Below are 56,507 nucleotides of genomic sequence, written 5' to 3'. Positions count from 1 at the left end.
ATGATCGTTCCCCGGTAGGTCCACGGCCCCGTCGGCCCGGTCGCGGTGGAGTAGGCGATGAACTCCGAGCAGCATTCCGCCGCGAACACGTTGTAGTACAACCCGTTGCGCTTGAACACCCACGGGCCCTCCTCGTACAGGGTCGGCCGACTCGCATTACCGTTACGAGTACCGAACCCCGCCGTCGTCAGTGGGATGCGTGTCGCGCTGCCGGAGAACGAAATCATGTCCGGGTTCAATTTCACGTACCACAGACCCGGGTTACCCCAGTACAGATACGCCTGCCCGTCATCATCGATGAACGCGTGCGGGTCGATTTCGTTGTTGCCGACCAGGGGTCGACCGAGTGCGTCGCGAAACGGCCCGGTCGGGCTGTCGGCCACCCCGACGCCGATGACCATCTGCCCGTTGGAGCGCTGGCGCACCGGCACGTACCAGTAGAACTTTCCGTTACGCGCAACGACCTGCCCGGCCCACGCGTTGGCGTCCGCCCACGCGAACGTCGCCAGATTCATCGGCGATCCGTGATCGGTCCAGTTCACCATGTCGGCGGACGAGTAGACCCGCCACTCACGCATTGTGAAATTGGTGGACCCGTCCTCGTCATGTCCGGTGTAGACGTAGACCCGGCCGTTGTGCACCATCGGCGCCGGGTCGGCGGTGTAGATGTTCTGGACGATGGGGTTGTCGGCCTTGGCCGTGCCCGGGATCAGTGCGAGGACGCAAGCCATGCTCGCCAGCCAGGCGATGGCGCGCCTGGCCCGGTGGGTGGCCCGGGTTGTGGTTCGATCTTTCACCTTCACGATTACTCCCACAGAGAGTGCGCCGTGCGCGATGTCTGACTCGGCGAGCCACCGCTGTCCTGGCTGCCGCTCGAACGTGCCGTGCCGTCCACACGCCGAGCAGTACGACCGGCAGCAGTGTTAGCGCTAACAGCGTTTCCCGGGCGCCTCCTCCCCCATCTGACCTGGATTTTTGTGCGGCGCGGGATGTCCGTCGTAACCACATCGCAGCATTCATGTATCGACGTTGACATCCAAGATTTACGATGCACCGTACTGAGCGACCGGGCGGGCGTCAACGGGAGGGCGCTCGCTCCGCACCCACCGCCATCCGTCACACACAGTCACATTTTGGTGGTCGCGAGCCGGGCAGGTGTCCGTTTCGGACCATAGCTGCCACCGGTGGCCCCGCGCCCCGGGTCAGCTTGTCGCGGGATGAGTCAACGAGGCGCCCCGGGGGTTGCGGGTGTGTTAACGACGAACTATGTTAGCGATCACATCGATGTGCCGCGATAAGCGCTTGGGTGGGCACCCAGCGTCCACGGCGACCGCGTTCCCCACCACACCGCATCCGTTGTCGGCCCCGTTGCGGCCGACCGCCCCCGCCGCCATCGATGGCGGCCCCGACGTACCCGGCCACCTGGAGGTTCCCCATGCCACCCCCGCCCCTCAGCCGCCGCAACCTGCTTCAGGCCACCGGCGCCACAGTGGTGCTCTCCGCGACCGGCGCCGCCGTCACCCCCGGAAGCGCCTCCGCCGCCATCGTGCCCCCGGCCCGGGCCGACATCGGCGTCTCGGCGTACGCGTTCGACCTCGGTCAGGTGCGGCTGACCTCCGGCCGCTGGATGGACAACCAGTCGCGGACGCTCAACTACCTGCGGTTCGTCGACGTCGACCGGATGCTCTACAACTTCCGCGCCAACCACCGGCTGTCCACGAACGGCGCCGCCACCAACGGGGGCTGGGACGCGCCGAACTTCCCGTTCCGGACCCACATGCAGGGCCACTTCCTGAGCGCGTGGGCGTACGCGTACGCGGTGCTCGGCGACACCACCTGCCGGGACAAGGCCAACTACATGGTGGCCGAGCTGGCCAAGTGCCAGGCGAACAACGGGGCCGCCGGGTTCGGCGCGGGTTACCTCTCCGGCTTCCCGGAGTCCGACTTCACCGCCCTCGAGGCACGGACGCTGTCCAACGGCAACGTGCCCTACTACTGCATCCACAAGACCCTCGCCGGTCTGCTCGACGTCTGGCGCTACATCGGCAACACCCAGGCCCGTACGGTGCTGCTGTCCCTCGCCGGCTGGGTCGACACCCGGACGAGCCGACTGAGCTCCAGTCAGATGCAGTCGATGCTGGGCACCGAGTTCGGGGGCATGAACGACGTGCTCGCCGACATCTACCAGCAGACCGGCGACAGCCGGTGGCTCGCCACCGCGCAGCGGTTCGACCACGCCGGCGTGTTCGACCCGCTGGCCAACAACCAGGACCAGCTCAACGGCAAGCACGCCAACACGCAGGTGCCCAAGTGGATCGGCGCGGCCCGGGAGTTCAAGGCCACCGGGACCACCCGTTACCGGAACATCGCCAGCAACGCGTGGAACATCACCGTCGGCGCGCACACCTACGCCATCGGCGGCAACAGCCAGGCGGAGCACTTCCGGCCGCCCAACGCGATCGCCGGCTACCTCACCAACGACACCTGTGAGCAGTGCAACACGTACAACATGCTCAAACTGACCCGGGAGCTGTGGCTGCTCGACCCGAACCGGGCCGACTACTTCGACTACTACGAGCGCGCGCTGATGAACCACCTGATCGGCGGGCAGAACTCGGCCGACAGCCGCGGCCACATCACCTACTTCACCCCGCTGCGGCCGGGTGGCCGTCGGGGTGTGGGCCCGGCCTGGGGTGGCGGCACGTGGAGCACCGACTACAACTCGTTCTGGTGCTGCCAGGGCACCGGCCTGGAGATCAACACGAGGTTGATGGACTCCATCTACTTCTACAACGGCACCACGCTGAGCGTGAACCTGTTCACGCCGTCGGTGCTGAACTGGACGCAGCGCGGCATCACCGTCACCCAGACCACCAGCTTCCCGGTCAGTGACACCACCACGCTGACCCTGAGCGGCTCGATGAGCGGCTCCTGGAGCATCCGGGTGCGGATCCCGTCCTGGACCAGCGGTGCGACGATCGCCGTCAACGGCACCGTGGAGAACGTCACCACCACCCCGGGCAGCTACGCCACTGTCACGCGCACCTGGGCCGCGGGCGACACCATCACCGTGCGGCTGCCGATGCAGATCGCCGTCAAGGCCGCCAACGACAACGCCAACGTCGGCGCGGTCACCTACGGCCCCACGGTGCTGGCCGGCAACTACGGCAACACGGCCCTGAGCACCCTGCCCACCCTCACCGTCTCCTCGATCACCCGGACCAGCACCAGCTCGCTCGCGTTCACCGCCAGCGCCAACGGGTCCACCGTGAACCTCGCCCCCTTCTACGACGCCCACGGCTACAACTACACGGTCTACTGGAACACCACGGGTAGCGGTAGCGGCGGCGGCGGCAGCTACCGCCTGCAGAACGTCGGCACGGGCCTGGTTCTCGGTGTCCAGAACATGTCCACCGCCGACGGTGGTCTGGCCGTGCAGTGGAGCGACAGCGGCACCGCCGACCACAACTGGGTGGTCGTGACCGACGGCAACGCGGTCCGGTTCCGCAACGTCCACAGCGGCAAGGTGCTGGGTGTGGAGAACATGTCCACCGCCGACAACGCTCGCGTCCTGCAATGGGCGGACAACGGCACCGCGGACCACCGGTGGATCCTCGTGGACAACGGCGACGGGACCTACAAGATCCGCAACGTCAACAGCAACAAGCTGCTCGGCATCCTGAACGCGTCGACCGCCTGGGGCGCACAGGCCGTGCAGGATTCGGACAACGGCAGCGCGGACAACCGGTGGAGGCTGGTCCGCAACGCCTGACCTCCGTCCCGCCAAACGGGCTCACCGGCGCGGTCACCCGAAGGCCGCGCCGGTGACGCCGGGCGGGCGCCCGCCAGCGGTCGTACAGTGGGGAGGGTCCTGGCCCCAGTGAACGTGGCGGACGTGTCGGCTCGTGCCGCTTCCGCCCGGAAGGAGCACAGTGAACCGTCCCCTCCGCACCACGCTCGGCGGCGCGTTGACCGCCGTCATGCTGGCCACCGTCGCCGTCGCGCCGGCGCAGGCGCACCCCGTAGACCGGCCGCCAACCGTCCTCGCCCTCCCCGACGGGTTCCAGCCCGAGGGCATCGCCACCGCGGGCCGGTACGCCTACTTCGGCTCCCGCGCCACCGGTGCCATCCAGCGCGTCGACCTGGTCACCGGCCGGGGCACGACGATCGGCGCGGCCACCGGCACGCCGTCGCTCGGCCTCAAGGTCGACCCACGTGGCCGGCTCTTCGTCTCCGGTGGCACGGCTGGCGACGCTCGCGTGCTCGACACCCGCACCGGCGAGGTGCTGGCCCGCTACCAGTTCGCCACCGCCCCGACGTTCGTCAACGACGTCGTGCTGACCCGCGACGCGGCATACTTCACCGACTCGAACCGGCCGGTGCTCTACCGGCTGCCGCTCGGTCGCCGTGGGGCGCTGCCGCCCGCCGACGCCTTCAGCACGATCACACTGACCGGCGCGTACGAGCAGGTCGGCACGGGGGTGAACCTCAACGGCATTACCACCACACCGGACGGCCGGGCGCTGATCGTCGTCCAGTCCAGCACCGGCACGCTGTACCGGGTCGACCCGGCGACCGGCGCGAGCACAGTCGTGGACGTGCCGGGCCACACCTTCACCAACGGCGACGGACTTCTCCTGCTCGGCCGCACCCTCTACGTCGTGCAGAACCGCCTCAACCAGATCGCGGTGGTCCGGCTGAACCACGCCGGCACCGCCGGAGCGCTCACCAGCACCATCACCGATCCGAACTTCGACGTACCCACCACTGTGGCCAAGGCGCTCGGCCGGCTCTACCTGCCCAACGCCCGGTTCACCACACCGCCGACCCCCACCACGCCGTACACGGCCGTCGCGGTCCGCGCCCACTGAGCGAACCGAGGGGGTACGCGCCCGGCGCGTACCCCCTCGACCCACCGCTCTGATCTGAATCGCCGATTCGGCCGCCAGTAGGATCACTGGCGCCCCGGCGATGACTGTCACCTCATGCACCCCGGAGTTCGTGTGGCCGCCCGTCCGTACCGGTTCCTGCGCCGAGCCCTGGCTGTGGTCTGTCTACTCGCCGCCGCCGCGCTCCCGGCCAACCGGCCGACCGCCTCCCCGGCCGCGCCCACCGACGCCGCGCAGCCCACGGTCCTACGGATGCTCCAGCTGAACCTCTGCAACAGTGGCCGCGCCGGCTGCTACAGCGGTCGAGCGATGGCCAGGGCCGCCGAGGTGATCAGCATCGAGGCGCCCGACCTGGTCACCCTCAACGAAATCTGCGCCGGCGACGTGTCCGACCTGCAGAGCGTGTTCCAAACCGTTCACCCAGGGCGGACCGTCGTGGCCGCGTTCCAGGCCGCCGGTGACCGCCCGAGCGGCGACGACACCCGCTGCCGTAACGGCCAACGGTTCGGCATCGGGCTGCTGACCCACGTGCGGACGCCAACCACCCCGCGCACCGTGTACGCCGGAACCCACCCGACGCAGGACCTCGGGGACCCCGAGGAACGAGCCTGGCTCTGCGTCGACGTCGACAGAGTCCTGCTCGCCTGCACCACGCACCTGTCGGCCACCGGCTACCGCGTCGCGCTCACCCAGTGCGAGCACCTGCTCGACACCATCCTGCCGACGATCGGCCGCGACGACGGGTACGAGCCCACCGTGCTGGGTGGCGACCTCAACCTGCGCGCCGGCCAGGACCCCGACGTGCGGTCCTGCACCCCGCCGGGCCACCAGCGGGTCGACGACGGCCGACTGCAACACGTCACGGCGACCACCGACATCACGCTCTGCTGCCGCAGTCTGGTGCCCATGCACGGGACGACCGACCACCCCGGACTGCTGGTCACCCTCACGATCGACGGCAGCCGATCCGGCCGGCCGCCGGCCTGATCCGCCTCCTGAGCGGGCGCGGAGGCGGCCGGATCTATAAGGCCGTCAGCAACACGGCGCGGGCCGGCCGCACGACGTCAGCGCGGCGGTGTGTCCCGGCGGGACGGGAACGGAGTACCGGGCTGGCCGAGGGTGGAGCGGGCGCGCAACCCGACCGGGTCGGGAGCAGCGGCGGGCGCCGGGGCCGCCGGCTCCGAGAGCCGCCGCCCGTCCAGGTACGCGGTGGCAGCCCGGTCGTCGTCGGTCGGGGCGGCGAGCAGCGCGTAGAGCAGACCGACGACCCCGAAGATCACCGCCAGCACGATCGGCACCAGCAGGGTGCTCACCCCGGCGCCGGTCACCTCGCCCGTCCGTTCGTGGCGGTGCACCGACAGGGCGCTCATGCCGGTGAAGTGCATCCCGTTGACGGCGATTCCCATGACCAGCGCGGAGGCGAAGATCGCCAACCCCCGCCGGACGGTCATGGCGAGCCACAGCGCGACGGTGGACGCCACCACGGCGATGACCACCGAGAGCACGACCCGGACCGTGTCGTAGCCGAGGCTGCCGTTGAGGCGCATGGCGGCCATGCCGGTGTAGTGCATGGAGGCCACGCCGGCGCCGGTGAAGATGCCGCCGGCGATCAGGCGTACCGGATTCAGCCGGCCGGTGCCCACGATGGCCAGGCCGATGCCGACCGCCACCACGGCGATGGCCGTGCTGGCCGCGGTCAGCGGCACGTCGTAGCGGATCCGGGTGTTCTCGACGGCGAAGCCGAGCATGGCCATGAAGTGCATCGCCCAGATGGCGGTGCCGCCCAGCGCCCAGGCGGACAGCAGACCCCACCACGCCCGCTGACCGTTCGTGCGGGCCGTGCGGATGCGCCCGGCGCACACCAGACCGAGGATCGAACCGAGCACGGACAGCGCGTAGCTCAGCGCGGGCGTGATCCACCCGTACTCAAAGTGATTGATCTCCGCCACGGCGGCTTTCTCCCCATTCGTTACCCACGCGTCAACAAGACGCTTCGGCAATGATCAGGGGTGCCGTGATCAGGCGCAACAGTGCCCCCCGGGCCATCCGAGGCGTGCGGTTGCGGTAACCGTCCGCTGCGTCGATTCGACAGCCGAAAATGACTGAGCGTGACTGTCACGCTGACGTGTGGTACGCGAGGACACCTCGATTGACGGCCGCTATAGCCTGTCGAGCCGTCGACCGCAGCTCCGTTGTGGCACCGCCAGAGTCGGCAATCTGACCGAGCAGGTCGACGACCTGTCGGGCCCACCGGACGAAGTCACCGGCGGGCATCTCACCATCGATCTCGTGACCGCTGCCGAGCACCTTCGCCAGCGCCTCACCCCGAGCCCACCGGTAGACGGGCCAGGCGAAACCGAGATCTGGCTCCCGGGTCGCCGTCAGCCCCCGCGCCGCCTCGTCGGCCTCGATCTCCCCCCACAGCTTCAGCGTCTCGTCCACCGCGTCGGCCACCGGTCCGCGCGGCAGCGACGCCCGTTCGTCGACATCGCGGCGCGCCTCGAACACCACCACTGACACCGCGGCGGCCAGCTCGGCCGGGGACAATCCGTTCCAGACCCCACGGCGCAGGCACTCGGCGACCAGCAGATCCGCCTCGGTCCAGATCCGGCCCAGCATCCGACCGGCGTCGGTGACCGCCCCGTCGCGGGCGAGGTAGCCACGCTCGGTCAGCAGCGCCACGATCCGGTCGAACGTTCGCGCGAGGGACCCCGTACGACCACTGACGCGCTCGCGCAGCTCCTCGGTGTCGCGCTCCAGCCGCCGACGCCGCTCCGCCCAGCGGGCGTGCTCCTCCCGCTCCGGGCAGGCGTGGCAGGGGTGGTGACGCAACTCGGTGCGGAGCTGGGTGATCTGGTGGTCCTCGCCGGCCACCTGCCGGGAACGGCCCCCGCGTCGACCACCGTGCCGATCCAAACCGGTGCCGCTGACCTCGGCGGCAAGATCCCGCCGGGCGCCCGGGGACCGGTGGTTGAAGTGCTTGGGCACCCGGATCCGGGCCAACACCTCGGCCGGAGTGGTGAAGTCGCCGGGGCTGACCCGCCCGGCCCAACGATCCTGGGTGAGCACCAGCGGCCGGGGCTCACCGAACCCACCGGTCGCCGGGTCCAGCACCACGGCCAGCCCGGCCCGCCGGCCCGACGGCACCCGGATCACGTCGCCGACCCGCAGCCGCTCCAACGAGGCCACCGCGGCGGCCTTGCGCTGGGTCTGCCCCTGCCGGGCGATCGCCTTCTCCCGGTCGGCGATCGCCACCCGCAGCGCGAAGTACTCGTCGAAGTCGCCGTGATGGCAGGCGGCCTCCGCGCCGTACGCCTCGATGGTCTCGGTGTTGCGCTGCACCTGCCGGGCCAGGCCGACCACCGACCGGTCCGCCTGAAACTGGGCGAACGAGGACTCCAGCAGGGCCCGAGCCGGCTCCGCGCCGACGGTGCCGACCAGGTTCACCGCCATGTTGTACGACGGCCGGAAGCTGGAGCGCAGCGGATAGGTGCGGGTGGACGCGAGCCCGGCCACCTGCCGTGGGTCGGTCTCCGGGGACCACACCACGACGGCGTGCCCCTCCACGTCGATGCCCCGGCGGCCGGCGCGCCCGGTGAGCTGGGTGTACTCCCCCGGGGTCAGGTCGACGTGAGCCTCGCCGTTGTACTTGACCAGCCGTTCCAGCACCACGCAGCGGGCCGGCATGTTGATGCCCAACGCCAGCGTCTCGGTGGCGAAGACCGCCTTGACCAGGCCGCGGACGAACAGCTCCTCGACGATCTCCTTGAACACCGGCAGCATGCCGGCGTGGTGGGCGGCCAGGCCGCGTTCCAGGCCGTCCAGCCACTCCCAGTAGCCCAGGACCGACAGGTCCTCGCCGGGAATGGCGGCGACCCGCGACTCGACGACCCGGCGGATTTCGGCCCGCTCCTCCGCCGAGGTGAGCCGCAGTCCGGCCGCGAGACACTGCTGCACCGCGGCGGCGCAACCGGCCCGGCTGAAGATGAACAGGATCGCCGGTAGCAGACCCTCGCGGTCCAGTCGGTCGACGATGTCCGGGCGCAACGGGCCACGCCAGCGCGGGCCGCGCCGGCCGGCACCGGGCCCGGCGCTGCGCCCCTCACCCAACTCCAGCCGCCGCGCGGTCTCCCGGGTGTAGCGGAGCAACTCAGGGTGCACGTCGTGCTTGCGGGCGGCGTCGGCGTCGTGGAACAGGTCGAACATCCGCTTGCCGACCAGCATGTGCTGCCACAACGGCACCGGCCGGTGCTCGCTGACCACCACCGCGGTCTCGCCGCGCACGGTGACCAGCCAGTCGGCGAACTCCTCGGCGTTCGAGACGGTCGCCGACAACGAGACCAGGGTGACCGAGGCGGGCAGGTGGATGATCACCTCTTCCCAGACCCCACCGCGGAACCGGTCGGCCAGGTAGTGCACCTCGTCCATCACCACGTACGCGAGGCCCTGGAGGGTGCTGGAGCCCGCGTAGAGCATGTTGCGCAGCACCTCGGTGGTCATCACCACCACCGGCGCGTCGCCGTTGATCGCGTTGTCACCGGTCAGCAGGCCGACCTGCTCGACGCCGTACCGGGCGACCAGGTCGTGGTACTTCTGGTTGGACAACGCCTTGATCGGCGTGGTGTAGAAGCACTTGCGCCGCGCCGGTGGGGTCGTCGCGTCGGCAGCGGGCACCGGGTCGTCGGGCCGCCCCCGCAACGCCAGGTGGACGGCGAACTCCCCCACCACCGTCTTACCGGCGCCGGTGGGAGCGCAGACCAGCACACCGCTGCCCCGCTCCAGCGACTGACACGCCTCCCGCTGGAAGTCGTCGAGGTCGAACCCCAACTCGAGGGCGAACTCGTCCAGCGCCGGAAACTGTGCGGCTTGTGCGGCCTTGCGGCGCGCCGCTGCGTACCGCTCGGCGGGGCTCGACATGGCACCAAGATTAGTGCGTGCCGCGTCATGTCACCCCACAAGGCCGTCCGGAGGCGCGGTCGGGGGCGGTCGGTAGGGTGCACGGCGTGCCGGACCATGCCGAACCGCCCCAGACCAGTCCGCCGGGCACCGCTGAGGCGCCCGCCGCCCGCCGGGCGTCCCGACGCCCCGTCAAGGCGGTGCTCTTCGACTTCCACGGCACCCTGGCCCAGGTGGAGGACCCCCAGCGGTGGGTGCTGGAGGCCGCGGCGGCGTGCGGTGTGACCCTGGACCGGGTGCGCGCCACCTCGCTGGCCGACCGGCTGCTGACCGCCGGGCGCGCCGGCGGGCCACTGCCGGCACGGGTGCCGCCCCGACTCGCCGAACTGTGGGCCGACCGGGACCTCTACCAACACGCTCACCGGGGCGCGTACACCGGATTGGCCGAGACCGTCGACGCCGGCATCGACGGCTTTGCCGACGCGCTCTACGAGCGGTTGCTGACCACCGAGGGCTGGCTGCCGTACGCCGACACCACCCCCACGCTGACCGCGCTGCGCGACGCCGGTGTGCCGGTGGCGGTGGTCAGCAACATCGGCTTCGACCTGCGGCCACACTTCGACGCCTGGGGGCTGACCGACCTGGTTGGCGCGTTCGTGCTCTCGTACGAGGTAGGGCGCTGCAAACCCGACCCGGCGATCTTCTGGCGGGCCTGCGGCATGCTGGGCGTCGACCCGGAGCAGACCCTGATGGTCGGTGACACCCCGGCGGACGCGGGCGCGGTGGCCGCCGGCTGCTCGGTGCTGGTGCTCCCGGCAGCCGAGCCGGGCCGGGAGAACGGGCTGGGCGCGGTGCTCGACCTCGCCCTGCCAGCCTGAACGACACCGCCCGGTCCGTGCTGTGCCCACCGTTGGTCACAGCGGTGGGCACCGCCGCCAGGTAGCCGGAGCTGAGCGCCTACCGTCGTGCCCGTGACCGAGATCCTGCTGCCCACGCCCCGGTCGGGCGAGACACGACCGGCCCGGCGCGGTGGCGTCGCCGCCGTGGGGCTGGTGCTCGGCGGTGCCCTGTCGGTGCAGTTCGGCTCCGCAGTGGCCGCGCTGCTCTTCCCGCGTACCGGGGTGGCCGGCGCGGTGACCCTGCGGCTGACCATCTCGGCGGTGCTGCTGCTCGTGGTGTGCCGGCCCCGACTGCGCGGACACGACCGGTCGGCCTGGCTCGCGGCCGGCGCGTTCGGGCTGGCGTTGGCCGGCATGAACTCGCTGTTCTACCAGGCCATCGAACGCATCCCGCTGGGCCCGGCGGTGACCCTGGAGGTGCTCGGCCCCCTCGCCCTGTCGGTATTCTCCGCCCGCCGACTGGCCAGCTGGGGCTGGGCGGGTCTCGCCCTGGCCGGGGTGGCGCTGCTCGGCCAGGGCGGCTTCGACCGGCTGGACCCGGTCGGGGTGGCCTTCGCGTTCGGCGCGGGCGCCATGTGGGCCGCGTACATCGTGCTGAGCGCCCGGGTCGGCGGCCGCTTTCCCGGCGCGGACGGGCTGGCCCTGGCACTGGCCGTCGCCGCGCTGGTCACCCTGCCGCTGGGCATCGTCGACGGCGGCGCGGTGCTGCTCGACCCGCCGGTGCTGGCGCTCGGCGCCGCCCTCGCGGTGCTCGCCTCCGGGCTGCCCTACACCCTGGAGCTGCTGGCGCTACGGCGGATGCCCACCGCCACCTTCGCGGTGCTGATGAGCCTCGGCCCGGCCGTCGCCACGCTCGCCGGGTGGCTGGTGCTGCGGCAGGCGCTGACAGTGCTGGAATGCGCCGCCATCGTGCTGGTCATCGCCGCCAGCATCGGCGCGGTACGGGTCAACGCAGCAGCCGCAGGGCGCCCGGAACGGCACTGATCGTCACCGGCAGCCGCAGGGAGCGTTCCCCGTCGGCGTACGAGGTGATGCCCTCGGCGGCCAACTCCACAGTGCGGGCCCGGAAACTGCGCACCAGCGGGTGGCTGACGTGGGTGCCCTGGTAGATGCGCGGCTTCACCCGGACCAGGGTCCGCCGGTTGACCCGACCCGCCACCACCACGTCGAGCAGTCCGTCGGTCGGGTCAGCGTCCGGGCAGATCCGCATCCCACCGCCGTACGTGGGGCAGTTGCCCACCGCCACCAGCACCGCGTCCAGGTCGTGTGGCACCCCGTCCAGGCGCAGCGTGTAGCGGCGTGGGCGCAGCCGGGCCAGCTCGACCAGGATCGCCAGGTCGTACCGGCGCGGGCCGCGCGGCCAGCGCATCCGGTTGGCCCGCTCGTTGACGATCGCGTCGAACCCGGCCGCGAGGACCGCTCCGTACCAGCGCTCGACGCCGTCGACCCCGACCATCCGGGCCAGGTCGACCGGTTGACTGCGGCCGTCGCGCACCGCCTCGGCGATCACCGTCGCCGCGGCGAGGGGGTCGGCCGGGAAGCCGGTGTCCAGGGCGAAGTCGTTGCCGGTGCCGGCCGGGATCGGGCCGAACGGCACGGCGGTGCCGGCGACAGCCTGCAACGCCCGGTGCACTGTGCCGTCCCCGCCGACCGCCACCAGCGCGCCAGCGCCCTCGGCGACGGCGGCCCGGCACGCCGCCTCCGCCTCGGCGGGGCTGGACGCCGGCAGCAACCGGATCGGCCGTCCGGCGGCGGACAAGCCGTCCAGCAACCGGGGCAGCAACGCGCGGTGCCGTCCACGACCGGCGGTCGGGTTGGCGAGCACGGCGACCGGGCCGGGCAGGTGATCGTCTGCGGTCACGGGCAGCACCGTACCGGTCGGACACCCGCCGTTCACCAGGGGCAGGCGCCGTCACCATCAGTTCCGCCGCCAACGCGCGAGGTGACGCGACGACGCCGCCCCCGGCAAACGGGGACGGCGTCGGTGGAACCGGGCGGCGCGGGGCCGTCAGGTCATGTCGTCGTAGCGGCGTTCGATCGGCGCCGGTGGCGCGACCGGTTCGGGTACGCCGATTGGCGCCGTCGAGTCGACCCGCTGCCCGGCCACGACCGGGTCCGCGTCGAACTCCAGTGGCGACACCTCGTCGTCGTCGATACCGGCGTAGACCTCCTTGCCCCGCCCACGTCGCCGATCGTTGAGGAACGCGACGCCGACCGCGGCGAAGTAGAGCGCGGAGAGACAGAGCGCCAACGCGGTCATCCCGAACGGGTCCGGTGTCGGGGTGACCACGGCGGAGAAGGCGAAGAACACGAAGATCGCCACCCGCCACCAACTGAGCAACCGTTTCGCGCTGGCGATGCCCACGAAGTTGAGCATCAGCACGACGAGCGGGAACTCGAAGGCCACACCGAACAACAGGATCAGGTTGGTGACGAACGAGATGTACCGGGTGACTTCCAGGGTGGTCGCGATGTCATCGCCGGACACGTTCATCAGGAACTCGAGGCCCTTGGCGGTGACGAAGAACGCCAGCACCGCGCCGGCCGCGAAGAGCGGCGCCGCCAAGGCCGTGAAGGCGTAGGCGTAACGCCGCTCGTGCCGATGCAGACCAGGCGCGATGAAAGCCCAGAGTTGGTAGAGCCAGATCGGCGCCGCGATGATCAGGCCCACCCACAAGCCGATCTTCAGGTTCAGCAGGAAGAGGTCGGCCGGCCCGAGCTGAACGAAGAGGCACTTGTTGGTCTCCGGGTCGATCGACCCCGGCAGGTCGCAGTACGGCTTCGATAGCAAGATCCGGACCGGCTCGGCCAGCCAGATACCGAAGCCGAAGCCGATCATGATCGCCAGCGACGCGCGGAACAGCCGGTTGCGCAGTTCCCGAACGTGCTCGATGAGCGTCATCGAGCCGTCGGCGGCCCGCTCGAACGCCTTTGGGCCACGTTTACGCAGTGCGAAGGCCACGGTGGTGGGGCCCTTCGGTCAGTTGTCGCGGACGCGGTGCACCGGGTCGACGACCGGCTGCTGCGGCGGCGTCTGCTGGTACGGGGCCTGCTGCGGCTGGCCAGCGTACGGCGCCTGCTGCCCGGCGTGCGGCGGCAACGGCTGGTAGCCGGCCTGCGCGTCGGCCTTCTCGGCGAGGTCGCGGTCGTCGTCCTGCAGGCTCTTGGTCTCGGCCTTGATGATCCGCAGCGACCGACCCAGCGAACGGGCCGCGTCGGGGAGCCGCTTCGCACCGAAGAGCAGGATCAGCACAACCACGAGAACAGCGATGTGCCACGGCTTGAGGGCACCCATGAGAAGCTCCAGTCGCTCTGTGTCCGGGGGGTGGTACGCAGCCCATCGTACGTGCGGATCGGCTGCCCGCCACCCACTGGGTGGTGGTGGTCTGGGCGGGAGGGTGAAGTCTTGACCAACCCGCGATGATCCGTCAACCACCGCCGGGCGCGTACCCGATCAGCCGCGCTTGGCCCTGATCACCGCGAGTCGCTGGGAGGTGGTGTCGAGCCGACGTTGGACGTCCTCGGCGCGCTGTTGCAGCGCCTCGGCGGTCTCCCGCAGCGCCTCAGCCTCGGCGGCCCGCCGCTGCAACGCCACGGCGGCGCGGCGCAGTCGGGGCAGCCGGGCCAACACCGGGCGCACAGCCAACGCGAGCGCCACGAGGGGTAGCAGCACCACCGCGAGCACGATCCAGATCAGCACGGCGGTCAGCCTACTGGGTGCGGCCGGCCACCGCCGGGTCACCCGACGGCGCACGCGCCGGGACGCTCTCGGGCGGCCGGGGCACTGCCGTGGGCGCGGGCACGGCGTACGCGTCCAGCGCGGCGGCCGCCGTCGCCCGCACCTGCTCGGCCAACTCGACCGGGGCGACCACCGCCACCTCCGGGCCGAGGCCCAGCACGAACCGACGGGCCCACCCCAGGTCGGTGACCCGCAGGGAGACGAGCCACTGGTCGCCGTCGCCGGCCTCCACCCGCTCGCACGGGTAGTACTCGGTGATCCACCGCTCGCCCCGACCGATGCGCAGGGTGATCAACGGAAGGTCGGCCGAGGGGCGGAACACTCCCTCGGTGAGGTCGTGCGGGACGGCCTGCGGCGGCACCATGGCCGGCTCGTCCAGCTCGGTGATCGCGTCGATCCGGTCGGCGCGGAACAGCCGGACGGCCTCCGCGCGCCGACACCACGCCTCCACGTACGCCCGGCCGCCGACCATCAGCATCCGCAGCGGGTCGATGACGCGCTCGGTGGTCTCGTCCCGGGCTGCCGTGTAGTAGGTGATCCGCAGGGCCTTGCCGCCCTCCACGGCGGCGCGCAGCGCCTCGACCCGCGGGGTGTCCCCGGGCAACCGCACCGCCACCGGCGCGCCCACCAGGTCGCCGGCGGCCTCGATCTTGGCGAGGGCCCGTTCGACTGCCTCCCGGTTGGCCACCCCGGGCGTCTCGGCCAGCATCCGCAGCGCCACCACGAGGGCCAGTGCCTCGTCGGGGGTCAGCCGCAACGGCCGGTCGATGCCCGCGTCGTAGGTGATGGTCACCCGGTCGCCGTCGAACGCCATGTCGATCAGGTCACCGGGGCCGTACCCGGGCAGCCCGCACACCCAGAGCAGCTCCAGGTCCTCCCGGAGCTGGCGCTCGGTGACGCCCAGGTCACCGGCCGCCTCGGCGATCTCGATGCCGGGCCGGGCCAGCAGGTAGGGCACCAGGTTGAGCAGTCGGGCCAGCCGGTCGGCGGAGGCGCGGGAGCCGTTACGGGCGGCCGGGCGGGTCACCCGGCACCCCCGCTGACGGCCAACTCGTCGTGGCGCACGGCGATCTCCTTGAGTCGTTGGATGACCGCCTCGCGGACCTCCGGTGGGTCGAGGACCCGCACGTCCGGGCCGTAGCCGACGAGATGACCGGCCAGCCCGTCCGGGTCGGCGTACGGCAGGACCAGCAGGTCGCCGTCCGGCCCGGCGGTCACCTCCACCGCCCACCGGCGCAGCCCGGCGGCCCGCCCGGACGCCACCAGCACGGTGGCCCGACCGGTGCGCTCCACCGGACCCGACCAGCGGGCCACGTGGCTGATCAGGTCGACGTTGGCCGGCGGCTCGTACGCGCCGGGGGCGCCGGTCACCCGGACCGCGCCGACGACACGGGACAGCCGGAAGCAGCGGGTCGCCTCCCGGTCCTGGTCGTGGCCGACCACGTACCACCGGCCGCGCCAGCAGACCACGCCCCACGGTTGCAGCCGTCGCCGGCTGGGCGCGTCGCGGTCGGGCACCCGGTAGTCGAACCCCACCTCGCGGCGGTCCCGGGCGGCGGCGGTCAGCGGCGCGAACGCCGGGTCGACAGTGACCATCGGCTCCAGGCCGAGGGTCGCCTGCGGGTCCACGTCCACCCCGGCGGCACGCAGCTTGGCCAGCCCCGACGACGCGGCGGCGGCCAGCCCGGCGTGCTGCCACAGCCGGGCGGCGATGCCGACCGCTGCTGCCTCGTCCGGTTCGAGGAGGATGTCGGGCAGCGCGTATTCGCGGTGGGCGATCCGGTAGCCGGGCTCGGCGTCGAAGGCGCTCGCCGTGCCGGTCTCCAGTGGCACGCCCAGCTCCCGCAGCTCGGCCTTGTCCCGCTCGAACTTGCGCTGGAACGCCTCGTGGTCGCGCGCGTCGTCCGGATCGTGCTCGTAACCGGGCACGGTCGCGGCGATCTGCGCGGCGGTCAGGAACCGTCGCGTGGACAGGAGGCAGATCACCAGGTTGACCAGGCGTTCGGTGCGGGTCCGCGACACGCGGTAGACGCTAGCAGCCGACCCGCCCACACCGTGCACCCACGCGGGCGTGCCGCACACTTGTTCGGATCGGGCCTCCCCCGGCGCGCCGCCGTCCGCGGTCATAGGGTGATTCTCATGTCGCAAGCGGAGGCCAGGCCCGAGAGCGAAAGCGTCGGCACCGTCGTCGTCGCCGGCGTCGCCAACCTCGCCATCGCGGTGGCCAAGCTGATCGCCGGGCTGATCTCCGGATCAGCCGCGATGCTCTCCGAGGCGGCGCACTCGGTCGCCGACACCACCACCGAGGTGCTGCTCTTCCAGGCGCTGCGCCGCGGCGCCCGCCCGGCCGACCAGCGACGCCCCTTCGGGTACGGCAAGGAAAGCTACGTCTGGGCGTTCTTCGCGGCCATGTTCACATTCGTCGCCGGCGCCGGTTTCGCCGTCACCCACGGCGTCACCACGATCCTGGTGCACGAGCACAGCGGCGACTACCTCATCTCGTACATCGTGCTCGCGGTGTCGTTCGTCATCGAGTCGATCTCACTGGCCCGGGCGGTGCGGCAGGTCCGCCGCGAGTCGCGACGCTGGCGGACCACGCCTCGGCGGTTCCTGCGGCTGACCGCCGACACCACAGTCAAGGCGGTCTTCCTGGAGGACAGCGCGGCCCTGATCGGTCTGGTGCTGGCCGGGCTCGGCGTCGGCCTGTCGCACGCCACCGGCGACGAGGTGTGGGACGGCGTCGCGTCGATCCTGATCGGGCTCCTGCTGCTGACTGTCGCCGGGGTCCTCGCCGCCAACAACCTGTCGCTGCTGGTCGGCCGAGCCGTCCCGGAGCGGCTGCGCCACGAGATCGAGCAGGACCTGGCCGGGCTGCCCGAGGTGGAGCGCATCGACACCCTGTTGACCATGCAGCTCGGCCCGCAGGACATCCTGGTCGCCGCGAAGGTCGACTTCCGCGACGAGGCCACCGGCGCGCAGATCGAGGCCACCGCCGACGAGGCCGAGCGGCGGCTCACCGACCGGTACCCGGAAATTCGGTTCGTCTTCCTCGACCCGACCCGTTCGATGCCCGGCGCCACCGGCACCGCCCGGCACACCCAGGCCGGGCCGACACCGGACGCCGGCGGCCCCGAGCCGACCTGACCCACACCCGGGCGCGGGCCGCCGGGCCCGCGCGGCTAGCGTGCCCGTCATGGTGCGATGGCGTACGGGGACGGTGGCGACGCTGCGACGGCAGTGGACCGGGGCGGTGGAGCTGGACGTCGACCTGCCCGACGGCACGCGGATGCGGGCGCTGGCCTACCCGGAGCTGGTCGGCACGCCCGAGCCCGGCGACCGGGTGCTGCTCAACGCCGGCGCGTTGCTGATGGGGTTGGGCACCGGCGGGTACGCCCTGGTGGTGGCCCTGCCGGACCGGCTGCCCTCGGACCCGCAAGACGTCGCCGACACCCGCGACGCCGGGCACCTGGTCAAGGCCCGCTACACGCCGTTGCAGCCGATCCTCCTCGGTGTCGACGAGGAGGCCTCTCCGCACCGCGACGTGCTGGCCGACGCGGACGACCTGGGCGGCCTGCCGGTGGTCACCGCCGACCTGCACTCGGCGCTCCCGGCGATCCTGGCCGGTATCCGGGCCGACGCCCCGCAGGCGCGGGTGGCGTACCTGCTCACCGACGGCGGGGCGCTGCCCGCCTGGTTCTCCCGCACCCTCGCCGGGCTGCGGGCCGAACTGGCCGGCACGATCACCGTCGGGCAGGCGTTCGGTGGCGACCTGGAGGCCACCACCCTGCACGGCGGTCTGCTCGCCGCCCGGTACGTGCTCCACGCGGACGTGGCGATCGTGGCTCAGGGACCGGGCAACCTGGGCACCGGCACCCGGTGGGGTTTCTCCGGCATCGCCGTCGGCGAGGCCGTCAACGCGATCGCCACGTTGGGCGGAAGGCCGGTCGGCTCGTTACGCATCTCCGACGCCGACCCCCGCCCCCGACACCGGGGCGTGTCACACCACAGCCTCACCGCGTACGGCCGGGTGGCGCTCGCCCCGGCGGAGCTGGTGGTGCCCGAGGATCTGACGCCGTCCCTCGCGGCCGAGGTGCACGCGGCGCTGGCGCCCCTGGCGGCCCGGCACCGGATCGTCCGGGTGCTCACCGACGGTCTGGACGCCGCGCTGCGGGCCAGCGCCGTGCCCCTGTCCACCATGGGCCGTGGCCTCGACGCCGACCACGCGTACTTCCTGGCGGCCGCCGCCGCCGGCCGCCACGCGGTAACCCTCCTCCCCTGACCCAACCCCAACCCCCAACCCCGACCCGGTTGATCATGAAGTTATTGCCCGTCGCCCCGGCGTGTCATGGCAATAACTTCATGATCAACGCGAGCTGGGACGGGGTGGGACGGGTGGGAGGGCACCCGGGGGTGGGGGGGTGGGTCAGGCCAGGAAGATCAGGGCTAGCCAGCCGCCCACGATGAGCGCCAGGGCCAGGGCCAGCACCCACGTCGGCACCGTGTAGTCACCGCGCCGGTTACGGTCGATCTCGGCGCGGATCTTCTCCCGCCGGCGTTCGATCCAGTTCTGCCGCTCGGTGCCGCGCTCAGGGCGGTCGGAAGGTCCAGAAGTCGTCATGGCGCGCTCAGCTTAACCGCTCGGCGCGTCGGGCTGACCGGCCCCGTCGGCGCAGCGCACCGACGGGGCCGGCAACCGGTCACATGCTGGCGATCAGCCGCTCCACCCGCTCGTCGTACGCCCGGAACGGGTCCTTGCAGAGCACGGTGCGCTGCGCCTGGTCGTTGAGCTTCAGGTGCACCCAGTCGACTGTGAAGTCCCGACGCTTCTCCTGGGCGTGCCGAATGAATTCGCCCCGCAGCCGGGCCCGGGTGGTCTGCGGCGGGGTCTCCTTGGCCTCGAAGATCTCCGGGTCGGTGGCCACCCGGTCGACGTCGCCACGGCGCTCCAGGAGCCCGTAGAGCCCCCGGCCGCGGCGCACGTCGTGGTAGGCCAGATCCATCTGCGCCACCCGGGGGTGCGACAGCGGCAGGTCGTGCTTGCGCTGGTAGCGCTCGATCAACCGCAGCTTGCTGACCCAGTCGATCTCCCGGGAGACCGGCTCCAGGTCGCCGCTCTCCACCGCGTTGAGCACCCGGCCCCACAGCTCGACGACCCGCTTGGCGGCCTGGTCGCCGCCGCGTCGCTCGACGAACTCGGTGGCCTTGGCCAGGTATTCCTGCTGGATGTCCAGGGCGCTGACCTCCTTGCCGTTGGCCAACCGCACCTTGCGCCGGCCGGTGATGTCGTGCGACACCTCCCGGATGGCCCGGATCGGGTTCTCCAGGGACAGGTCGCGCATCACCACCCCGGCCTCGATCATCCGCAGCACGATGTCGGCGGTGCCGACCTTGAGCAGCGTGGTGACCTCGTTCATGTTGGAGTCGCCGACGATCACGTGCAGCCGCCGGTAGCGCTCGGCGTCAGCGTGCGGCTCGTCGCGGGTGTTGATGATCGGGCGGCTGCGGGTGGTCGCCGAGGAGACGCCCTCCCAGATGTGCTCGGCCCGCTGCGAGAGGCAGTAGACCGCGCCGCGTGGGGTTTGCAGGACCTTGCCGGCCCCGCAGATCAACTGCCGGGTGACCAGGAACGGGATGAGCACGTCGGCGAGCCGGCCGAACTCGCCGTGCCGGGAGACCAGGTAGTTCTCGTGGCAGCCGTACGAGTTGCCGGCCGAATCGGTGTTGTTCTTGAACAGGTAGATCTCACCCGCGATGCCCTCGTCGTGCAGTCGCTTCTCCGCGTCGACGAGCAGGCCCTCCAGGATCCGCTCGCCGGCCCGGTCGTGGGCGACGAGATCGGTCACCGAGTCGCACTCCGGTGTCGCGTACTCCGGATGCGACCCGACGTCCAGGTAGAGCCGGGCCCCATTGCGCAGGAAGACATTGCTCGACCGACCCCAGGACACCACGCGACGGAACAGATACCGCGCGACCTCGTCCGGGGACAGCCGCCGCTGCCCGCGATAGGTGCAGGTGACGCCGTACTCGGTCTCGAGGCCGAAGATTCGCCGCTCCATGGTGTGACATTAGCCGCCCGGAGGCCCGGTTCGTCACTGTCAGACCACAGGTCGTGCTCCGAGCGCGGTCACATACCGGTTGAGTGCGACATTCCGTCCGGACCGAGGCTCGCCACGAACCGCCGGCAACTGTCGTACTCCGGAAGCAGGCCCCGCTCGCGGGCCTGCGCCAGAGTCGGCGCCGCGTCGTCGCGCGCGGACAGCAATGGAACGTCGGCGGGCCACTCGATGCCCAACTCTTCGTCCAGTGGGTGCACCGCGTGCTCGCCGGTCGGGTTGTAGGTGGCCGAGCAGAGATAGCTCAACGTCGCGTCGTCGGTCAACGCGCAGAACCCGTGCCCCAGCCCCTCGCTGAGGTAGACCGCCCGGCGGTCGGTGTCGTCCAGCCGGACGCCCTCCCAGTGACCGAAGGTCGGCGAGCCCACCCGCAGGTCCACGATCACGTCGAGGACCGCGCCCCGCACACACGTGACGTACTTGGCCTGCCCGGGCGGGACGTCGGCGAAGTGGACGCCGCGCACCACGCCACGCGCGGAGACCGACAGGTTGGCCTGGGCCAGCCGCAGCGGATGCCCCACCACCTCGGCGAGCTTGTCGAAGCGGTACCACTCCATGAACATGCCGCGCGGGTCACCGTGCTGCTGGGGGCTGATCTCCCAGGCGCCCTCGATGCTCAGCTCCCGGATCTTCACCAGGAACCCCCGTCGTTGCCGGCCTGATCGGTGAGCAGACCGAGCAGGTAGTTGCCGTAACCGCTCTTGGTCAGCGGCTCGGCGAGCGCGCGCAGCTGCGCGTCGTCGATCAGGCCAGCCCGCCAGGCGACCTCCTCGACGCAACCGATCTTGAGGCCCTGCCGCTCCTCGACCACCCGGACGAACTCGGCGGCCTGCATCATCGAGGTGAACGTGCCGGTGTCCAGCCAGGCGGTGCCCCGATCCAGCACCGTCACCGCCAGCTCCCCGGTCTCCCGGTACACCTCGTTGACCGCCGTGATCTCCAGCTCGCCACGAGCGCTCGGGGTGAGCTTGCGGGCGATGTCCACCACCCGGTTGTCGTAGAAGTAGAGGCCGGGCACCGCGTAGCGGGACTTCGGGCGGGCCGGCTTCTCCTCGATCGAGAGCACCCGACCATCGGCGTCGAAGTCGACAACGCCGTACTCCTGCGGGTTGGCCACCTGGTAGGCGAAGACGCGCCCACCGACCGGGTCACCGTGGTCGGCGAGCTGCCGACCCAGACCCACGCCGTGGAAGATGTTGTCGCCGAGGACCAACGCCACCGACTCGGTGCCGATGAAGTCCGCGCCGAGGATGAACGCCTGCGCGATGCCCTCCGGGCGCTCCTGGCTGACGTACTCCAGCCGCAGCCCGAACTGGCTGCCGTCGCCGAGCAGCCGACGGAACTGGTCCTGGTCGTCCGGAGTCGTGATCACCAGGATCTCCCGGACCCCGGACATCACCAGGGTGGAGAGCGGGTAATAGATCATCGGCTTGTCGAAGACCGGCATCAGCTGCTTCGAGACCGCCCGGGTGATCGGCCAGAGCCGGGACCCGGTGCCGCCAGCAAGTAGGATTCCGCGCATCGGGGAAGCCTAGCCGCACCCGTGAACGTTGTGCGGGGGTCGCATACCAGGGGCCGCGCCGCCCGTCGCGTATACTTCCGGACCCGTGAGGATCCTCGTCACCGGCGGAGCCGGATTCATCGGGTCGGAGTACGTTCGCCTACTGCTGGGCAAGCCCCTCGGCAGTGCGGACGGCGTGCCGCCGCTCGAGCCGGCCGTCGTGACCGTGCTGGACAAACTGACCTACTCGGGCAACCTGGCCAACCTCGAGCCCGTCCGCGACGACCCGCGACTGCGGTTCGTGCAGGGCGACATCTGCGACCCGGTCGTGGTCGACGAGGTGGTGGCCGAGCACGACGTGATCGTGCACTTCGCCGCCGAGTCACACGTCGACCGCTCGATCGCGGGCGCCGCGCCGTTCGTCACCACCAACGTGCTGGGCACCCAGACGCTGCTCGACGCGGCGCTGCGCCACGGCACCAGGCGGTTCGTGCACGTCTCCACCGACGAGGTCTACGGCTCGATCGACGAGGGCTCCTGGACCGAGACCTGGCCGCTTGCCCCCAACTCGCCGTACTCGGCATCCAAGGCCGGCTCCGACCTGCTCGCGCTGTCGTACCACCGCACCCACGGCATGGACGTGGTCGTCACCCGCTGCTCCAACAACTACGGCCCCTATCAGTTCCCTGAGAAGGTAATCCCGCTGTTCGTCAGCAACCTGCTCGACGGTGGCACCGTCCCTCTCTACGGCGACGGCGGCAACATCCGTGACTGGCTGCACGTGCACGACCACTGCCGGGGCATCGCCCTCGTCCAGCAGAAGGGACGCGCCGGTGAGGTCTACAACATCGGCGGCGGCACCGAGTTGACCAACAAGGAACTCACCGGCCTGCTCCTGGACGCCTGCGGCGCCGGGTGGGACCGGGTCGTCCCGGTCACCGACCGCAAGGGCCACGACCGCCGGTACTCCCTCGACATCACCAAGATCAGCGAGGAGCTCGGCTACCACCCCAGCATCACGCTCGACCAGGGCCTCGCCGACACCGTCCGCTGGTACCGGGACAACCGCAACTGGTGGGAACCCCTCAAGTCCGCGCCGACCGCATGACCCGACTCCTCGTTACCGGCGCGGGCGGGATGCTCGGCCGGGACCTGGTCACCGTGCTGGGTGCACGGCCCGACCTCAAGGTGACCGCCGCCACCCGCGCCGACCTGGACGTCACCGACCGCGCGGCGGTCCACGCCGCCGTCGCCGGGCACGACCTGGTGATCAACGCGGCCGCGTGGACCAACGTCGACGCCGCCGAGGCCGACGAGGCCGCGGCGACCGCCGTCAACGGCCACGCCGTGGCCAACCTGGCCGCGGCGTGCGCCACCGACGGAACCCGGCTCATCCAGGTCTCCACCGACTACGTCCTCGCCGGCAACGCGGACACCCCGTACCCGGAGGACGCGCCCACCGCGCCGGTCAACGCCTACGGTCGCGGCAAACTGGTCGGCGAACAGGCCGTCGCGCGGCTGCTGCCCGACACCGGGTACGTCGTGCGCACCGCCTGGCTCTACGGCGCGCACGGCCCGAACTTCGTGGCCACCATGCTCCGACTCGCCGCCCAGCGCGACCACCTCGACGTGGTCGACGACCAACACGGCCAACCCACCTGGTCGTACGCGCTCGCCGAGCGGCTCGTCGCGCTCGCCGACGCGGCGCTGGCCGGGCACGCGGCGCCCGGCGTCTACCACGGCACCTGCGCCGGTCAGACGACCTGGTACGGGTTGGCGCGCGCCACGTTCACGCTGGCCGGACTGGACCCGGACCGGATCCGACCCACCACCAGCGACCGGTATCCGCGTCCCGCCCCACGGCCTGCGTACAGTGTGCTAGGGCACAGCCGCTGGGCAGCCGTGGGTCTACCCCCGCTTCCAGACTGGCACAGCGCCCTGGTTGACGCGTTCCACTCCCCCGCTCCACCCGCCCCGTGGAAGGTCGCATGAAGCTCACCCTCGTCACCGGCCTGACCGGCCTACTGCTCCTCGGCACCATCGTCGAGCTGTTGCGCCGCCGTCAGCTGCGCGAGAAGTACGGCATGCTCTGGCTCGCCGTACTGATCATCGTGATTCCGCTGTCCCTTTTCCCCCGGCTGCTCGACAACGTCGCCGAACTCCTCGGCGTCGCCTCCGGTGTCAGCCTGGTGCTCTTCCTCGGCATCGTCTTCCTGCTGCTGGTGTGCGTACACCTCAGCTGGGAGGTCAGCGCCCTGGAAGAAGAGACCCGCACCCTGGCCGAAGACTTCGCCCTGCTCCGCGCTCAGATCGACGCGGACCGGGCAGCCCGAGACGAACTGGTGTCGACCGATGGTTAACGGCAAGCGCACATTGATCATCATCCCCGCTCTCAACGAGTCGGGCTCGATCGCCGACGTCGTCGGCGAGGTCCGTGGCGAGCTGCCCGGCGTCGACGTGCTCGTCGTCGACGACGGCTCCACCGATCGCACCGCCGCGGTCGCCGCCGCCGCCGGCGCCCTGGTCGCCAAACTGCCGTACAACCTCGGCGTCGGTGGCGCCATGCGCCTCGGCTACCGCTACGCCCGAGACCACGACTACGAGGTCGCCATCCAGATCGACGCCGACGGCCAGCACGACCCCCGGTACGTGCCGAAGCTCGTCGACCTGCTCGACGACAACGACCTGGTCATCGGCGCCCGCTTCGCCGGTGAGGGCGACTACAACGTCCGCGGCCCCCGCCGCTGGGCGATGGTGATGCTCTCCGCCGTGCTGTCCCGGGTCGCCCGCACCAAGCTCACCGACACCACCTCCGGCTTCCGGGCCGCCAACCGGCGGGTCATCGAGATGTTCGCCGGCTGGTACCCGGCCGAGTACCTCGGCGACACGGTGGAGACCCTGGTGCACACCGCCCGCCGCGGCTACCGCATCCGCCAGGTGCCGGTCGCCATGCGCAAGCGGATGGCGGGCACACCCAGCCACTCCCCCGCCAAGGCGATGGTCTACCTCGGCCGCGCGTTCGCCGTTCTCACGCTGGCGCTCATCCGCCGGTGATCCGACGGCTACTGAGCCTGGTCCCGCCCGGCACCGTCGCTGTCGGTGCCGGGCTGGCCCTTCTCGGGCTCGCCTCCTACGTTCACCTCGCCGTCGCCGGCCACAGCCTCAGCCAGGCCGACTACTCGTCCCTGTCGGTGCTCTGGTCGATCGTGTTCACCCTCGGCATCGGCGTGTTCATGCCGATCGAGCAGGAGGTCGCCCGGGTCGTCGCCGCCCGACACAGCCAGGGGCTGCCCCCAGGGCCGGTACTGGCCCGCGGCGTCACCGTCGCCGCCGTGATGCTCGCGGTGCTGGTGTTGGCCGTCACCATCGGCCGTCAGCCGCTCGCCGACAAGCTCTTCGCCGGTGACGGCAACCTGGTCACCGTGCTGATCGGCGCACTTGCCGCGATGGCCGTCGCCTACGCCACCCGCGGCGTCCTCTCCGGTCTGCAACTGTTCCCCTGGTACGGCGCTCAACTCGGGATCGACGGCGGCCTGCGGATCATCATGGTCGCCCTGCTCGGGCTGGCCGGAGTGACGTCGCCCGTCTGGTACGGGCTCGTGCTCGTCGCCGCCCCACTGGTCAGCGTCCTGCTCACACTGCCACCGGTGCTGCGCGCCATCGGCGGAGGCCCGCCGGTGGCCTGGGCCACCCTGCTCCGCGGCCTCGGCCTGCTCACCGCCTCCAGCCTGCTCTCCCAGGTCGTGGTGAACATCGGCGTGATCAACGTGCAGCTACTCTCCCCCTCCGACGCGGCAGCCGCCGGCGCACTACTCTCCGCCCTCGTGCTGGTCCGCATCCCCCTGTTCGTCTTCGGCTCCCTGCAGGCGTCACTGCTGCCCGGCCTGGCCACCACCGCCACCACCGGCGACCAGGCCGGCTTCCACAGCCTGCTGCGCCGGGCGCTCGGCATCGTCACCGCGCTCGGCCTCACCGGCGCCCTGGGCGCCGTACTGCTCGGCCCATGGCTGGTCGGCACCCTCTTCGACGCACCCGGCGTTCTCGGCCACGGCGACTTCGCCTGGTTGGCCGCCGCCACGCTCGCCTACCTGTGGGCGATGGTGCTCGGCCAAGCCCTGCTCGCCCTCGACCGGCACCGCGCCCAGGCGCTTGCCTGGACCGCCGGCGTCGCCGCCCTGATCGCCGTGACGCTGATCCCGGCTCCGGTCACCCTGCGAGTCGAGCTGGCGTACACCATCGGCTCCGTCATCGTGGCCGCCACCATGGCCCTGCTGCTGCGCGGCGGCGTCCGCCGACCCACCACCCCCACCCGGCCGCTCGCCGAGGCCGTCGCCCCTGCCGCATCCGGAGGCATCCGATGACCCGACCCCGGGTGAGCGCCGTCATGCTCGCCTACGGCCCGGAGCCCTACCTCGTCGACGCCGCACGGGCGGTGCTGGCCAGCACCGACGTCGAGATCGACCTCATCGTCGTGGACAACGGCTGCACCGGGGACGGCATCGACATCGTCAAGGGCCTCCCCGGGGTGCGGGTGATCCGACCGGAGGAGAACACCGGCTATTCCGGCGGCTGCCGGGTCGGCGCGGCCGAGGCCACCGGTGACTGGCTCGCGTTCGTCAACTCCGATGCCGTCGTCGCACCCGACGCCCTGGCCAAGACCACCGCCGTAGCCGCTGAAGCGGGCGTAGGCGCGGCCATGGCGTCCATCCGGTTGGCCGACACCCCCGAGCTGATCAACACCAGCGGTAACCCGCTGCACTTCACCGGCCTCTCCTGGGCCGGCGGCAACGGCGAGCCGGCCAGGAACCACGCCGAGCGGCGGGCCGTAGCCTCCCTCAGCGGCTGCTGCTTCGTGATCAGCCGGCAGCTCTGGCGTGAGCTCGACGGCTTCGCCGCCGAATACTTCGCCTACCACGAGGACACCGAACTCAGCCTGCGACTGTGGCAGCGCGGACTACGACTGGAGTACGTGCCGGACGCCGTCGTGCGTCACCACTACGAGTTCTCCCGCAACGCCCTGAAGCTCTACCTGGTCGAGCGGAACCGACTGGTCACCCTGCTCACCGCCTACGAGGCGCGGACACTCGTGGTGCTCGCCCCAGCGCTGCTACTCACCGAGGCCGCCATGCTCACCGCCTCGGTCGTCGGCGGCTGGTCCCGGCAGAAGCTGCGGGGTTGGGGCTGGTTGTGGCGCAACCGCAACTGGGTTCGCGGCCGTCGACGGCAGCTACAGGCCGAACGCCGGGTGCCGGACGGGGTCATCGCGGAGCTGATGACCGGTCGAGTCACGCCCTCCGGTGTGCCGACCGCACCCGGCCTGGGCGCGTTCAACGCCGTCGCCGGGGGTTACTGGGCCCTGGCCCGGCCCCTGCTGCGCCGAGGATGACCGCTGGTGCCGGCCCCGGACACGGGCCCGGCACCAGCGGGCAAGACCCTAGCGCTCGCCGCCCTCCGCGGGCCGGTCCTCCAGGTCCGCGGAGCCGGCCGAACTCGTCGGCTTGTGCCCCTCCGTGGTCGGCACGACCGGCTCGGCGGGACCGCCCGCCGACTCCGCCGACTGCCCCTCGGCCGCAGCGTCCCCGTCCAACAGAGCCGTCAGCGCGGCACCGGTGATCCGCCGGAACGTCCGTCCGATCCGCTGACGGTCCAGGACCGCCACCTCGAGCTGGTTCGCGGCGATCGTCCGGGCGGCACCGCCCTCACCACCGACGGTGCTCAGCGCCTGCACCGCCACCCTGACCGCCTCGCCCAGGGACATGTCCGCCCGATGCTGCGACTTCAACACGCCGGTGATCGCCTCGGCCTGACCACCCATGGCCATCCGCCCCGGCTCGTCGTTCACCGAACCGTCATAGGTCAGCCGGTACAACTCGTCCGCCTCCGGGGTGGCACCGACCTCCGCCACGCAGATCTCCACCTCGAACGGCTTCGACTGCTCGGTGAAGATCGCACCCAGGGTCTGCGCGAAAGCGTTGGCCAGGGCGCGACCAGTGACGTCACGCCGGTCGTAGCTGAGCCCATTCAGGTCGGCCATCCGGACACCGGCGCGGCGCAGGTTCTCGAACTCGTTGTACCGGCCGACCGCGGCGAACCCGATCCGGTCGTAAATCTCGCTGACCTTGTGCAGGGCGCTGGAAAGGTTCTCCGCGACGAAGAGGACCCCGCCGGAGTAGCTGAGGACCACCGCGCTGCGGCCCCGAGCGATGCCCTTGCGGGCCAACTCGGAGCGGTCGCGCATGATCTGTTCGGGAGAGGCGTAGAACTGCATGGCCACGTCGGCGGTTCTCCTTACGGCGCTGTGCTGACGACTGCTGACTGGTGAGGTGCGGGTCTCAACCGCCCGGGTTCTCCATCCGGCCGGCAACCACACCCTCGGCGATCGCCGCCGTCTCGGTGTCGGTCAACCGGCGGGTGCCCTCGGCGGTCGCGGTCATCACCACGGGGTAGATCCGGCGGGTCAGATCCGGCCCACCGGTCGCGGTGTCGTCGTCGGCGGCGTCGTAGAGCGCCTCGACCGCCAGCCGCGTCGCGTCGTCCACGGACAACCCAGCCCGGAACCGCTTCTTCAACGCGGACTTCGCGAACAGCGACCCGGACCCGATCGCGTCGTAGCCGGTCTCCTCGTACGGGCCACCGGTCACGTCGAAGCTGAAGATCCGGCCGGCTCGCGCCGGATCGGCGGCGGCCAGGTCGAACCCGGCGAAGAGCGGCACCACGGCCAACCCCTGCATGGCCGCCCCCAGATTGCCCCGGATCATCGAGGCCAACCGGTTGGCCTTACCGTCCAACGAGAGCATCGCGCCCTCGATCTTCTCGTAGTGCTCCAGCTCCACCTGGAACAGTCGCATCAGCTCGATGCCGATGCCGGCGGTGCCCGCGATGCCGACCAACGAGTACGCGTCGGCGGGGTGCACCTTCTCGATGTCGCGCTGCGCGATCAGGTTGCCCATGGTGGCCCGTCGGTCGCCCGCCATCACCACACCCTCGGCGGCCGCGATGGCCACGATGGTGGTCGCGTGCGGCGCCAGGTCGGCGGCCATGCCCGGCGGCAGCGGTCGCCGACCGGGCAACATCTCGGGGGCCACCCGACTCAGAAACGTCGTGAAGGAGGACGTCCCCGCGTTGGTGAACACATCTGGAAGACGCCCGGATGGATCAAAGCCCGCTGCCACGTGGTTCCTCTCAGGTACGTGATCGCCCTGGCCAGCCTCATGGGACTGTCACGGAACTGGCCAAGACCACCGTTGCAGTTGAAGCAGAGTATCCCGCGCACCCATCCGGTGCGATGATCGTGGTCCAGATGTTGCGGGTCGGCGCCGCCACAGATCGCGCAGACCCCGCCCTGCTCGGCCAGGAGCTCCTGAAACTCCTTCTCACCCACGCCGTACCGCCGCCGCAGGTGGTACTCGCGAGTTCCACCGTAGAGTCGCTGCGCTGTCTCCTTGCCACGGGCATTATGGCAGGGTTTGCAGTAGCTGTGCCGGCCGCTGGCTTTGGTCGTCGTGGTAGGAAAATCGTCGAGCGACTTGATCTGCTCGCAGTCCGGACACCACTTGAGACCCTCACCTACGAGCGTTGGCGACTTCTTCTGCGGAGCGACACCCCGCTTGCGTCGGCTCGCCTCCGACCGAATGGCGGCGCATGCTTTGCAGTAGAAAGCGAGGCCGTCTGCCCGCCGCCGATCACGGTGGAATTCCGTACTGGCCAGCGCTCTCTTGCATTGCGGGCACACCTTGTCCGAGGGGTACACCGAATCGGACATATGCCCCTATTCCCCCCCTTTTTGAACATAGCCTCTCACAAATTCCTCTGCGTTTTCTTCCAGGACGGAGTCGATCTCGTCGAGGAGGTCGTCGACGTCCTCGGTGATCTCGGCGTGCCGCTCGGCCACCTCGGGGTTGGCCTCGGTGGTGACGTCCTCGATTTCCTCGCCCTGACGGGACTTGCCGGACTGCGACTGACCGCCGCTGTCATGAGTGGCCATGGCTGTCTCCTCCACGATCGTCTGGGATGAAATCTACCCCGCGCAGGCGACAGAAAGCCCTCACGTCCGTCGTGTTCGGCTCGGGGGCGCCCGATTGCGGTAAAGCGGTCAGCTCCGGGGAGCCGACGCGTCGGCCAGGCCCGGGACCGGCACCGGCTCGGGCTCGGGCTGCCCCCTTTTCCGACGCCTCCGCCACTGGTGCCCCGCGCCGCAGGCGGGGCGTCCACTCCTTGAACCGCAACACCTGCTTCTCCACCAGATGCCGGGACAGGAACGCCAGGACGACGGTGAAGGCTCGGGGACGGCCTGGCATGCCAGAGTGATTCCCGGTGGAGGCACCGGGCCTCAGCCCCCGGTCAACGTCTCCAACAGGTCCTTGGCGCTGGCGCAGCGATCGAACAACGCCCCGACGTGCGCGCGGGTGCCCCGCTCGGGTTCCATCATCGGCACTCGGACCAACGACTCCCGGCCCACGTCGAAGATCACCGAGTCCCAGCTCGCGGCGACCACCTCGGAGGCGTACTGAGCGAGGCAGCGGCCGCGGAAGTAGGCCCGCGTGTCCTCCGGTGGCTCGGTCATCGCGCTGCGCGTCTCGTCGTCGGTGAGCAGCGTCTTCATCGCCCCCCGGCTGACCAGGCGGTGGTAGAGGCCCTTCTCCGGCCGGACGTCGGAATATTGAAGGTCGACGAGCTGGAGCTTGTGCGAGCCCCAACCGAGCTTCTCCCGCTCCCGGTAGCCCTCCAGCAGCCGCAGCTTGGCCACCCAGTCCAGCTCGTCGGCGCAGAGCATCGGATCCCGGCCGAGCCGGTCCAGGACGCTCTCCCAGCGGTCGAGCACGTCGATGGTCTGCTCGTCGGCGTCGGTGCCGTACCGGTCGTCGACAAAGGACCGGACCCGCTCCAGGTACGCCCACTGCAGGTCGAGGGCCGTGAGTTTGCGGCCATCACGCAGTCGCATGCGGTGCGTCAGGGCGGGGTCGTGGCTGACGGCACGCAGCTCACTGACCGGGTCGGCGATGCCGAGGTCGGCGCCGAGGGCCTTCTCCTCGATCATGGTGAGGATCAGCGCGGTGGTGCCCACCTTGAGGTAGGTGGAGATCTCGGAGAGGTTGGCATCGCCGATGATGACGTGCAGCCGGCGGTACTTGTCGGCGTCGGCGTGCGGCTCGTCGCGGGTGTTGATGATCGGCCGCTTGAGGGTGGTCTCCAGGCCAACCTCGACCTCGAAGAAGTCGGCACGCTGGGAGATCTGGAAGCCGCTTTGGCCGCCGTCCTGGCCGATGCCGACCCGGCCGGCGCCACAGACGATCTGCCGGGTGACGAAGAACGGCGTCAGGTACGCCACGATGTCGGCGAACGGCGTCTGCCGGCGCATCAGGTAGTTCTCGTGGGCGCCGTAGCTGGCGCCCTTGTTGTCGGTGTTGTTCTTGTAGAGGTGGATCGGTTGGGTGCCCGGGATGGTCGCGGCCCGGCGGGACGCCTCGGCCATCACCCGCTCGCCGGCCTTGTCCCAGCGCACGATGTCCCTGGGGGTGGTGACCTCGGGGGTGGAGTATTCGGGGTGGGCATGGTCCACGTAGAGCCGTGCGCCGTTGGTGAGTATCACGTTGGCCAGGCCGAGGTCTTCGTCCGCGAGGGCCTCGGCGGGGTCGTACGCGGCGCCGGAGTAGGTGAAGCCGCGGGCGTCGCGCAGCGGCGACTCCTCCTCGTAGTCCCACCGGGCCCGGCCGCCCCGGTTGAGTTCCGGGCGCGCCCCGTAGGCGTTGACCACCTGCGATGAGGTGACCATCGGGTTGGCTCCGGCCTGCCCGGGCACGGAGATGCCGTATTCGACCTCGGTGCCCATGATCCGTCTTACGCTCATCGACCTACCCGCTTCGCTCGCCCGACCCGGTCCCCCGTCAGGTCGAGCGTAGTCCGCCCTGAGCACCTGCACTCTGCAGGTGAGTGCCGGCGGGCCGGAACAGTTCGGTGGATTCGGTGTCGGAATGCTCAGCGGGCGGCGTCGGGTCGTCGGTCGCGGCGGAGCGGGTGGTCCAGACGAGCCACCCGAACAGCACCAGGCCGAGGCTGGCGCTCAGCAGCGGGATCACCGAGCCGACCACCGGGTGCCAGTCGCCGGCGAGGGGATTGAGGCTGCTCAGCCCGATGTTGGCGGGCAGGCCGTTCTGCCAGCGGACCATCGTGTACGCCAGGCAGAACAGCTGGATCGGCAGAAGGAGCAGCACGGCGAGTCGGGTGAACGAGCGGGCCCGGGCGACCTCGAAGCCGCGTTGTTCGGCGACCCACGCGGCGTAGAGCAGGACGCCGACCAACATGGGCAGCATGTAGCGGCCCTGGGTGACGAAGCCGCTCTCGTTGACCAGGGCGATCTGCATGAGGGAGGGGACGGCCACGCCGCCGCCGAGCAGCACGAGCAGGCGCCACCGGTCGAGCCTGCTGCCCCAGACGACCCCGATGAGCAGCAGCGCCCCGGCGACGAGCTGCCAGATCACGTACGGCGGGGCTGGCATCCGGGTGTCCAGCCAGGAGGTGACCCCGACGATCTGGTCGAGGTAGCCCCGCCACCGGTCGGCCTCGCGCAGGGCCGCCTGCCCGTAGGTGAGCCGGTCGGCGGAGTAGTTGCCGAGGTCGGAGGTCTGTTGGCGGACGGACCAGGCGAGCACGGCGAGGATGGACAGCACGATGCCACCTGCCCAGAGCTGCGCGGCCCGGTCCCGCAGAAGGCCGAGGAGGTTGCTGCGGCGCAGCGGGAAGGCGAACGCGATGAAGGCTGTCGCCAGCCAGAGCGGGCCGGTCTGGCGCAGCACCGCGAGGAGCAGCGCGCTGATCCCGACGAGGACGATGAGACCGCGCCGTGGACCGGGTGGGCCGAGCAGCAGGGGGATGACCGCGCTGAAGAAGGCGATGCCCGCGGCGATCTCCAGGCCGTTCGGGTTGACCGCGCTGGCCATGTGCACGGCCATCGGGGTGGTGACGACGAGCAGGGCGCCCATCATGAGGCCGCGGCGGGATCGGTTGCGGATCACGACGTACGCGCAGGCGAGCAGCGCAGCACAGCACAGGGCGCTGATCATGCGGGCGAGCAGGACGCCGGACCAGCCGGGCCAGAGCACTGTGGGTGCGCCGACGAGGGCGTAGTAGGCGGGGAAGTAACGACCGGCCCCGGTGCCGGCGCGGGTCGGTGTGTCGTCGCTGCCGGGGGGCTGGGCGCAGGCCGCCGAGACTTCCTTCTTGAACTGCCAGCACTGCTCGCGGACGAGACCGCCGGGAACGGTCTGGAAGGCGCCCGTGCCCTTCTTCGCGTCGGCGGGCGGGGGCGCGATCTGCCCGGCGGCGACGCCGGCCGCTCGGACGATGTGCTCCCGCTCGTCCGGGGTGCCGTCGTAGGGGGTGGCCATCGACCAGGCGAAGATGATCAGGAAGAACGCGGCGAAGGCGAGGGCCCAGTGTCGTCGGCCTGTGTTCATGGTGGCCGCCGGGCTTCCGCCGGTGGCCGGCGGCGTCACTCTTCCGGGATCAGGCACGTCAACCTCGCGGCTCGCGCGGGCAGGCCCCGCTGGGTGGATGGACAGACGATAGACTCCCTCGTCGTCCTCACCGCTCCGGGTCCCCCCTTGGAGAACTCTTTGCTGTCACCTGTTGCCGATTCCGTCCGCCACCTGTCCCGACACAGCGCTGTGCGGTTCCTGGTCGTCGGGGGTCTGAGCGTTGCCGTGGACACGGGATCACTCTTCGTGTACCACGGAGTTCTCCGGATTGTCCTGCCGGTTGCCGCCGGCATGTCGTTCCTGACCTCGTTCTGGGTCAATTTCGGGCTGAACCGGGCGTGGTCGTTCGGCTCGTCCGCCCAGATGGTGCCGCAGGTGGGGCGCTACTTCGCGCTGGTCCTCGCCAACCTGACCGCCAACGTGGTGCTGGTATCCGCGTTGACCTGGGCGGGCACGCCGTACCTGCTGGCGAAGCTACTGGTGACGGCGTCGCTGTCTGCGGCGAACTACGTGGTGTCGAAGCGGTGGATCTTCGCCGCCTGACCGACGCCCTGGCATACCCGCAGCGAGGGTGCCCACCGGATGGTGGGCACCCTCGCTGTTGGGGTCAGAGGTACTGGCCGGTGTTGCTGGCGGTCTCGATGGACCGGCCGGCCTCGGCGCCCTTGCCGCCGGAGACGAGCGTGCGGATGTAGACGATCCGCTCACCCTTCTTGCCGGAGATGCGCGCCCAGTCGTCGGGGTTGGTGGTGTTGGGGAGGTCTTCGTTCTCGCGGAACTCGTCGACGCAGGCGTCGAGCAGGTGCTGCAGGCGCAGCCCCTTGCGACCCGAGGTGAGGAACTCCTTGATGGCCATCTTCTTGCTCCGGTCGACGATGTTCTGGATCATCGCGCCGGAGTTGAAGTCCTTGAAGTAGAGGACTTCCTTGTCACCGTTGGCATAGGTGACCTCGAGGAATCGGTTCTCCTCGGTTTCCGAGTACATCCGCAGCACCACGGCGTCGATCATCGCCGCGACGGTGGCCTGGGGATCGGTGCCGTGTTCGGCCAGGTCGTCCGGGTGCAGGGGCAGCCCGGAGAGGATGTACTTGGAGAAGATGTCCTTGGCCGCCTCGGCGTCCGGTCGCTCGATCTTGATCTTCACGTCGAGGCGACCGGGGCGCAGGATCGCCGGGTCGATCATGTCTTCCCGGTTGGAGGCGCCGATGACGATGACGTTCTCCAGCCCCTCCACGCCGTCGATCTCGCTGAGCAGCTGCGGGACGATCGTGTTCTCCACGTCGGAGGAGACACCGGAGCCGCGGGTCCGGAAGATCGAGTCCATCTCGTCGAAGAACACGATCACCGGCGTGCCCTCGCCGGCCTTCTCCCGGGCGCGCTGGAAGATCAGCCGGATGTGCCGCTCGGTCTCACCGACGTACTTGTTGAGCAGCTCCGGGCCCTTGATGTTGAGGAAGAAGCTGGTGTGCTTCTCCTTGCCCTGCCGCTCGGCGATCTTCTTGGCCAGCGAGTTGGCCACCGCCTTGGCGATGAGCGTCTTGCCACAGCCCGGTGGGCCGTAGAGCAGGATGCCCTTGGGCGGGCGGAGCTGGTGCTCACGGAACAGGTCCGCGTGCAGGAACGGCAACTCCACCGCGTCGCGGATCTGCTCGATCTGCGACTGGAGGCCACCGATGTCGCCGTAGTCGACGTCGGGCACCTCCTCCAGGACCAGCTCCTCGACTTCGCTCTTCGGGATCCGCTCGTACGCGTACGCCGAACGGGGCTCGATCATGAGCGAGTCGCCGGCCCGGATCGCCGAGCCGATGAGCGTCTCGGCGAGGTGCACGATGCGCTCCTCGTCGGAGTGGGAGACCACCAGCGCCCGGTCGCCCGGCCCGCCGTTCGGTCCCTCCAGGATCTCCTTGAGCATCACCACTTCGCCAACCCGCTCGTAACCGAACGCGTCGACGATGTTGAGCGCGTCGTTGAGCAGGACCTCCTGGCCACGCCGCAGGTCACCCACATCGAGCGAGGGTGAGACCGCGACCCGCAGTTTGCGGCCACCGGTGAAGACGTCCACCGTGCCGTCCTCGTGCTTGGCCAGGAAGACTCCGTAACCGCTCGGCGGTTGCGCGAGCCGGTCGATCTCCTCTTTGAGCGTCACGATCTGCGTGCGAGCTTCCTTGAGGGTGCTCACCAGCCGGTCGTTGTTCTCGGTCAGCCGCGCCAACTGTGCCTGGGTGGCCGCCAGCCGCTCTTCGAGCTGCCGGACGTGTCGGGGGCTTTCGGTCAACTTACGCCGCACCAGGGCGAGTTCCTCTTGCAGGAACGCGACCTGCGTGGAGAGATCGTGGGCTTCCTTCTCCCACCGTGCGGCGCGCGAGTCCGCGTCGTCGCTACGTGCTGCCACGTCCCACCTCCCCGGGGGGCTTGAACGTTCTGCCCTAACACTAGCCGCTATGAGGCCGATTCGGTCCCACGCAACACCCTCGTCACCGAACCTTGATCGCCAAGGGTGGCCTGACGGGCCGTTACCGGCGTTCGGGTACCGTCGGAGCGTGGCACGGGAGAACATGGGGGGTGCACAGGTGGCCGAGGTCGCGACCGACGAATTGCAGGTCTGGGTCGACCAGGACCTCTGCACGGGCGACGGGCTCTGCGTGCAGTACGCGCCAGAGGTGTTCGAGTTCGACATCGACGGCCTGGCCTACGTCAAGGGCGTCGACGGTGAGCTGAAGATGGCACCGGGCAGCCGGGTCGACGTCCCCGCGCACCTGCGGCTCGAGGTGATCGACTCCGCGAAGGAGTGCCCGGGCGACTGCATCCACGTGGTGCGTGGCGACGGCGTCGAGGTCGCCGGCCCGGACGCCGAGGAAGACTGACCCACCGGCCGGGCCGCGAAGGCCCGGCCGGCACCAAACGGGGTACGCCTCAGAGCATCGGACGGCCGACCACCGAGGCGACCAACCGCGCGAACTCCTCCAACCGGGCGATCTGCCCGGCCCCGCCGTCGTCGAGGGTCTTGCCGAAGCGCAACGCGTCGTGCCGGGGTGTGCCGGCCATCTCCTCGCTCGGCGGCGCCTCGTCCAACGAGGTGAGCAGCAGGTAGACGTCGATGCTGTCGACCCGGATCTCGCCGCTCTCGGCACGGTTGAGTCGCCGCCGGCAGCCGACCTCGGTGACTGTGGAGACCGGTACCACCCGCAGCGACGAGGTCATCGAGCCCGGCGGGCCCTCCTCCGGCGGCACGTCCTCGCCGTGCCAGAGGATGAGCCGGCTGCCGTCGCAGACCACTACCTCCTGCCACACCCCGTTGACCTCGTTGACGAAGCGTTCCAGGGTGAAGCCGAGCACCGACGCGCCGCGCAGCACGCCGCCGAGCGCCTCCAGGGCGACGTCCGGGTCGCGCAGGTAGGCCCGCGCCGCCGACTCCAGGTCCTGATAGGGCGACCAGTCGGGAAAGACCGCGGGGAGGTCTCCACCGCCGTAGCCCGGTCGGCTCATGCCAGCGTCTCCCCGTGCTCGGCGCTGCCGACACCCAGCTCGATGGTCACGGCCTGTCCATCTCCCCCGCACCGTTGGGTTGCGCGCCTGCCGCCTGCGCGGCGGCGGCGGCCTGTCGGGCCGCCTCCGCCTCGCGCAGGTCCTGGCGGCGCTGCGCGTACGCCTCGGTGCCCTTGCTGGGCTTGCGTCGGCGCGGCGGCGCGGTGACCCCCGGGGCCAGCTTGCGGGCGGACACCAGGAAGGCGGTGTGCGCGATCATCCGGTGGTCCGGACGCACGGCGAGGCCCTCGGCGTGCCAGTCGCGCACCAGGGACTCCCAGGCCCGCGGCTCGGTCCAGCCGCCGCGCTCGCGCAGCGCCTCCACCAGCTCGGAGAGCTGCGGTGTGGTGGCGACGTAGCCGATGAACACCCCACCGGGCACCAGCGCCCTCTCGACCATGTCGAGGGTCTCCCACGGGGTCAGCATGTCCAGGATGATCCGGTCGAAGCCGGTTTCCTGGCACTGCGCGACGTCGCCGACGTGCAGGTTCCACGAGGGGTGCGGCCCGTTGAAGAACGCCTCGACGTTGCGCTTGGCGATCTGGGCGAAGTCGTCGCGCAGTTCGAACGAGTGCAGCTCGCCCTCGGTGCCGACGGCGCGCAACAGGGAGCAGCTCAGCGCGCCGGAGCCGGCGCCGGCCTCGAGGACCTTCGCGCCGGGGAAGATGTCGCCCATCGCCACGATCTGCGCCGAGTCCTTCGGGTAGATCACCTGGGCGCCGCGCGGCATGGACAGCACGTAGTCCGACAGGAGCGGCCGCAGGGCCAGGAACGCGGTGCCGCCGCCGGAGGTGGTCACCACGCTGCCGTCGGGGAGCCCGATCAGCGTGTCGTGCGCCAGGATGCCGCGGTGGGTGTGGAACTCCTTGCCGGGCTCCAGCGTCACTGTGTGCATCCGCCCCTTGGGGTCGGTCAGCTGGACCCGGTCGCCGGGCCGGAACGGCCCGCGGTGCACGGGTGTCAGCGCCGGGTTGGCGGGGTCGGCGGCGACGGTGGAGGGAGTTGCGGTCACGGTGTCATCTTCCGGTTGGGTTCGAGGAGCTGTGCCAGGTCCGCGATGTGCAGAATGCCGACGACATCTTCGCCTGACGTCACCACGTACTGTGCGCCCGGGTAGGTCTGTACGGCCTCCATCACCCGCTCGCCGTCCCACCCGACCGACAACGTGGGAAGGGTGCCCAACGACCGGGCGACGGCGTCCACCGCCAGCCACGGTCGGCGCTCGACCGGCACCGCGTCGGCGGCGGCCGGGTCGACCAGCGCCACCGGTCGCCCGGTGGAGTCGGTGACCACCAGCGCGGCGGCGGGCTGCCCGCTCTCGGCGCGTCGGCGCTGAGCCTCGGCCAGCGGCGTACCGGTCGCCACCGGCCAGACCGGACGGGCCAGCCGGGTGAGGTCGATCAGCGGGAACCGGCGGCTGACCCGGGCGGCCCGGATCGACTGCCCGGCGCCACGCCAGAGGGTGACGGCGACCAGCAGCATCAGCGGCAGCGCCAGTGGCGCCAGCCGCCGCTCGACGGTGAGCAGCAGGACCAGGGCCGCGGTGCCGACGGCGACGACCCGGCCGGCCCACCCGGCGACCTCGGTGCCGAGGTGCCGGTCACGGGTCAGCCCCCACACGGCGGCGCGCAGCGCCCGGCCGCCGTCGAGCGGCAGCCCGGGCAGGCTGTTGAACAGGGCAACGATGACGTTGCTGACCGCGAGCTGGAAGGCGAGCTGGTGCGCCACGGTCCCCTCGGGCAGGGCGAGCGTGGCGGCGACCGCCAGGACGCCGAGCACAGCGGAGACCGCCGGGCCGGCCAGCGAGACCAGCAGGTCGACGCGGGGCGACGGGGCGTCCCGGTCCATCTCGGTGTAACCGCCGAGCAGCTCCAGGGTGATCCCGCGCACACCGATGCCGTACCGCCGGGCGGTGAGGGCGTGGCCCAGCTCGTGCAGCAGCACCGAGCCGAGCAGCGACACGACGAACCCGAAGCCGATCAGGTAGCCGCTGAGCTGCGGCAGGTCCAGTTGTCGCCGGGCGAATTCGCCGTACAGCACCGCGATGAGCACCGCGAGCAGGACCATGGAGCCGTTGAGGTACAGCGGCACCCCGAACACCTTGCCGACGTTCAGGCCGAGGCGTCGGTCCGGTCGGCGCGGCGGCCTGGTTGTCTGCTCCATCGCCACGATGCTACGGACCGTCGCTGTGTGGGGCGGGCGGCGGTCGGTGTCACACCGGTGCCCTAACCTTTGCCGACATGACGGCGGAATCGGTCACCACCTCCCAGCCCTCCCCCGCGGCGCAGGCGCCGCCGACGGTGCGGGCCTCGCTGTCCCCGTCGCGGGCGGCGGATTTCAAGACCTGCCCGCTGCTCTACCGGTTCCGCAGCATCGACCGGCTGCCGGAGCGCACCACCATCGAGCAGGCCCGGGGCACATTGGTGCACGCCGTGCTGGAGCGCCTGTTCGACCTGCCGGCCACCGGCCGCACACCGGAGGCGGCCGGCGACCTGGTGGCCCCCCAGTGGGACCGGCTGGTCACCGAGCAGCCCGAGCTGGCGGGGATCTTCGACGGCGCGGAGCCGGCCGGCCCGGTGGAGTTCCTCCGCTCCGCCGCCGGGCTGTTGCAGGGTTACTTCGCGGTGGAGGATCCGACCCGGCTGGAGCCCGCCGAACGCGAGAGCCTGATCTCCGCGGTCGTCGACGAGGAGTTGCTGATCCGGGGTTACCTCGACCGGCTCGACGTCGCTCCGGACGGCGCGCTGCGGGTGGTCGACTACAAGACCGGGGGCGCTCCACGGGAGGCGTTCGAGGCGCGGGCGCTGTTCCAGCTGAAGTTCTACGCCCTGGTGCTGTGGCGCACCCGGGGGGTGGTGCCCCGGGTGCTGCGGCTGCTCTACCTGCGCGACGCCGAGGTGTTGGATTACACCCCGGACGCCGACGAGCTGGTCCGCTTCGAGCGCACAGTGGTGGCGCTGTGGCGGGCCATCGAGCAGGCCACCGCCCGGCAGGATTTCCGACCGCGGCCGAGCCGGCTCTGCGACTGGTGCAGCCACCAGGCGCTCTGTCCCAGCTTCGGCGGCACCCCGCCGCCGTTCCCGGTCGCCGCGGCGAACGCCGACCCGCTGCGTGACTCCCGGGCCACTGCGGTGGCGCCGGGCGCCGACGAGTGACGGCCTCCTGAGCGACGCGTACGCCCCGCACGGCGATGCAGGCCGCCGGGGACCGCCTCCCGCACGCCGCCGCCGAGGACCCGACCGCAGCGGTGCCGCAGCGGTCGGGACAGGGCGACCGGCGGGCCTCTACGGTGATCCGCAACGCACCGGCTCCGCTACGCGAGGATGACCGGTGCGCGCCACGACGTCGGCGGGACGGGAGACGACATGAACGATCAGGCGCCCTCGGCGCGGCCGGTGCGGATCCTGCTCGCCGACGACCAGCCGCTGCTGCGGACCGGGTTCCGGATGGTGCTGGGCGCCGAGAGCGACCTGGACGTGGTGGCGGAAGCCGGTGACGGCGTGGAGGCGGTGGAGCTGTCCCGCCGGCTGCTGCCCGACGTCGTGCTGATGGACATCCGGATGCCCCGGATGGACGGGGTGGCGGCGACCCGGGCCATCGTCGACGCCCGGCTACCGGTACGGGTGCTGGTGCTCACCACCTTCGACCTGGACGAGTACGTGGTGGGCGCGTTGCGGGCCGGCGCCAGCGGGTTCCTGGCCAAGGACGTGCCGGCCGAGGATCTGATCGCGGCGATCCGCACTGTCGCCGGCGGGGACGCGGTGGTGTCACCTCGGATTCTGCGGCGACTGCTGGACCGCTTCGCCGAACTGCTGCCCGACCCGGAGGCGACGCCGTCGGCGGCGCTCAACGCGCTCACCGACCGGGAGCGCGAGGTGCTCGTGCAGGTCGCCCGAGGGCTGTCCAACGCCGAGATCGCGACGGTCCTGTCGGTGAGCGAAACCACCATCAAGACGCACGTCGGGCATGTGCTGACCAAGCTGCGGCTGCGCGACCGGGTGCAGGCGGTGGTGCTGGCGTACGAGTCGGGGCTGGTCCGCCCCCGGGCGTAGTTCCGCCGGCCCGGGTACCTCACCCGGCGTACTCGAAGATCCCTCCGTGGGGGGACGGCTGCCGTTGCCGTCGTCACCTACCGTGACCGGAGATGGCTTGGTTCGGTTGACCCTCCTGTGGCGTCAGGTGCAAGTGTCGGTGCTGCCGCCCGCCGCCATGGGGAAAAACGGTCGACCGGCCGTCGACTCAGGGGCAACCCTGATGCGGCATGGGGGTGCACCCGCAGCGGGAAATCCGCGCCGGGTCCCCCCAGGGTCGGACGGGGCGGGCGTAGTCAGCACCGATGATTGAACAGTCGCGCCGGACCATCGGGGGGCGGCGTGCGTTTTCGGACAGACGGAAGAGGTAGATGACGTGACCGCGACGGTAGGCCAGCAGGCGCAGGCCGCGGCCCGGGCGAACGACGTGTGGAAGGTGTACGGCAGCGGCGAGGCTCAGGTCATCGCGCTGCGGGGGGTCAGCGCGGAGTTCGAACGTGGCCGCTTCACCGCGATCATGGGCCCGTCGGGTTCCGGTAAGTCGACGCTGATGCACTGCCTGGCCGGCCTGGACTCGGTGACCCGGGGGACGGTGTCGATCGGTGAGACGACGGTCACGGGGCTGGGCGACGCGGGGCTGACGAAGCTGCGCCGCGACAAGGTGGGTTTCATCTTCCAGCAGTTCAACCTGCTGCCGACGTTGACGGCCAAGGAGAACATCCTGCTGCCGCTGTCGATCGCCGGGCGCAAGCCGGACCCGGCCTGGTACGACACGGTGATCGAGACGGTGGGTCTGAAGGATCGGCTGGACCACCGGCCGGCGCAGCTCTCCGGTGGGCAGCAGCAGCGGGTGGCGTGCGCCCGGGCGCTGGTCTCCCGCCCCGAGGTGATCTTCGCGGACGAGCCGACCGGCAACCTGGACTCACGTTCCGGCGCGGAGGTGCTCAACTTCCTGCGTAACTCGGTCCGGGAGCACGGCCAGACCATCGTGATGGTCACCCACGACCCGACGGCCGCCGCGTACGCCGACCGGGTGGTCTTCCTCGCCGACGGCGAGATCGTCTCGGAGTTGATCGAGCCGACCGCCGAGACGGTGCTGGACACCATGAAGAAGCTGGACACCGCGGCCGAGGTGGGCAACTGATGTTCCGCGCGACGCTGAAGAGTCTGCTGGCCCGTAAGGTCCGGCTGATCCTGTCCGGCCTGGCGGTGGTGCTCGGGGTGATGTTCGTCTCCGGCGCGTTCGTGCTCACCGACACGCTGGGTCGCTCCTTCGACTCGGTCTTCGCCGACGGTTTCTCCGAGATCGACGTGAACGTCGCGGCGAAGCCGAAGGTGCAGGTCAACGAGATGGAGGGCGAGCAGACGGTCGCCCCGCTGCCGGCCGCGCTGGTGGACCGGGTGAAGCAGGTGCCGGGGGCGGCCTCGGCGACCGGTGTGGTCAACGCCGACGGCGCCCGGGTGATCGGCAGCAACGGCAAGGTCGTCACCTCGTTCGGTCCGCCGCAGTTGGGCGAGAACTGGACCGGCGAGAGCGAGTTGCTGAAGCTGCGCGAGGGGCGCGCGCCGCAGGCCGAGGACGAGATCGTCATCAACAAGGCGCTGGCCACGGCCGCGAAGGTGCAGGTCGGCCAGAAGGTTGGCGTGCTCACCGCGTTCGAGTCGAAGAAGCGGGACTTCACACTGGTCGGCGTCTTCGGTTACAGCGGTGACCGGGACTCGATCGGCGGGGTCAACGAGGTCTTCTTCACCACTCCGGTGGCGCAGCGGCTGATGCTGGGCGAGCCGGATGTGTTCAACAGCATCACCGTGCAGGCCGCCGACGGGGTCTCGGACGAGAAGCTGCGCGACGACGTTGCCCGCACCCTGGGCGCTGACTTCGAGGTGAAGACCGGCGAGCAGGTGGCCGCGGACGCCTCGGCCAGCCTGAAGGAGGGCCTGTCCTTCTTCAACAAGATCCTGCTCGGCTTCGCCGCGGTGGCACTGCTGGTGGGCACCTTCCTGATCCTCAACACCTTCTCGATCATCGTGGCGCAGCGGACCCGGGAGTTGGCGCTCATGCGCGCCATCGGGGCCAGCGGCCGGCAGATCATCGGTTCGGTGGTGCTGGAGGCCATCGCGGTGGGGTTGATCGCGTCGGTGCTCGGCCTCGCCGCCGGTATCGGGGTGGGCGCGCTGCTGGCGTTCCTGTTCGGCAAGCTCGCCGGTGGGCTCACCTTGGCCGGGATCGGCGTGCCGGCGGCCGCGGTGATCGGTTCGTTCGCCGTCGGTCTGGTGATCACCGTGGTGGCGGCGTTGCTGCCGGCGCTGCGGGCGTCCCGGATCCCGCCGATCGCGGCCATGCAGGACGTGGCCACCCCGGACCGGCCGTTGACCAAGATCACGGTGGCCGGGTCGCTGGTCACCGGCGTCGGCGCGGTGCTGCTGTTCCTCGGGCTCAGCGGCAACGCCGGCGGTCAGACGCTGTCGACCATCCTCGGTGGCGTGCTGTTCGCCTTCATCGGGGTGGCGCTGCTGACCCCGTTGATCAGCCGGCCGGTGGTGAGCCTGCTCGGCGCGATCTTCTCCTGGTCGGTGCCGGGCAAGCTGGGCCGGCTCAACTCCGGGCGCAACCCGCGTCGCACGGCGATCACGGCCGCCGCGCTGATGGTCGGCATCGCGCTGGTCACCGGCGTCACGGTGATCCTCGACTCGGCCAAGGGCAGCATCAGCGCGCTCGCCCAGGACACCATCAAGGCCGAGCTGGTGATCGCCGGGCAGCAGGGCGGCCCGCGTCCGCCGACCTTCGACCCGGGTGTGCTGGACCAGGCAAAGGCCCTGCCCGGTGTGCGGTTGGTCGACGGCGAGTACGGCGACATGGGGCGGATCGACGGCGAGAGCACCTGGGTGGCGGCGAGCAGCGACATCGCGTCGCTGCGGCAGATCTTCGGCGCGAAGCCGACCGCCGGTGACATCGACCGGCTCGGGCCGACCCAGATGCTGGCCAGCTCGGACACTGCCACGTCCCGTGGCTGGTCGGTGGGCTCCACTGTCAACGTGCAGCTGACCCGGGGCGAGGCACGCACCTACACGATCAGCGGCATCTACGAGTCGTCGCAGCTGACCAACCCGGTGACGCTGCCGGCGACCGCGGCGAAGGACTTCGCCATCCCGCAGCCCATCCAGGGCTTCATCCAGCTGGACCCGGGCACCCGCGTGTCCGACGTGCAGCCGCAGGTGGAGGCGTTGCTCGCGGACAGCCCCGAGGTGTCGGTGGCGGACCGGGACGCGTTCATCAAGCAGCAGACCAGTTCGCTCGACGGGCTGCTCACGATGATCCAGATCCTGCTCGCGCTGGCAATCGTGATCGCCGTGCTGGGCATCATCAACACCCTTGCCCTGTCGGTGCTGGAGCGGACCCGCGAGTTGGGTCTGCTGCGGGCCATCGGCCTGCGCCGGTCCCAGACCATGGGGATGATCACCGTGGAGGCGGTGGTGATCTCGGTGTTCGGCGCGCTGCTCGGCGTGGTGGTGGGCACCGGCCTCGGCGCCGCTGTGGTCGAGGCCCTCAAGGACGAGGGCATCACCGACCTGATCCTGCCGTGGGGGCAGATGGGTGTCTTCCTCGGTCTCGCCGCCATCATCGGCGTGGTGGCCGCGGTGCTCCCGGCCGTCCGGGCGGCCCGGATCAACGTCCTGGGTGCCATCGCCCACGACTGATCGGCACTTCCGAGGCCCCCGGTCGCCGCGCCGGGGGCCTCGGCCTGTCCCATTCGCCCTCGGCCACCCGTGCGCGACTGCCAGGCTGGTGCTGCCGGCAGGGCGCCGGCCCGCCCGCGAGCCGGGCGGCCGGAGATCCGGGGCCGGTGACATGACCGATCAGGACGCGTACCAGCTGGCACTCGACAACGCCGAGCGGCTGCTCGGGCAGCCGTTGGTTCTGCCGCTCGGCGAGGGTGAGCCGGAGGTGGGGCACGACTTCCGTCGTCTCGCCACAGTGCAGACCTTCGGCGCGGCCTGGCCCCGGGAGGGCCTGGACCTGCGCAGCCGGTGTCTGGTCTCGGTGGCGATCGCCGCCGCCCTCGGCACCCACGAACCGCTGCGCGGGCAGCTGCGCATCGCGCTGACCTCGGGGGTGAGCCGGGAGGAGATCGTCGAGCTGTTCATCCACCTGGCCGCGTACGCGGGGGCGGCACGGGCGTTCGACAGCTACCAGGTGGTCGCCGCGGTCTTCGCCGAGCGCCGGTGACCCCGGCCGGTCGGGAGCCGAGCGGCGCCGACCCGCGCCGGGCGGGTCAGCCGGTCGCCGCTGCCCGATCGGTCAGCAGCGCCGCGAGCAGCGCCAGGTCCACGCCGGTCAGGCTTTCCACCTGGTGTACGCCGACAGTGCTCGGCAACGCCACCTCCGCCGGTACGGCCAGGACCGCCGCGCCCGAGGCGAGCGCGCTGGCCACCCCGGTCGGTGAGTCCTCGATCGCCACGCAGCGCTCGATCGGCACACCCAGCAGCCGGGCGGCGGTCAGGTAGGGCTCGGGGTGTGGCTTGGCCGCCACCACCTCGTCGCCGGCGACCACCGTGTCGAAGTTGTCCCGACCGAGGGTGTCCAGCGCGATCTCGACCAACGCCCGAGGGCTTGACGTGACCAGCGCGGTGGGGATTCCCGCCGCCCGGACCGCGCGCAACAGGTCGAACGCGCCCGGCCGCCAGCGCAGACCGGTGCGGAACAGCTCGAGGATCCGGGCGTTGATCCATGCCGCGCTGATCTCCGGATCCCGTTCGGGCTGCCCCAGGTCGTCGTGCAGGATGCGCATCGACTCGGCCATGGCGGTACCGATGATCGACTGGCGGGCCTCGACGGAGAGTTCCCCGCCGTACTCCTTGGCGAGTTCCTGCAACGCGACGTCCCACAGCTTCTCGCTGTCGACCAGCGTGCCGTCCATGTCGAAGAGCACAGCGGCGGGGTGATGGCTGCTCAGCGGAACCTCCAGGGTCGTGACCGACACGGGCGATCCTGCCAGCAGCCGCCAAGGCCGGTGGCGGCAACGGGCGCCAGGGTGATCCGGGCAACCCCGTTCAGCCGAGGTCGCACTCCTTCAGGGAACCCTCGTAACCCCGGAAGAACATGTCGGTGCGCTGCTCGGCGGTGCCGTGTGCACCTTCCGCGAACCACGGCTGGTCCGGGTCGTCGCCGACCGCCGCCACCCCCTCCCGGAACTCGTCCAGGTCGCCCTCGGCGAGGGTCAGGGTCCCCGAGCGCACCGAGTCGCCGAGGTACGCCCCGGCCATGCAGTCGGCCTGCAACTCCTGCTGGATGGTGAAGCTGTAGTTGATGCCGAGCCGCACCTGGATGGCGTGCGCGTACTCGTGCCCGAGCAGGTAGAACACGAACGCGTCGCCGACCTGGCGGAACGCCGCCACCGACCAGGCGACGTCGTACGCGATGAAGTCGCCCTGCGAGCAGTAGACGGCGTTGTTGCGGGGCAACGACTGGCCGCCGCAGGACACCTCGCCGTCGCGCTGGTACGGGATGATCCGCCGGATCGGTCGGAACCGCTGCCCGGATTCCTTGAACTGGGCCGCCCAGTACCGCTCGGCGATCGCCTGCGCGTCGGCGACGTCCTGCTCGAACTCGGCGACGCTGGTGGTGCTGTCGGCCCGGGTGGTTCTCGGGCCCGGTGATGCGGCCGACGGGTTCGCCCCGGGGCGCTCGGCCTCCGGCTCGGCCAGTCCACCGCCGGCGCAGGCGAGGGAGACGAGGGCGGCGATCAGCAGACCCGCCAGCGGGCCCCGCGCGTCGCGACCGAACCGTGCCCCCACTGTGCCTCCCCAGACATCGGTGCTCAGGCTGGTAGTACCCCGACGAGAGGACCGAAACGCCCGTCACCGGTTTCACGTACGGCACGGCCGGACGGTTCACCGGACCCGGGCGCGCCGATCGAGGCGGATCTGGACCGGGTGCTGCGGGGCGGATGGGCTGCGGCGCAGCGGGCCCGGTTGGCTGGGTGGTGTCGCACGGCGGGCGCGGGGCGCCGCTGCGGGGCCGCCACAATGCTCCGGGGCGGGTGTCGCCGCCCAGGACAGGAGAGGCTCTGGTGCACGAGCTTGGCAGTCGCAGCCGACGTCAACCGGCGCCGGCGCACGTCGTGTGGCGGTCGCTGCGCTACCCGTACGAGGCCGGCAGCCGGCCCTGGTTGGAGTTGCGCGACGACGAGGTACCGCCCCGGGTGGTGGCGGGCTACGCGCCGATGCTGCTCGTGTGGTCGTCGCTGTGGCCACGCCGACCGTTGGACCGGATCCGCTTCGACCTGACTCCCGGGCTGCCCGGCGGGGACTGCACGCTGCGCTGGACGCTCACCACCGACGGGGAACTGCCGTGCGAGAGCACCCTCGGCCACCTACGCCACCGCCTCAACTACCTGATCAACGGCCGGCTGCGCCGCTCGTATGGCCAGTAGGGTCGCTCAACCAGCCGACTCCCGACCGCGATGCCACGTGTCGCCTTGGTCGCCGTGCCGGTCGGCCTCGTACCGGTGCTGCCGCACGCGAGCGTCCCGCCCAGCCCGGGAGTCGTCGCCCCCGACCTCACCGACGCGCCCCCGCCGCACCACAACGCCAAACGCCACCCCCGCCACGACGACGAAGATCCCCACCACCACCCACACCACCGTCATCCGGCCACCCTAGGCCGCGCCCACCACCCCTGGTCCCCGATGATCATGAAGTTGGTGTCATCCCACTCGGCGTGTCGTGACGCTAACTTCATGATCACCGGTTCGGGTGGAGGGAGGACCCGGCGTGGGTGGGGTGTCCGGGTGGGGAGTTGGGGTTCGACGTTTCCTGTGGGGCGCCGGGGTGGTGTCCTCGCAGGAGGAGGGGAAGAACCATGAAGTACATGATTTTGCTCTACGGGTCGCAGCAGGACTACGACGTGTTGTCGGGGCGGGCTTCCGACCGGCCGGCGATGTCGGCCGAGCAGATCGCGGCGATGCACAAGCACATGGAGACCTTCCACCAGGCGCTGGCCGAGTCCGGCGAGTTGGTCGATGCCCGGGGCCTGAGCGAGCCGGTGCACGCCCGTCGGGTGCAGGTGCGCGAGGGGGCGCCGGTGGTCACCGACGGCCCGTACCCGGAGACGCAGGAGGTCCTCGCCGGTTACACCATCGTGGAGTGCGCCAGCTTCGACCGGGCCACCGAGATCGCCGCCGGCCTGGTCGACCCGGACGCCCCCGGTGGGTACGTGGACGTGCGGCCGGTGCTCGACGGTGTCGAGGACCTGGCCGGCTGACGCGGTGCCGGAGACTCCCGCCGAGGACCTGCTGCGCGAGCTGGCGCCGCAGGTCCTCGGCGCGCTGGTCCGCCGCTACGGGCACTTCGACACGGCCGAGGACGCGGTGCAGGAGGCGCTGATCGCCGCGGCGGAGGGTTGGCCGCGCGATGGCGTACCGGAGAATCCGCGTGGCTGGCTGATCACCGTGGCGTCCCGTCGGCTGACCGACCTGCTGCGTCGCGACCAGGCCCGGATGCGGCGGGAGGACACGGTGGCCCGGTGGGTGCTCCCGGAGCAGTGGCGTGCCCCCGCCGCCGACCGTCCGTCGGCGGACGCCGACGACACGCTCATCCTGTTGTTCCTGTGCTGCCACCCGGCGTTGTCGGCGGCGTCGCAGATCGCGCTCACCCTGCGGGCGGTGGGCGGCCTGAGCACCGCCGAGGTGGCGCGTGCGTTCCTGGTGCCGGAGGCGACGATGACCCGGCGGATCAGTCGGGGTAAGCAGCGGATCCGTGACAGTGGGCCGCGGTTCGCGCTGCCCACCGGCCCGGAGCGGGCTGACCGGCTCGCCGCCGTGCTGCACGTGCTCTACCTGATCTTCACGGAGGGGTACGCGCGCACCGCCGGGCCGGGGTTGGTGCGCGCCGACCTGACCGCCGAGGCGATCCGACTGACCCGTCTGGTGCGCCGGCTGGTGCCCGAGGACCCCGAGGTCACCGGGCTGCTCGCGTTGATGCTGCTCACTGATGCCCGAGCGCCGGCGCGGATCGGTCCGAACGGCGAGCTGGTGCCGATGGCCGAGCAGGACCGCTCCCGGTGGCGAGCCGACCAGATCGCCGAGGGGGTCGAGCTGATCACCGGGGCCCTGCCGCGCGGCGTGGTCGGGGCGTACCAGCTCCAGGCGGCCATCGCGGCCGTGCACGACGAGGCGCCCAGCGCGGCGGCCACCGACTGGGCGCAGATCACGGCCCTGTACGAGGTGCTCCTCGGGATGTCCGACAACCCGGTGGTGGCGCTCAACCACGCGGTGGCGGTGGCCATGAGCCGGGGCGCGCCGGCCGGGTTGGCGCTGCTCGCCGACCTGGCCGACGACCCTCGTCTCGCCGACGACCCGCGACTGCCGGCCGCCCGCGCCCACCTGTGGGAGCTGGAGGGTGAGCGGGTCACCGCGCGGGAGGCGTACCGGATGGCGGCGGCGCGCTCGACGAACCTGGCGCAGCAGCGCTACCTGAACGCCCGCGCGGAGCGCCTGGCGGGCGACCCGCCGCCCGCCGGCTGATCCGCAGGGGCCGTGCGGATCAGGGCCGGAGCCGCAGGCCCGTGCGGGTCACGGGCTGGCGGCCAGGAAGACGAAGGCGGCCATCAGCACCAGGTGTACGCCGCCCTGCAGCACGTTGGCCCGGCCGGGCACCACGGTGAGCACGGCGGTCACGGCGGTGAGCGCGAGCAGGGCGAGCTGGGTGCCGCCGAGGCCGAGCAGCAGTGGGCCGTCCAGCCAGATCGAGGCGATCGCTATGGCCGGGATGGTCAGGCCGATGCTGGCCATCGCCGAGCCGAGCGCGAGGTTCAGGCTGATCTGCACGCGGTCGCGGCGGGCGGCGCGGGCGGCGGCCAGGGTTTCCGGCAGCAGCACCAGCAGGGCGATGATCACGCCGACGAAGGCGTGCGGCAGGTTCGCCGCGGCGACACCGGCCTCGATGGTCGGCGAGACGGTCTTGGCGTCGCCGACCACCGCGACCAGCGCCACCAGCAGCAGCCCCAGGCTCATCAGCGCCGCGCGGGTGGTGGGCGGCTTGGCGTGCTCCTCGGCGTCGATCACCTGGCCCCGGCTGTCGACCGGCAGGAAGTAGTCACGGTGTCGGCCGGTCTGCACGAGCACGAACAACCCGTAGAGCGCCAGCGAGGCGACGGCGGCGAAGGCGAGCTGGGCCGGGCTGAACTCCGGGCCTGGCCGGGCGGTGGTGAAGGTCGGGATGACCAGACTCAGGGTGGCCAGGGTGATCACGGTGGCCAGAGCCCCGCCGGTGCCCTCCGGGTTGAACACCGCGACGCGACGGCGCAACGCCCCGAGCAGCAGGGACAGGCCGAGGATCCCGTTACAGGTGATCATGACGGCGGCGAAGACGGTGTCCCGGGCGAGCGACTGGGTCTTCTCCGGCCCGCTGATCATCAGCGTGACGATGAGGGCGACCTCGATCACGGTGACCGCGACGGCGAGCACCAGAGACCCGTACGGCTCCCCCACCCGGTGGGCGACCACCTCCGCGTGGTGCACGGCCGCGAGCACGGCACCCCCCAGCAGCACCGCGACCACCACGATGATCGGGCCGGGCAGGTTCCGCCCCCAGGTCACGATCAACACCAGGACAGCGAGCACGGGTACGGCGAAGGTCCAGTCGGTCAGGCGGGAGCGAAGCAGGGCGGCCATGCCGTACAGGGTGCCAGGTCAGGTGATCATGTGCCCACCATCGACGCATCGGTGCGGGGTGGCGGTGGTCCACAGCGGCAAAACCCGTAACTTATGGGTTACGCTTCAGGGGTGGATGAGGTGGCCGTCGCGATCGCGGACCCGGTACGGCGGCACATCCTGACCATGTTGCGCGCCGAACCCCTCTCCGCCGGCGAGATCGCCAAGCGGTTCACGATCAGCCGACCCGCCATCAGCCGCCACCTGCGGGTGCTGCGCGACAGCGGGTTGGTCCGTGACGAGCTGGTCGGACGGCGGAGGATCTACCGGCTCGACCCGGGCCCGATCGCCCCGCTGCTCGACTGGCTCACCGGGCTCACCACAGTCGACAGGTGGGGCCGGCACCTCGACGCGTTGGAGACCGAGGTCTATCGCACCCGCCGAGAGCGCCGCAGCCGCGGCCCGGCGGAGCACCGAAGGGAGCACACGGCATGACCCGCACACCCGCCGGACGCCTGTTTCAGACCGACACCGGCCACGATCTCGTCCTCACCCGGACCTTCCGCGCTCCGGCGGCGGACGTCTGGGCCAGCCTGACCGATCCGGAGCGTACGGCCCGCTGGTTCGGCCCGTGGGAGGGCGACGCCGGGCCCGGACGGACCATCCGGGTCCAGATGGCGTACGAGGAGCAGCAGCCCTGGTGCGAGATGCGCATCGACGCGTGCGAACCGCAGCAGCGCCTCGCCGTGTCGATGGTCGACGACTACGGCAGCTGGCTGCTGGAGCTGTCGCTGACCGAGACCGACGGCACCACCGAGCTGCGGTTCGTCCAGCACCTCACCAGCGTGGAGGGCATCGCCGAGGTCGGCGCCGGCTGGGAGTACTACCTGGACATGCTCGTCGCCTCCCGGGACGGTTCGCCCCGCCCGGAGTTCGACGACTACCACCCGGCGATGCAGCCCTACTACCAGGGGCTGGTCGCCACGGCCGGCTAGGGATCGAGGGCCCGCCGCAGCTTGGCGAACTCGGCGGTCAACGCCGGCAGCGGGAAGTGCGCGTTCAGGCCGCTGGGGTTCGGCAGCACCCAGACCCGGGCCGGCCCCAGCCGGTCCGGTCGCGGGCCCAGCGCCGCCTGCGGTCGGGCGAAGGCGATCCGGTACGCGGTCACCCCGAGGATCGCCACCCAGCGCGGCCGGTATCGCTCGGCCTTCACCGCCAACCCGGTCACACCGGCCACCAGTTCCTCCGGGGTCAGCTCGGCGGCGCGGGCGGTGGCCCGGTTACTCAGGCTGGTGATGCCCAGGCCCTGCCGCAGCAGCTCGTCGCGTTCCCACGAGTGCAGCTGGCGGTCGGTGAACCCGGCTCCGTGCAGGGCTGGCCAGAATCGGCTGCCCCGGCGGGCGAACGGCTCCCCCACGGCGGCCGAGTAGAGGCCCGGGTTGTAGCCGCAGAACAGCACGCGCAGCCCGGGTCCGATGATGTCCGGCAGACCCCGGCCGGCCGCCGCCGCCACCTCCTGCGGGGTCGGCCGTCGCGCCGGCCCCGCACGCTCCGCGTCCACCCCACCGATCCTGCCGTAAGCCCCGGTGCCGGACCCGACACACGGCTTGGGACCCTCAACGGATGCAGTCAACCGACCACCTCGCCGCCAGCCGTTACTCGCGGATGCGCTGGAACACTCCGCTCTCGCCGGAGCACGCCGCGTTGCTGCTGCAACGGCTCGACGTCCGCCCCGGCGCGCGGGTGCTCGACCTCGGCTGCGGCTGGGGTGAGCTGCTGCTGCGGGCGGTCGCCGCCGGCGGTGTCTCCGGCCCGGTCGCGACGCGCGGCGTCGGCGTCGACACCGACGAGGCAGCGCTCGCCCGAGGACGGCGGCTGGCCGCGGGGCGGTCACTGAACCGGCACGTCGCCTTCGTGATGGGGGAAGCGGCGGCCTGGCAGGAGCCGGCCGACCGGGTCCTCTGCATCGGCTCGGCACACGCCTTCGGTGGCACCGAGGCCGCCCTCGACGCCCTCGCCGCAGTGGTCCGGCCCGGTGGGCGGCTGCTGTTCGGTGACGCGTACTGGGAGCGGTCCCCCAGCACGGAGATCGCCGAGGTCTTCGGCCCGGAGGTGCCGACCCTTGCCGGGCTGGTCGAGGCCGCCCGCGAGCGGGGCTGGCGGTTGTTGCACCTGAGCACCGCCGACCAGCGGGAATGGGACGACTTCGAGTCCACCTGGCTCGCCGGCCGGCAGGAGTGGCTGCTGGCGTACCCGGAGGATCCCCGTGTGCCGGAGGTCCGGGCGGAACTCGACGACCGGTTGCGCCAGTACGTCGGCGGTTACCGGGGTGTCCTCGGCCTCGGTTACCTCGTCCTCGGCCGCTGACCGTCCGCAGTTGACGCCGCTGACCGTCCGCAGTTGACGCCGCTGGCTACGCTGCGCGTGGTGAGCGCCGGATCTCGTCTCGCCCTGCCCTGGCGGATCCTCGTCGTGGCCACCGCCGCCGTGCTGGTGTGGTTGTTCCTGGGCGTCCTGCTCGATCGTGACTACGACCGGCCCACCCATGCGATCGGGGCTGTCCTCACCACAGTTGTCGTCGTACCCCTGGTGGTCGTCGCCCGTCGCGTCCTGGACCGGCGGCCGTGGGCCGGCCTCGGGATGCCGTCGCTGCGCGCCGGCTGGCGGCGTCTGCTGTTCGGCATGGCCTGCTGGCTCGTGCCCGCCGCGGTGGGGTTCGCGCTCTGCCTCGGTCTCGGCTGGGTTGAGATCAGTGTCCGGACGTCCGTCGGGGACGTGCTGCGGGTGGCGGCGCTGCTGGTCGTGCTGGTCTTCCTGAAGGAGGCGCTGCCAGAGGAGCTGATCTTCCGCGGGTACCTGCAACACAACCTCGCCACCCGGCTGCCCGCCTGGCAGGCCGCCGTCGGGCAGGCGCTGCTGTTCACAGTGTTCGGGTTCCTCGTCGGGGCGGCGAGATCCGTCGACCGACTGGCGCTCTTCTTCGTCTTCGCGCTGCTGCTGGGCGCCTTCCGCGCCGCCACCGGCGACATCTGGGCCGGCATCGGCCTGCACGTCGCGTTCCAAACTGTCGCTCAGCTGTTCGGCGACGTCGGGGCGGTCTTCGACGTGGTCGGCGCGGACGTCCTGGGCGTGGTGGCCATGGGGGCCATCCCGTTCTCAGTCAGCTGGTTGGTCCTGCGACACCACTACCGGGACCGCCTGAACTGGCGCGCCCTGCACCCGAGCCGGTGCGTTGAAGGGCTGAAGCCTGGGCGTTTGGCCCACCGCCCCGACCGGCGTGGGGAAGAGTGGCGGGCGAGAGCTGTCGTCGACCAGCGAGCGACGGCACGGCGTCGTGCGGAGGTTCTTCGGATGAGCGACACGTCTTCGGCCACGCCCGCCCGCAACGTGGTCCTGGTCCACGGCGCGTACGCCGACGGCTCGTCCTGGTCCGACGTCATCCCGCTGCTACAGCGGGCCGGGCTGACGGTCACCGCGGTGCAGAACCCGCTGACCTCCCTGGCCGACGACGTCGCGGCCACCAACCGCGCCCTCGACCGCCAGGACGGCCCGACGGTGCTGGTGGGCCATTCCTGGGCCGGCACGATCATCAGCGAGGCCGGCAACCACCCGAGGGTCACCGCCCTGGTGTACGTGGCGGCCCGCGCGCCGGACGCCGGCGAGGACTACAACGCGCTCGCGGCGAAATATCCCACGCCGCCGGCGAACGCCGGCCTCGTGCACCACGACGGGTACGCGCAGCTCAGCGAGAGCGCCTTCCTGGCCGACTTCGCCGGTGGAATCGAGGAGGCCCGCGCCCGCGCCCTGTACGCGGTGCAGGGCCCGATCGCCAAGGACCTCTTCCAGGGCCGCACGACCACGGCCGCCTGGCGGGATCGGCAGTGCTTTTACTCGATCTCCACTCAGGACCGCACTACAGCGCCGGAGCTGGAGCGGTTTCTGGCCGATCGGATGAACGCCACGACCATCGAGGTCGAATCATCGCATCTGGCCATGGTCACGCACCCGGAGACGATCGCCGACCTCATCCTGATGGCGACCCGCGGCACCCGCAGTCCCGCGTAGGGCCGCAGCGGTCGGACGCGCGACGGCCAGCCGGCAGCGCCACGAGGTGCCCGGCGAGCCGTTCTCGATCTTCGTCGGCGGCCATACACCGACCATACGTCATACGTCTCACCTCAGCAGTGCCGTCGGCCGTGCGCGGGCGCGCTCGGCCCGAAGCGCCTGGGCTTGACGGGGCGTAGACATCGGAGGTTTACTGCGTCAACGATGCCAGTCGATGAATTCTGATCGTCCAATGTGGGTGGTCTCCGTCATCGGCTGGTTTCAGCAAGCCCACCCCCGCACCCCCACCATCCCGCACCACCTCAGCCGAGCATCGGCGGCCCGGCTTCCGCACCACCGCCATCGCGGCCCCGGCCTGCCCGTGTGCACAGCCTGAGGTCGACGCTCAGCAGAGGAGCAAGACCATGCGTTCCCGTCCCCGCCTGTTGGCACTCGTCACCGGCCTGGCCGTCATGCTGGCCAGCCTGGTCGCACTGCCGACCCCCGCCTCGGCGGCACCCCTGACCAAGGTCCTGGTGTTCAGCAAGACCGCCGGCTTCCGGCACTCGTCCATCCCCAACGGCATCGCCGCGATCCAGCAGCTCGGCTCGGCCAACGGCTTCACAGTGACCTCGACCGAGGACGCCGCCCAGTTCACCACCTCCAACCTGGCCCAGTACCAGGCGGTGGTCTTCATGTCGACCACCGGCGACGTCCTCAACGCCAGCCAGCAGAGCGCGTTCGAGTCGTACATCGCCGCCGGTGGTGGCTACGTCGGCGTGCACGCCGCAGCCGACACCGAGTACAGCTGGCCGTGGTACGGCTCGCTGGTCGGAGCATGGTTCGACTCGCACCCGGCGATCCAGAACGCCACAGTGAAGATCGAGGACCAGACCAACCCCTCGACCGCCCACCTCGGCACCACCTGGGTCCGCTCCGACGAGTGGTACAACTACCGCACCAACCCCCGGTCCAGCGCCCGGGTGCTGGCCAGCCTCGACGAGTCGTCCTACAGCGGCGGCAACATGAGCGGCGACCACCCGATCACCTGGTGCAAGGCGTACGGCGGCGGGCGTGCCTGGTACACGGGCCTCGGCCACACCGAGGCGTCGTACACCGACCCGAACTTCACCCGGATGCTGCTCGGCGGCCTCCAGGTCGCCGCGGGCTCCGTGACTGCCGACTGCTCGCCGCGCACCACGACCCCGCCTCCCACCGCCAGCGGCTCCACCCTGCGGGCCCGCGCCAACAACCAGTACGTCAGCTCCCCCAACGCCACCACCGCGCTGATCGCCAACAAGACCTCGGTGGGCACCACCGAGCGGTTCGACCTGGTGAATCTCGCCAACGGCAACGTGGCGCTGCGCGCCAAGGGCAACGGGCAGTTCGTCGCCGCCGAGAACGCCGGTGCCGCCGCGCTGATCGCCAACCGGGCCACCGCCGGCTCCTGGGAGACCTTCCAGCTGGTCCGCAACTCCGACGGCACGGTGAGCCTGCGGGCCACCGTGAACAACCGTTACGTCGCCGCTGACAACGGTGGCGGGTCCCCGCTGATCGCCAACCGGACCTCCATCGGTCAGTGGGAGAAGTTCGACCTGGTCACCACCAACTGACCTGGTCCCCCCGCTCGTCTCCACCACCCCACCTGGTCGTGGTGCGCCCCCGCGCGCCCGTCCACCGGTCGTCGAGAAAGGACGATCATGCTCTCGTACCCCCGGCGCTGGCCCCGGGCGCTCTTCGCGG

At 71.1% G+C, this 56,507-nt stretch carries 57 protein-coding genes (2 of these 57 running past the window's edge); 29 read left to right on the top strand and 28 right to left on the bottom strand.

What is annotated here, in order from left to right; genetic code table 11:
• Window positions 1-803, bottom strand: partial view of a family 43 glycosylhydrolase gene (locus OHB44_RS16480; RefSeq protein WP_442932676.1) — the beginning only. It extends 1,048 nt beyond the left edge of the window; only the first 803 of its 1,851 coding nucleotides appear in the window; its start codon is at window positions 801-803; its stop codon lies off the left edge, out of view.
• Between the two features lie 632 nt (window positions 804-1,435).
• Between OHB44_RS16480 and OHB44_RS16475 the strand changes: the two genes are divergently transcribed.
• The 3 genes from OHB44_RS16475 (at window position 1,436) to OHB44_RS16465 (ending at window position 5,876) form a co-directional block, all read left to right on the top strand.
• Complete coding sequence (locus tag OHB44_RS16475) at window positions 1,436-3,772, top strand: beta-L-arabinofuranosidase domain-containing protein (RefSeq protein WP_238685793.1); 2,337 nt, start codon at window positions 1,436-1,438, stop codon at window positions 3,770-3,772.
• Window positions 3,773-3,932: 160 nt separating this feature from the next.
• Window positions 3,933-4,871 (top strand): superoxide dismutase, encoded by a 939-nt coding sequence (locus tag OHB44_RS16470; protein WP_266302610.1) that lies wholly within the window; start codon window positions 3,933-3,935, stop codon window positions 4,869-4,871.
• Between the two features lie 132 nt (window positions 4,872-5,003).
• Window positions 5,004-5,876, top strand: coding sequence for an endonuclease/exonuclease/phosphatase family protein (locus OHB44_RS16465; protein ID WP_238685795.1), 873 nt, complete (start codon window positions 5,004-5,006; stop codon window positions 5,874-5,876).
• A gap of 77 nt (window positions 5,877-5,953) precedes the next feature.
• Here OHB44_RS16465 and OHB44_RS16460 read toward each other — a convergent pair whose 3' ends face one another.
• Both OHB44_RS16460 and OHB44_RS16455 read right to left on the bottom strand, forming a co-directional pair.
• A complete protein-coding gene (locus OHB44_RS16460) occupies window positions 5,954-6,838 on the bottom strand; it encodes an MHYT domain-containing protein (protein WP_238685796.1) in 885 nt (294 codons plus the stop codon).
• 166 nt (window positions 6,839-7,004) lie between these two features.
• Window positions 7,005-9,806: a DEAD/DEAH box helicase gene (locus OHB44_RS16455; RefSeq protein WP_330441160.1), complete on the bottom strand. Its 2,802-nt coding sequence runs from the start codon at window positions 9,804-9,806 to the stop codon at window positions 7,005-7,007.
• 86 nt (window positions 9,807-9,892) lie between these two features.
• Here OHB44_RS16455 and OHB44_RS16450 point away from each other — a divergent pair, with 86 nt between their 5' ends.
• Entirely contained in the window at window positions 9,893-10,663 is a 771-nt protein-coding gene (locus tag OHB44_RS16450; protein ID WP_238685798.1) for an HAD family hydrolase, read from the top strand.
• Between the two features lie 87 nt (window positions 10,664-10,750).
• Complete coding sequence (locus tag OHB44_RS16445; protein ID WP_442932675.1) at window positions 10,751-11,668, top strand: EamA family transporter; 918 nt, start codon at window positions 10,751-10,753, stop codon at window positions 11,666-11,668.
• Here the strand turns inward: OHB44_RS16445 and OHB44_RS16440 are convergent.
• From OHB44_RS16440 to OHB44_RS16415, 6 genes are all read right to left on the bottom strand, one after another.
• Complete coding sequence (locus OHB44_RS16440; RefSeq protein WP_266305159.1) at window positions 11,631-12,554, bottom strand: diacylglycerol kinase; 924 nt, start codon at window positions 12,552-12,554, stop codon at window positions 11,631-11,633. The two genes, OHB44_RS16445 and OHB44_RS16440, sit on opposite strands and share 38 nt — an antisense overlap.
• A 138-nt stretch (window positions 12,555-12,692) precedes the next feature.
• On the bottom strand, window positions 12,693-13,646 hold the full coding sequence (gene tatC, locus OHB44_RS16435) for a twin-arginine translocase subunit TatC (RefSeq protein WP_238685801.1): 954 nt from the start codon (window positions 13,644-13,646) through the stop codon (window positions 12,693-12,695).
• 18 nt (window positions 13,647-13,664) lie between these two features.
• Window positions 13,665-13,979 carry a Sec-independent protein translocase subunit TatA gene (tatA, locus tag OHB44_RS16430; protein ID WP_196922929.1) on the bottom strand — a complete coding sequence of 105 codons (315 nt, stop codon included), beginning with the start codon at window positions 13,977-13,979 and terminating at the stop codon, window positions 13,665-13,667.
• A gap of 159 nt (window positions 13,980-14,138) precedes the next feature.
• On the bottom strand, window positions 14,139-14,384 hold the full coding sequence (locus OHB44_RS16425; protein ID WP_238685802.1) for a hypothetical protein: 246 nt from the start codon (window positions 14,382-14,384) through the stop codon (window positions 14,139-14,141).
• Window positions 14,385-14,394: 10 nt separating this feature from the next.
• The gene (locus OHB44_RS16420) at window positions 14,395-15,450 is read right to left on the bottom strand and encodes a helix-turn-helix transcriptional regulator (RefSeq protein WP_330441158.1); all 1,056 of its coding nucleotides are present in this window, start codon (window positions 15,448-15,450) and stop codon (window positions 14,395-14,397) included.
• A complete protein-coding gene (locus OHB44_RS16415) occupies window positions 15,447-16,445 on the bottom strand; it encodes a helix-turn-helix transcriptional regulator (protein WP_238685804.1) in 999 nt (332 codons plus the stop codon). The genes OHB44_RS16420 and OHB44_RS16415 overlap by 4 nt, the downstream gene beginning before the upstream one ends.
• A gap of 117 nt (window positions 16,446-16,562) precedes the next feature.
• Between OHB44_RS16415 and OHB44_RS16410 the strand changes: the two genes are divergently transcribed.
• Window positions 16,563-17,567, top strand: coding sequence for a cation diffusion facilitator family transporter (locus OHB44_RS16410; RefSeq protein ID WP_238685805.1), 1,005 nt, complete (start codon window positions 16,563-16,565; stop codon window positions 17,565-17,567).
• A 49-nt stretch (window positions 17,568-17,616) separates the two neighbouring features.
• Entirely contained in the window at window positions 17,617-18,702 is a 1,086-nt protein-coding gene (locus OHB44_RS16405; RefSeq protein WP_330441157.1) for a DUF3866 family protein, read from the top strand.
• 144 nt (window positions 18,703-18,846) lie between these two features.
• Here OHB44_RS16405 and OHB44_RS16400 read toward each other — a convergent pair whose 3' ends face one another.
• The 4 genes from OHB44_RS16400 to rfbA form a co-directional block, all read right to left on the bottom strand.
• On the bottom strand, window positions 18,847-19,041 hold the full coding sequence (locus OHB44_RS16400; RefSeq protein ID WP_238685807.1) for a hypothetical protein: 195 nt from the start codon (window positions 19,039-19,041) through the stop codon (window positions 18,847-18,849).
• A gap of 79 nt (window positions 19,042-19,120) precedes the next feature.
• Window positions 19,121-20,479, bottom strand: coding sequence for a Pup--protein ligase (gene pafA / locus OHB44_RS16395; RefSeq protein WP_210781723.1), 1,359 nt, complete (start codon window positions 20,477-20,479; stop codon window positions 19,121-19,123).
• Between the two features lie 68 nt (window positions 20,480-20,547).
• A complete protein-coding gene (gene rfbC, locus OHB44_RS16390) occupies window positions 20,548-21,171 on the bottom strand; it encodes a dTDP-4-dehydrorhamnose 3,5-epimerase (RefSeq protein ID WP_238685808.1) in 624 nt (207 codons plus the stop codon).
• A complete protein-coding gene (rfbA, locus tag OHB44_RS16385) occupies window positions 21,168-22,058 on the bottom strand; it encodes a glucose-1-phosphate thymidylyltransferase RfbA (RefSeq protein WP_238685809.1) in 891 nt (296 codons plus the stop codon). The genes rfbC and rfbA overlap by 4 nt, the downstream gene beginning before the upstream one ends.
• A gap of 85 nt (window positions 22,059-22,143) precedes the next feature.
• On the opposite strand from rfbA, the gene rfbB reads away from it, so the two are divergent.
• The 6 genes from rfbB to OHB44_RS16355 are packed head-to-tail and all read left to right on the top strand — an operon-like array spanning window position 22,144 to window position 27,423.
• Complete coding sequence (gene rfbB / locus OHB44_RS16380; protein ID WP_238685810.1) at window positions 22,144-23,145, top strand: dTDP-glucose 4,6-dehydratase; 1,002 nt, start codon at window positions 22,144-22,146, stop codon at window positions 23,143-23,145.
• The gene (gene rfbD, locus OHB44_RS16375) at window positions 23,142-24,029 is read left to right on the top strand and encodes a dTDP-4-dehydrorhamnose reductase (RefSeq protein ID WP_266302616.1); all 888 of its coding nucleotides are present in this window, start codon (window positions 23,142-23,144) and stop codon (window positions 24,027-24,029) included. The genes rfbB and rfbD overlap by 4 nt, the downstream gene beginning before the upstream one ends.
• A complete protein-coding gene (locus tag OHB44_RS16370) occupies window positions 24,026-24,397 on the top strand; it encodes a DUF2304 domain-containing protein (RefSeq protein ID WP_139584287.1) in 372 nt (123 codons plus the stop codon). The genes rfbD and OHB44_RS16370 overlap by 4 nt, the downstream gene beginning before the upstream one ends.
• Complete coding sequence (locus OHB44_RS16365; RefSeq protein ID WP_238685812.1) at window positions 24,390-25,091, top strand: glycosyltransferase family 2 protein; 702 nt, start codon at window positions 24,390-24,392, stop codon at window positions 25,089-25,091. The genes OHB44_RS16370 and OHB44_RS16365 overlap by 8 nt, the downstream gene beginning before the upstream one ends.
• Window positions 25,088-26,398, top strand: coding sequence for a lipopolysaccharide biosynthesis protein (locus OHB44_RS16360; RefSeq protein WP_238685813.1), 1,311 nt, complete (start codon window positions 25,088-25,090; stop codon window positions 26,396-26,398). The genes OHB44_RS16365 and OHB44_RS16360 overlap by 4 nt, the downstream gene beginning before the upstream one ends.
• Window positions 26,395-27,423, top strand: coding sequence for a glycosyltransferase family 2 protein (locus OHB44_RS16355; protein ID WP_330441156.1), 1,029 nt, complete (start codon window positions 26,395-26,397; stop codon window positions 27,421-27,423). The genes OHB44_RS16360 and OHB44_RS16355 overlap by 4 nt, the downstream gene beginning before the upstream one ends.
• 48 nt (window positions 27,424-27,471) lie before the next feature.
• On the opposite strand, the gene prcA is transcribed toward OHB44_RS16355, so the two are convergent.
• The 6 genes from prcA to OHB44_RS16325 all read right to left on the bottom strand — a co-directional run bounded on the left by prcA (window position 27,472) and on the right by OHB44_RS16325 (window position 33,490).
• Window positions 27,472-28,311, bottom strand: a complete 840-nt coding sequence (prcA, locus tag OHB44_RS16350; protein WP_238685815.1) for a proteasome subunit alpha — start codon at window positions 28,309-28,311, stop codon at window positions 27,472-27,474.
• A gap of 58 nt (window positions 28,312-28,369) precedes the next feature.
• Complete coding sequence (gene prcB, locus OHB44_RS16345; protein WP_210781714.1) at window positions 28,370-29,209, bottom strand: proteasome subunit beta; 840 nt, start codon at window positions 29,207-29,209, stop codon at window positions 28,370-28,372.
• The gene (locus OHB44_RS16340) at window positions 29,128-29,799 is read right to left on the bottom strand and encodes an endonuclease VII domain-containing protein (protein ID WP_266302617.1); all 672 of its coding nucleotides are present in this window, start codon (window positions 29,797-29,799) and stop codon (window positions 29,128-29,130) included. The genes prcB and OHB44_RS16340 overlap by 82 nt, the downstream gene beginning before the upstream one ends.
• Window positions 29,800-29,805: 6 nt before the next feature.
• A complete protein-coding gene (locus OHB44_RS16335; protein WP_088948111.1) occupies window positions 29,806-30,021 on the bottom strand; it encodes a ubiquitin-like protein Pup in 216 nt (71 codons plus the stop codon).
• Window positions 30,022-30,366: 345 nt separating this feature from the next.
• A complete protein-coding gene (gene dop, locus OHB44_RS16330; RefSeq protein WP_353962152.1) occupies window positions 30,367-31,884 on the bottom strand; it encodes a depupylase/deamidase Dop in 1,518 nt (505 codons plus the stop codon).
• A gap of 37 nt (window positions 31,885-31,921) precedes the next feature.
• A complete protein-coding gene (locus OHB44_RS16325) occupies window positions 31,922-33,490 on the bottom strand; it encodes a DUF2142 domain-containing protein (RefSeq protein ID WP_238685817.1) in 1,569 nt (522 codons plus the stop codon).
• Between OHB44_RS16325 and OHB44_RS16320 the strand changes: the two genes are divergently transcribed.
• Window positions 33,380-34,054 (top strand): GtrA family protein, encoded by a 675-nt coding sequence (locus OHB44_RS16320; RefSeq protein WP_330441155.1) that lies wholly within the window; start codon window positions 33,380-33,382, stop codon window positions 34,052-34,054. The two genes, OHB44_RS16325 and OHB44_RS16320, sit on opposite strands and share 111 nt — an antisense overlap.
• A 64-nt stretch (window positions 34,055-34,118) precedes the next feature.
• Here the strand turns inward: OHB44_RS16320 and arc are convergent, their stop codons facing one another.
• The gene (gene arc / locus OHB44_RS16315) at window positions 34,119-35,903 is read right to left on the bottom strand and encodes a proteasome ATPase (protein ID WP_030332887.1); all 1,785 of its coding nucleotides are present in this window, start codon (window positions 35,901-35,903) and stop codon (window positions 34,119-34,121) included.
• Window positions 35,904-36,081: 178 nt separating this feature from the next.
• On the opposite strand from arc, the gene OHB44_RS16310 reads away from it, so the two are divergent.
• A complete protein-coding gene (locus tag OHB44_RS16310) occupies window positions 36,082-36,375 on the top strand; it encodes a ferredoxin (protein WP_238685979.1) in 294 nt (97 codons plus the stop codon).
• A 49-nt stretch (window positions 36,376-36,424) separates the two neighbouring features.
• Here the strand turns inward: OHB44_RS16310 and OHB44_RS16305 are convergent, their stop codons facing one another.
• Genes OHB44_RS16305 through OHB44_RS16295 form a run of 3 tightly spaced genes read right to left on the bottom strand, consistent with a single transcriptional unit; the run spans window position 36,425 to window position 39,136 of the window.
• On the bottom strand, window positions 36,425-36,997 hold the full coding sequence (locus OHB44_RS16305; RefSeq protein WP_091408625.1) for a hypothetical protein: 573 nt from the start codon (window positions 36,995-36,997) through the stop codon (window positions 36,425-36,427).
• A 46-nt stretch (window positions 36,998-37,043) separates the two neighbouring features.
• Window positions 37,044-38,048, bottom strand: coding sequence for a tRNA (adenine-N1)-methyltransferase (locus tag OHB44_RS16300; RefSeq protein ID WP_442932674.1), 1,005 nt, complete (start codon window positions 38,046-38,048; stop codon window positions 37,044-37,046).
• Window positions 38,045-39,136, bottom strand: coding sequence for a site-2 protease family protein (locus OHB44_RS16295; protein ID WP_442932698.1), 1,092 nt, complete (start codon window positions 39,134-39,136; stop codon window positions 38,045-38,047). The genes OHB44_RS16300 and OHB44_RS16295 overlap by 4 nt, the downstream gene beginning before the upstream one ends.
• Window positions 39,137-39,276: 140 nt before the next feature.
• Between OHB44_RS16295 and OHB44_RS16290 the strand changes: the two genes are divergently transcribed.
• The 5 genes from OHB44_RS16290 (at window position 39,277) to OHB44_RS16270 (ending at window position 45,295) form a co-directional block, all read left to right on the top strand.
• The gene (locus tag OHB44_RS16290) at window positions 39,277-40,191 is read left to right on the top strand and encodes a RecB family exonuclease (RefSeq protein ID WP_238685819.1); all 915 of its coding nucleotides are present in this window, start codon (window positions 39,277-39,279) and stop codon (window positions 40,189-40,191) included.
• 210 nt (window positions 40,192-40,401) lie between these two features.
• Window positions 40,402-41,088: a response regulator gene (locus OHB44_RS16285; RefSeq protein WP_266302618.1), complete on the top strand. Its 687-nt coding sequence runs from the start codon at window positions 40,402-40,404 to the stop codon at window positions 41,086-41,088.
• A gap of 355 nt (window positions 41,089-41,443) precedes the next feature.
• On the top strand, window positions 41,444-42,211 hold the full coding sequence (locus OHB44_RS16280) for an ABC transporter ATP-binding protein (RefSeq protein ID WP_210781706.1): 768 nt from the start codon (window positions 41,444-41,446) through the stop codon (window positions 42,209-42,211).
• Window positions 42,211-44,766, top strand: a complete 2,556-nt coding sequence (locus OHB44_RS16275) for an ABC transporter permease (RefSeq protein ID WP_238685821.1) — start codon at window positions 42,211-42,213, stop codon at window positions 44,764-44,766. Before OHB44_RS16280 ends, OHB44_RS16275 begins: the two co-directional genes overlap by 1 nt.
• A 151-nt stretch (window positions 44,767-44,917) precedes the next feature.
• Window positions 44,918-45,295 carry a carboxymuconolactone decarboxylase family protein gene (locus OHB44_RS16270; protein ID WP_210781704.1) on the top strand — a complete coding sequence of 126 codons (378 nt, stop codon included), beginning with the start codon at window positions 44,918-44,920 and terminating at the stop codon, window positions 45,293-45,295.
• 46 nt (window positions 45,296-45,341) lie between these two features.
• Here OHB44_RS16270 and OHB44_RS16265 read toward each other — a convergent pair whose 3' ends face one another.
• Complete coding sequence (locus OHB44_RS16265; protein WP_330441238.1) at window positions 45,342-45,998, bottom strand: HAD family hydrolase; 657 nt, start codon at window positions 45,996-45,998, stop codon at window positions 45,342-45,344.
• A gap of 121 nt (window positions 45,999-46,119) precedes the next feature.
• Window positions 46,120-46,863, bottom strand: coding sequence for a neutral zinc metallopeptidase (locus OHB44_RS16260; RefSeq protein WP_238685822.1), 744 nt, complete (start codon window positions 46,861-46,863; stop codon window positions 46,120-46,122).
• 275 nt (window positions 46,864-47,138) lie between these two features.
• Between OHB44_RS16260 and OHB44_RS16255 the strand changes: the two genes are divergently transcribed.
• Window positions 47,139-47,501, top strand: coding sequence for a hypothetical protein (locus tag OHB44_RS16255; protein ID WP_330441153.1), 363 nt, complete (start codon window positions 47,139-47,141; stop codon window positions 47,499-47,501).
• 6 nt (window positions 47,502-47,507) lie between these two features.
• On the opposite strand, the gene OHB44_RS16250 is transcribed toward OHB44_RS16255, so the two are convergent.
• Window positions 47,508-47,717 (bottom strand): hypothetical protein, encoded by a 210-nt coding sequence (locus OHB44_RS16250; RefSeq protein WP_238685824.1) that lies wholly within the window; start codon window positions 47,715-47,717, stop codon window positions 47,508-47,510.
• Window positions 47,718-47,929: 212 nt separating this feature from the next.
• Between OHB44_RS16250 and OHB44_RS16245 the strand changes: the two genes are divergently transcribed.
• Window positions 47,930-48,331 carry a YciI family protein gene (locus tag OHB44_RS16245; protein WP_210781700.1) on the top strand — a complete coding sequence of 134 codons (402 nt, stop codon included), beginning with the start codon at window positions 47,930-47,932 and terminating at the stop codon, window positions 48,329-48,331.
• A gap of 4 nt (window positions 48,332-48,335) precedes the next feature.
• Window positions 48,336-49,592 carry an RNA polymerase sigma factor gene (locus OHB44_RS16240; RefSeq protein WP_442932697.1) on the top strand — a complete coding sequence of 419 codons (1,257 nt, stop codon included), beginning with the start codon at window positions 48,336-48,338 and terminating at the stop codon, window positions 49,590-49,592.
• Window positions 49,593-49,640: 48 nt separating this feature from the next.
• Here the strand turns inward: OHB44_RS16240 and OHB44_RS16235 are convergent, their stop codons facing one another.
• A complete protein-coding gene (locus tag OHB44_RS16235) occupies window positions 49,641-50,741 on the bottom strand; it encodes a calcium:proton antiporter (protein ID WP_238685827.1) in 1,101 nt (366 codons plus the stop codon).
• A gap of 111 nt (window positions 50,742-50,852) precedes the next feature.
• Between OHB44_RS16235 and OHB44_RS16230 the strand changes: the two genes are divergently transcribed.
• Complete coding sequence (locus tag OHB44_RS16230; RefSeq protein WP_238685828.1) at window positions 50,853-51,215, top strand: ArsR/SmtB family transcription factor; 363 nt, start codon at window positions 50,853-50,855, stop codon at window positions 51,213-51,215.
• Window positions 51,212-51,715: an SRPBCC family protein gene (locus tag OHB44_RS16225; RefSeq protein WP_330441151.1), complete on the top strand. Its 504-nt coding sequence runs from the start codon at window positions 51,212-51,214 to the stop codon at window positions 51,713-51,715. The genes OHB44_RS16230 and OHB44_RS16225 overlap by 4 nt, the downstream gene beginning before the upstream one ends.
• On the opposite strand, the gene mug is transcribed toward OHB44_RS16225, so the two are convergent.
• The gene (mug, locus tag OHB44_RS16220) at window positions 51,712-52,281 is read right to left on the bottom strand and encodes a G/U mismatch-specific DNA glycosylase (RefSeq protein ID WP_330441150.1); all 570 of its coding nucleotides are present in this window, start codon (window positions 52,279-52,281) and stop codon (window positions 51,712-51,714) included. The genes OHB44_RS16225 and mug overlap by 4 nt on opposite strands.
• A 62-nt stretch (window positions 52,282-52,343) precedes the next feature.
• On the opposite strand from mug, the gene OHB44_RS16215 reads away from it, so the two are divergent.
• From OHB44_RS16215 to OHB44_RS16200, 4 genes are all read left to right on the top strand, one after another.
• Window positions 52,344-53,087 (top strand): methyltransferase domain-containing protein, encoded by a 744-nt coding sequence (locus OHB44_RS16215; RefSeq protein ID WP_330441149.1) that lies wholly within the window; start codon window positions 52,344-52,346, stop codon window positions 53,085-53,087.
• Between the two features lie 60 nt (window positions 53,088-53,147).
• Entirely contained in the window at window positions 53,148-54,785 is a 1,638-nt protein-coding gene (locus OHB44_RS16210) for an alpha/beta fold hydrolase (RefSeq protein WP_238685832.1), read from the top strand.
• Window positions 54,786-55,189: 404 nt separating this feature from the next.
• On the top strand, window positions 55,190-56,377 hold the full coding sequence (locus OHB44_RS16205; protein WP_372488376.1) for a ThuA domain-containing protein: 1,188 nt from the start codon (window positions 55,190-55,192) through the stop codon (window positions 56,375-56,377).
• Between the two features lie 87 nt (window positions 56,378-56,464).
• On the top strand, window positions 56,465-56,507 hold the 5' portion of the coding sequence (locus OHB44_RS16200; RefSeq protein ID WP_238685833.1) for a PQQ-dependent sugar dehydrogenase. The gene runs 2,789 nt beyond the window's last position; only the first 43 of its 2,832 coding nucleotides appear in the window; its start codon is at window positions 56,465-56,467; its stop codon lies off the right edge, out of view.

Origin of the sequence: Micromonospora sp. NBC_00821, from assembly GCF_036347035.1 — a bacterium.
Classification (GTDB): domain Bacteria; phylum Actinomycetota; class Actinomycetes; order Mycobacteriales; family Micromonosporaceae; genus Micromonospora; species Micromonospora hortensis.
The sequence above is the reverse complement of the archived record's forward strand: the minus strand, read 5'-3'. Positions and strand labels throughout refer to the sequence as shown.

Coding starts and splice junctions, on each gene's coding strand:
- OHB44_RS16475 (WP_238685793.1), top strand. CDS start 1,436: ATGCCACCCCCGCCCCTCAGCCGCCGCAACCTGCTTCAGGCCACCGGC.
- OHB44_RS16455 (WP_330441160.1), bottom strand. CDS start 9,806: ATGTCGAGCCCCGCCGAGCGGTACGCAGCGGCGCGCCGCAAGGCCGCA.
- tatA (WP_196922929.1), bottom strand. CDS start 13,979: ATGGGTGCCCTCAAGCCGTGGCACATCGCTGTTCTCGTGGTTGTGCTG.
- OHB44_RS16410 (WP_238685805.1), top strand. CDS start 16,563: ATGTCGCAAGCGGAGGCCAGGCCCGAGAGCGAAAGCGTCGGCACCGTC.
- OHB44_RS16405 (WP_330441157.1), top strand. CDS start 17,617: ATGGTGCGATGGCGTACGGGGACGGTGGCGACGCTGCGACGGCAGTGG.
- OHB44_RS16400 (WP_238685807.1), bottom strand. CDS start 19,041: ATGACGACTTCTGGACCTTCCGACCGCCCTGAGCGCGGCACCGAGCGG.
- pafA (WP_210781723.1), bottom strand. CDS start 20,479: ATGGAGCGGCGAATCTTCGGCCTCGAGACCGAGTACGGCGTCACCTGC.
- rfbA (WP_238685809.1), bottom strand. CDS start 22,058: ATGCGCGGAATCCTACTTGCTGGCGGCACCGGGTCCCGGCTCTGGCCG.
- rfbD (WP_266302616.1), top strand. CDS start 23,142: ATGACCCGACTCCTCGTTACCGGCGCGGGCGGGATGCTCGGCCGGGAC.
- OHB44_RS16370 (WP_139584287.1), top strand. CDS start 24,026: ATGAAGCTCACCCTCGTCACCGGCCTGACCGGCCTACTGCTCCTCGGC.
- OHB44_RS16365 (WP_238685812.1), top strand. CDS start 24,390: ATGGTTAACGGCAAGCGCACATTGATCATCATCCCCGCTCTCAACGAG.
- OHB44_RS16355 (WP_330441156.1), top strand. CDS start 26,395: ATGACCCGACCCCGGGTGAGCGCCGTCATGCTCGCCTACGGCCCGGAG.
- OHB44_RS16340 (WP_266302617.1), bottom strand. CDS start 29,799: ATGTCCGATTCGGTGTACCCCTCGGACAAGGTGTGCCCGCAATGCAAG.
- OHB44_RS16335 (WP_088948111.1), bottom strand. CDS start 30,021: ATGGCCACTCATGACAGCGGCGGTCAGTCGCAGTCCGGCAAGTCCCGT.
- dop (WP_353962152.1), bottom strand. CDS start 31,884: ATGAGCGTAAGACGGATCATGGGCACCGAGGTCGAATACGGCATCTCC.
- OHB44_RS16325 (WP_238685817.1), bottom strand. CDS start 33,490: ATGAACACAGGCCGACGACACTGGGCCCTCGCCTTCGCCGCGTTCTTC.
- OHB44_RS16305 (WP_091408625.1), bottom strand. CDS start 36,997: ATGAGCCGACCGGGCTACGGCGGTGGAGACCTCCCCGCGGTCTTTCCC.
- OHB44_RS16290 (WP_238685819.1), top strand. CDS start 39,277: ATGACGGCGGAATCGGTCACCACCTCCCAGCCCTCCCCCGCGGCGCAG.
- OHB44_RS16285 (WP_266302618.1), top strand. CDS start 40,402: ATGAACGATCAGGCGCCCTCGGCGCGGCCGGTGCGGATCCTGCTCGCC.
- OHB44_RS16275 (WP_238685821.1), top strand. CDS start 42,211: ATGTTCCGCGCGACGCTGAAGAGTCTGCTGGCCCGTAAGGTCCGGCTG.
- OHB44_RS16270 (WP_210781704.1), top strand. CDS start 44,918: ATGACCGATCAGGACGCGTACCAGCTGGCACTCGACAACGCCGAGCGG.
- OHB44_RS16250 (WP_238685824.1), bottom strand. CDS start 47,717: ATGACGGTGGTGTGGGTGGTGGTGGGGATCTTCGTCGTCGTGGCGGGG.
- OHB44_RS16245 (WP_210781700.1), top strand. CDS start 47,930: ATGAAGTACATGATTTTGCTCTACGGGTCGCAGCAGGACTACGACGTG.
- OHB44_RS16235 (WP_238685827.1), bottom strand. CDS start 50,741: ATGGCCGCCCTGCTTCGCTCCCGCCTGACCGACTGGACCTTCGCCGTA.
- OHB44_RS16225 (WP_330441151.1), top strand. CDS start 51,212: ATGACCCGCACACCCGCCGGACGCCTGTTTCAGACCGACACCGGCCAC.
- OHB44_RS16215 (WP_330441149.1), top strand. CDS start 52,344: ATGCAGTCAACCGACCACCTCGCCGCCAGCCGTTACTCGCGGATGCGC.
- OHB44_RS16205 (WP_372488376.1), top strand. CDS start 55,190: ATGCGTTCCCGTCCCCGCCTGTTGGCACTCGTCACCGGCCTGGCCGTC.